Consider the following 57,217-nt stretch of genomic DNA (forward strand, 5'->3'; position numbering starts at 1 on the left):
TCATGCATAGAGAGAACCTGACCGATGAATACTGAAAATATAATTATCAATAAAGGATATTCCGATCCCGCAAAGTGGCATAGCGAAGATACCGTTTGGGTCCTTGGCCTGTTCGGTACCGCCATTGGCGCTGGGGTGCTGTTTCTGCCGATTAATGCCGGAATTGGCGGCTTCTGGCCGCTGCTGATTGTTTTTGTCCTCGCTTTTCCTATTACTTATCTGGCTCACCGCGGTCTGGCGAGATTCATTTACTCTTCCAATACGCCGGAAAGCAGTATTACCGATGTTATTGGCGAGCATTTTGGCGCGCTGGCGGGAAAAGTATTTACCGTCATCTATTTCTTCGCCGTCTATACCATCCTGATTATGTATGCGGTGGCTATCACCAACACCGCGCAGAGCTTTATCACCCACCAGTTGGCAATGGCCGAGCCTCCCCGGTCGCTGGTGGCCATCGTTCTGATCCTCGGGCTGATGTTTATCGTCCGTTTCGGACAGCGTGTGATAATGCGGGTGATGAGCACCCTGGTTTATCCCTTCATCATCTCGCTTATTTTTATGGCACTTTTTCTGATTCCGCACTGGAACGGCGCAATTTTGCAAACCGTAAACTTCAGCGCCACGGGCGATGGGCAGGGGATCATGTTATCCCTCTGGATGACCTTCCCGGTACTGGTGATGTCGTTTAACCACTATCCCATCATTTCGCCGATGGTGGTGCGCCAGAAGCAGCGTTACGGTCTGGCGCTCGCTGAGGGTAAATGTGCGCAGATCCAGCGCTACGGTATCCTGCTCATGACGGTGGTGGTGCTGTTTTTTGTTCTCAGCTGCGTGTTAAGCCTGTCGCCGCAGCAACTGGCGGAAGCCAAAGCCCAGAATCTGTCGATTTTGTCCTATCTGGCCAATCAGTACGATACACCGATTATTGCCTGGCTATCGCCGATTATCGCCTTTGTCGCTATTACTAAATCATTTCTTGGCCACTACATCGGCGCCTATGAATCGCTGCGCGACCTGATTCTGGAGGCCGCCGCGGCACGCGGTAAAAAACCTGGTATTCGCCTCGTCGACGCGGTCATCCTGGTGTTTATGGTGCTTACCTGCTGGTTCTCCGCGTACAAGAACCCCAGTATCCTCGGTATTATCGAATGCATCAGCGGTCCCACCGGGGCGGCAATTCTGCTGCTGTTGCCTATGTACGCCATTCATAAATTACCGGTGCTTGCCCCTTGGCGCGGTAAAGCGAGCAACGTTTTCGTCACCCTGATTGGGCTTATCACCGTATCTGCCATTTTTTACGGCATGTTCCAATAACCACCATTATTAGCGAGATGTTTTATGAGTCATTATCTGCAGATTAACGGCCAACGGCTTATCGATTCCCTGTATGCACTTGGCGAACATGGTGCGCTGCCAGGCGGCGGCGTATGCCGCCTGGCAGCGACTGCCGAAGATAAAGCCGGCAGGGACTTTGTTGTAGCCCGCATGAAGGCGCTGGGCCTGAGCGTGTCAATTGATGCTATCGGCAATGTCACCGGCGTTTATCACGGCGAGGAGACTTTGCCGATGGTGATGATGGGGGCACATATCGATACCGTCGCCACAGGTGGGTTATACGATGGCAACTACGGCGTTATGGCCGGCCTTGAGGTGATTGCCACCCTCAAGGATGCCGGGATCCGCACACGACGACCGTTGGCGGTAACCTTCTTTACTAACGAGGAGGGGGTGCGATTTCAGCCCGATATGATGGGCAGCGTGGTGTTTGCCGGCGAGTATCCGTTGGCGCAGGCGCTCGCGGCAAAAGATCTCGACGGTATCACGCTCGATGAAGCGCTGCGTAACATTGGTTATAAAGGCGAACGTCAGCCGGGAGATATGGCGGTAGATAGCTACGTTGAGCTGCATATCGAACAGGGACCAATTCTTGATAAAGAGCAGATTGATATTGGCGTGGTTACCGGCGTGCAGGGTATTTCGTGGCAGGAATTTACCCTGAGAGGCGTATCGAATCATGCGGGTACTACCCCAATGTCCATGAGACGTGATGCCGGGCTGGCGGCTGCGAAAATCGCTGTTTTTGCCCGTGAGCTGGCGCTAAGCTTTGGTGGTAATCAGGTAGCTACCGTTGGACATTTCAGCGTGAAGCCTAATCTAATCAACGTCATTCCCAACCATGTCGTCATGTCAGTGGATCTCCGCAATACCGATAATGCGATCTTATGTCTGGCGGAGCAGCAATTGGCCGAATTTGTCGCGAAAACGTCGCAGGAAGAGGGCGTGGAGATAACCAGCCGCTCACTGGTGCGCTTTAATCCGGTCATTTTTGCCGATGAGATCGTCAATGCGGTGGAAGCCGAGGCGGAGCGTCAGGCGCTCAGTTACCGACGTTTGCCAAGCGGCGCCGGACACGATGCACAATTTATGGCGTCGGTATGTCCCGCCGGGATGATTTTTGTCCCCTGCGTCGATGGCATTAGCCATAACGTCAAAGAACATAGCGCAGCCAAAGATCTGATTGCTGGCGCCAATGTGCTGCTGCAGGTGGTTTTACAGCGCGCCCAGCGTATGGACTAATGTTTACAGGAGCAGAGAATGAATCAGCAACAGCTAAAGCAGCAGCTTATCGCCTGGCGTCACTATTTGCATGCCCATCCGGAAAGCGCCTTCGAGGAGCAGAATACTTCACGGTTTATTGCCGAAAAGCTCGAGGCTATGGGCATTGAGGTGCACCGCGATATTGGCAAAACCGGGGTGGTGGGGAGATTGAAATGCGGCGACGGGAAGGGCGTTATTGCTATTCGTGCCGATATCGATGCCATTCAATTGACCGAACAGGGAGACTGGTCTTACCGCTCCATGACCGCCGAGCGGATGCACGGCTGCGGACATGATGGTCATACCTGCATTGCGCTGGGCGCGGCGCAGTTGCTATTGCAGCGGCAGAATTTTAACGGCACGGTCTGCTTTGTTTTTCAGCCTGCTGAGGAACCTGGCTATGGCGCCAGAGCGATGATGGACGATGGCGTTATTGAACGCTTTGGCATAGAGGAAATCTACGGTCTGCATAATATGCCGGGTATGAAAGCCGGGACTATCGCCACGCGAGTCGGTGGCATTATGGCCAGTGAAGATAACTTTATTATTCGTATTAAAGGGCAGGGAGCGCATGCGGCGCGGCCGCATATGGCGAAAGATCCGCTGGTCATTGCGGCGGAAATCACCCTGGCTTTGCAGACAATTGTTTCGCGAAATGTTGATCCGAACGTGCCAGCGGTGATTTCCTGTACTGAACTGCACACCGATGGCATCCGCAATGCGATTCCGACGCACGTCGAAATCAAAGGGGATACGCGCAGCTTTGCACCGGAGGTGCAGATGCTGCTCGAAGAACGAATGCGTACCATTAGCGAAGCGATTTGCGCGATGCACGGTGCGACGTGCCAGTTCAGCTATACCCATGAATTTGCGCCAACGGTGAACTGGCCGCAATGCGTTGATGTGGCGGTCACCGCTGCGATTAACGTGGTAGGGGCTGAGAAGGTGGACGGCAACGTCGCACAGATGATGATTTCGGAGGATTTTGGCGCTTTTCTGCAAAAAATCCCCGGCTGTTTCATCTTTTTAGGCAACGGCGATAGTTCAGATGCTCAGGGCAATACACCGTTGCATAATGCCTGCTACGACTTTAATGATGAGATATTGCTAACTGGCGCGGAGTATTTTGCCGAGGTCGTCAGAACCCGTCTGCCGCAGGAGTGATATTGATTGGCCCGATAGCAGAATGCCGTCGGGCCATGTTTTTTAGCTCGCCTTTTTAATCGGCGGCAGGTCGAACGCCTCGCGCAGGGCGCGGACGAAGGCCTTATCGTGGCAGATGGTTTTCCCCGGGCTGTCGGAGAGTTTCGCCACCGGTTTGCCGTTACATTCCACCAGCTTAATCACGATATTGAGCGGTTTAACCTGCGGCAGATCGCAGGTTAAACGGGTGCCGATACCAAAGCTCAATTTCACCCGCGAGGCGAAGTGGCGATACAAATCGACCGCTTTGGCGAGATCGAGATTATCGGAGAAGACCAGCACTTTGCTCAGCGGATCGATGCCCAGCTTCTGATAATGGGCGATGGCTTTTTCACCCCATTCCACCGGGTCGCCGGAGTCATGGCGCAAACCCTGATAGCGGGTAGCGAATTCCGGACCAAAATCGCGCAGGAACGCATCCATGGTGATGCAGTCGGTCAGCGCGATGCCCAGCTGGTCGGGATACTCTTCCAGCCAGGCGGCAAGGGCCGCCCGCTGGCTGCTGGCGAGGTTCGGGCTGATCTGCTGGTGGGCCTGGAACCATTCGTGCGCCTGGGTGCCCATCGGGGTTAAATGTAAACGACGAGCCAGATCGTAATTGCTGGTGCCGACAAACCACGGCTCCTGCTGCAGACGTTGCACAATGGCCTCTTGCACTTCGCGTGAAAAACGACGGCGGGTGCCGAAGTCCATCAGGCGGAAGGCGCGCATATCGAGGCCAGCGGTCATGCTGGCGAAGTCGCCTAGCTTATGTTCCAGCGTGTTCAGCGCCTGATCGACGCCCATTTCTGGTGAACGATAGCGATGGACCAGCTCGCTTATCACCGCCAGCAGCGGGACTTCCCACATGATGGCTTCACGCCACGGGCCGGTAAGGCGAATGTTCAGCTTGCCGTTGTCATTGCTGACCGTGACCTGGCGCGGGTCATAGCGAAAATCGCGCAGCCAGTCGAGATAATCCTGGCGGAAAAAGGGAAGGGTGGACAACCAGTGATATTCATCATCCCGCAGTCTCAGGTCGCGCATGGACTCCACCTGCTCGCGGATCGCGTCGGCATAAATGCCGAGAAGGTCGTCTCCGCGGCAGCGAAACTCCGCCGCCACATGCACATCGCCGTAGCGGTGGAAGACAGCCTGCTGCATGTGCAGCTTGTAGGCATCCGTATCAAGCAGCGAGTGCAGTACAGGAGAAGTGAATTGTGTCATGGTGCGCAGTAGCATCCTCTCACTGGAGCGTTCCATCCAAACCAACGCGAAAAAGGAGGCGGAGTATACCTTTATTACCCGGCTCTGTCCCGCGATGGCGAGCGATGGCGACGCTGACGGTCATTTGCGAGGCCTAGTTTAATATATTGAACATGGATCACACCACAAGCTTTGCGTCGGGTCGAGGGCATTTCGTGCCGCGCGTGTTAACAAAATGTAGCGGTTTTCGTGTTTCACATTGAAAAGATGAAGATTCTGCATAGCGCGATTGACACAACGGGAATAGACTGGGACGACACTTTACCCAAGATGCGAAAGGTTTTTTATGACACAACAGCCCCAAGCCAAATACCGCCACGACTATCGTGCGCCGGAGTATCTGATTAGCGATATCGATTTGACCTTTGACCTGGATGCCGCAAAAACCGTCGTTACGGCCGAGAGCAAGGTCTCCCGCCACGCGGCTGCGTCTGATGTGCCATTGCGCCTCGACGGCGAAGATCTGACCCTGATCGCGCTGCAAGTGAACGGCCAGCCGTGGAGTGACTATAAAGAAGAAAACAATCAGCTGGTGATCGGCGGTCTGCCGGAGCATTTCACCCTGACCATCGTCAATGAGATCAGCCCGGCGGCGAACACCGCGCTGGAAGGCCTGTATCAGTCAGGCGAAGCGCTGTGTACTCAGTGCGAAGCGGAAGGTTTCCGCCATATTACCTGGTACCTGGACCGCCCGGACGTGCTGGCGCGGTTTACCACCAAAATCATCGCCGACAAAGCGAAATACCCGTTCCTGCTCTCCAACGGCAACCGCATGGCGCAGGGAGAGCTGGAGAATGGCCGTCACTGGGTACAGTGGCAGGATCCGTTCCCGAAACCGTGCTACCTGTTTGCGCTGGTGGCCGGTGATTTTGACGTCCTGCGTGACACCTTTACCACTCGCTCCGGTCGTGAAGTGGCGCTGGAGCTGTACGTCGATCGCGGCAATCTCGACCGCGCGCCGTGGGCAATGACCTCGCTGAAAAATTCCATGAAATGGGATGAGGAGCGCTTTGGGCTCGAGTACGACCTCGACATCTATATGATTGTCGCCGTCGACTTCTTTAATATGGGCGCGATGGAGAACAAAGGACTCAACGTCTTTAACTCCAAATATGTCCTGGCCCGTACCGATACCGCCACCGATAAAGACTATCTTGATATCGAGCGGGTGATTGGTCATGAGTATTTCCATAACTGGACCGGCAACCGCGTCACCTGCCGCGACTGGTTCCAGCTCAGCCTGAAAGAAGGGCTGACCGTGTTCCGCGATCAGGAGTTCAGCTCCGACCTCGGCTCACGGGCGGTTAACCGCATCAACAATGTGCGCACCATGCGCGGGCTGCAGTTTGCCGAAGACGCCAGCCCGATGGCGCACCCGATCCGCCCGGATATGGTTATCGAAATGAACAACTTCTACACCCTGACGGTTTATGAAAAGGGTGCCGAAGTGATCCGCATGCTGCACACCCTGCTGGGTGAAGAAAACTTCCAGAAAGGGATGCAGCTGTACTTTGAACGCCATGACGGCAGCGCCGCGACCTGCGATGATTTCGTCCAGGCGATGGAGGATGCCTCTAACGTCGATCTGTCACACTTCCGCCGCTGGTACAGCCAGTCCGGTACGCCAATCGTCACCGTGCATGACGACTACAATCCGGAAACCGAGCAGTACACGCTGACCATCAGCCAGCGTACGCCGCCGACCGCCGAGCAGGCCGAGAAACAGCCGTTGCATATCCCGTTTGCCATTGAGCTGTACGATAACGAAGGCAAGGTGATCCCCCTGCAGAAGGGCGGCCATCCGCTGCACCCCGTGCTCAATGTAACTCAGGCCGAGCAGACTTTCGTCTTCGATAACGTCTATTTCCAGCCGGTGCCGGCGCTGCTGTGCGAATTTTCAGCACCAGTGAAACTGGAATATAAGTGGAGCGATCAGCAGCTCACCTTCCTGATGCGCCATGCGCGGAATGATTTCTCGCGCTGGGATGCGGCGCAGAGCCTGCTGGCGACCTACATCAAGCTGAACGTCAACCGTCATCAGCAGGGACAGCCGCTGTCGCTGCCGGTACACGTGGCGGACGCCTTCCGCGCCATCCTGCTGGACGAGAAGATTGACCCGGCGCTGGCCGCCGAGATCTTAACCCTGCCGTCGGCCAACGAAATCGCCGAGATGTTCGCCATTATCGATCCGATCGCCATCGCCACCGTGCGCGAAGCGCTCACCCGCACTCTGGCGAACGAACTGGCGGACGAATTCCTCGCGGTTTATCACGCCAATAAACTCGACAGCTACCGGGTGGAGCACGCCGATATTGGTAAGCGTGCCCTGCGCAATACCTGCCTGCGCTATCTGGCGTTTGCGGAGCCAACGCTGGGCGATAAACTGGTGTCGGCGCAGTATCACCAGGCGGATAACATGACCGACGCGCTGGCTGCGCTGTCGGCAGCGGTTGCCGCCGAGCTGCCGAGCCGCGATGCGCTGATGCAGGAGTATGACGATAAATGGCATCAGGACGGTCTGGTGATGGATAAGTGGTTTATCCTGCAGTCCACCAGCCCGGCGGCCAATGTGGTGGAAACAGTGCGTGGTCTGCTGAATCACCGTTCATTCAGCATGAGCAACCCGAACCGTGTGCGGTCGTTAATCGGCGCTTTCGCCAGCAGCAACCCGGCGGCGTTCCATGCTGAAGACGGCAGCGGCTACCAGTTCCTGGTGGAGATGCTGACCGAACTTAACCAGCGCAACCCGCAGGTGGCGTCGCGTCTTATTGAGCCGTTGATTCGTCTGAAGCGTTATGATGAGAAGCGACAGGCGCTGATGCGCGCTGCGCTGGAGCAGTTAAAGGGGCTGGAGAATCTCTCCGGCGATCTGTTCGAGAAAATCAGTAAGGCGCTGGCGTAACGGTGGCAAAATCCCCGGTTGCGCTCTCGCTTACCGGGGCTACAGCGCTGTGCGATTTGGTAGCCCGGCCGAGCGAAGCGCGGGCCGGGGACGTTAGTTAGCCATGACTAAACAAACGCGGTGCGCTCTCGCTCTTGCCGCGTTTCATCACCCGATCCAGCACCTCTGCCTCCAGCTCGGCCAGCTTCGCCGACCCGGTGCGCCGCGGTCGCGGAATATCCACGTTCAAATCGAGGCCAATTTTCTTCTCTTCAATTAACAGCACCCGGTCGGCCATGGCCACCGCTTCACTGACGTCGTGCGTCACCAGCAGGACCGTAAAACCATGCTCCTGCCACAGGGAGACGATCAGCTCCTGCATCTCCAGACGGGTGAGGGCGTCCAGCGCTCCCAGCGGCTCGTCCAGCAGCAGCAGGCGCGGGCGATGGATCAGCGCGCGGGCCAGCGCAACGCGCTGCTTTTGCCCACCTGACAGCGCCGCCGGCCACTCCTGCGCACGGCTCTCGAGTCCGACGCTGGCCAATGCCTGTAGGGCGGCGTCGCGCCAGGCGCCTTTTAACCCCAGCCCGACGTTATCAATCACCGTTTTCCACGGCAGCAGGCGCGCATCCTGAAACATCATCCGGGTGTCGTCCTGGATCGCCGCCAGGGGTGTCGCGCCCGCCAGCAGCTCTCCAGCGTTCGGTTTTTCCAGACCCGCCAGCAGGCGCAGCAGGGTACTCTTGCCGCCGCCGCTGCGGCCCACCACCGCCACAAACTGGCCGCTGGGAATATGCAGATCCAGCTCGTTAAGAATAGTGTTATCGCCATAGCGTTTCGTCACCCCGTTCAGCAGCAGCGGGATACCTGGGGTCAGACGGGCAGTGTTCATGCGTTAGCCTCCTGAAGATGATACGCCGGGTTCCAGCGCAGCCAGAGCCGTTCCAGCAGCTGGGCGCAGACATCGGCCAGTTTGCCAAGGATGGCGTAAAGAATGATGGCGACCACCACCACGTCGGTTTGTAGAAATTCACGCGCATTCATCGCCAGATAACCGATACCGGCATTCGCCGAGATGGTTTCAGCGACAATAAGCGTCAGCCACATCAGGCCAAGAGCGAAACGCACGCCGACCATAATTGAGGGCAGGGCGCCGGGTAAAATCACGTGACGGAACAGCGCGAAGCCGGATAAACCATAGCTGCGCGCCATCTCTACCAGCCCACGGTCGATATTACGGATCCCATGCCATGTGTTGATATAGATCGGGAACAGGGTGCCCAGCGACACAAGGAAGATCTTGGCGGTCTCGTCGATGCCGAACCACAGAATTACCAGCGGGATCAGCGCCAGATGCGGGACATTGCGCAGCATCTGGATCGAGGTGTCCAGCAGACGCTCGCCCCAGCGTGACAGGCCGCTGATCAGGCCGAGCACCAGCCCGATGGAGCCGCCGATGGCGAAGCCGACCAGCGCCCGCCACGAGCTGATGGCCAGATGCTGCCACAGCTCACCGCTGGCCGAGAGCGTCCAGAACGCTTTCAATACCCCCTCCGGCGAGGGAAGCACCCGCGTCGACAGCCAGCCGACGGACGAGGCCAGCTGCCAGATAATGACCGTCCCCACCGGCAGCAGCCAGGGGGCGAGGCGTAACAACAGGGGATGGGTTGATTTTGCCATCAGTGTCTCCTCAGCTTTGCGCCACTTTACGCGGGATAAACTCGTTGGCGACCGCTTCCCCCTGCAGGCGCAGGTTTTGCGGCTGCGGGATAGACGGCACGGCGACGTCGAGCAGGGGGAACAACAGCTCGCCGACCCGATACGCCTCTTCCAGATGCGGATAGCCGGAGAAGATAAAGCTATCAATACCCAGCGCAGCGTATTCATTGATTCGTTCGGCAACGGTGGCGGCATCGCCCACCAGCGCAGTACCGGCGCCGCCGCGCGCTAAGCCGACGCCGGCCCACAGGTTGGGGCTGATCTCGAGCTGATCGCGTCGACCGTTGTGCAGCGCCGCCATTCGCTTTTGACCGACGGAGTCGGTTCTGGCGAAGGCCGCCTGGGCGCGGGCGATCGTTTCATCATCAAGGTGGGAGATAAGGCTGTCCGCCGCCTGCCAGGCTTCCTCGTTGGTTTCCCGCACGATCACGTGCAGACGGATGCCAAAACGCACCCGGCGCCCATGCCGGGCCGCTTTCTCCCGGACCTGAGCAATCTTCTCTGCCACCTGCTTCGGCGGTTCACCCCAGGTGAGATAGAGATCGACCTGCTCGGCGGCCAGATCCTGCGCGACGTCAGACGATCCGCCGAAATAGAGCGGTGGACGGGGCTGCTGGAGCGGCGGGAACAGCAGCTTAGCGTCGCGAACGCGCTGATGCTTGCCGTTAAAGGTGACGGTTTCTCCCTCCATCAGCTTGCGCCAGATGTGGGTAAATTCAGCTGAGGCCTCATAGCGCTCGGTGTGGTCGAGGAAGACGCCGTCGCCGGCCAGCTCGGCGGGATCGCTGCCGGTGACCAGATTGAACAGCGCCCGGCCGTTTGACAGTCGGTCCAGGGTCGCCGCCTGGCGGGCGGCTACCGTCGGCGACACCACGCTAGGCCTGAGGGCGACAAGAAATTTCAGCCGCTGCGTCACCGGGATCATCGAGGCCGCAACCAGCCAGGCATCTTCACATGAGCGTCCGGTCGGGATCAGCACGCCGGTGAACCCCAGCCGATCCGCCGTCTGCGCGATTTGCTGCAGATAGCCGTAATCGACCGGACGGGCGCCCTCTTCGGTGCCCAGATAACGACCATCACCATGGGTCGGTAAAAACCAGAACATATTCAGACTCATGATTTCGCTCCTTGTGCGGCGGCGGGCTGCCAGATACGGGCCCGGATATCAACTTTTTTCGGCACCAGCTTGTTCTCATAGAACAGGTCGGCCGTCTGCTGCTGGCGAGCGGCGGTTTCGGCACTCACCGGGGTTACTGAGGTGGGGGGACGATGGTCCAGATAGCTGGCGATCACCGCTTCCGGTAATCCCATCGTTTTCGCCAGCAGCGTAATGCTTTGCGCGCGCTGGCTATGGGTCAGGGCATCGGCCTGAGTAAAGGTATCGAGTACGCCTTCAATGAAAGCGCCATTGCGTTCAGCGTAGGGGCGGGAAGCAAGATAGAACGATCCCGTCTGTTTCAGATCGGTTCCGTCAGTGAGTACCCGGGCGCCGCCCTGCAGCAGCGCGGCGGAGTAGTACGGATCCCAGATGGCCCAGGCGTCGACATTACCCTGCTGGAAGGCGGCGCGCGCATCGGCGGGGGCAAGGTAAACCGGCTGAATATCGCTAAATTTCAGGCCCGCCAGCTGCAGGGCGCGCAGCAGCAGATTGTGGGAGCTGGAACCTTTCTGGAAAGCGACCTTTTTCCCTTTTAATTCGGCAACGTTGTGAATAGGACTGCCTTGCGCCACCAGGATGACTTCCGCTTTCGGCTTGGGCGGCTCCGAACCGATATAGACCAGATCGGCGCCCGCCGCCTGAGCAAAGATAGGCGGAATGTCGCCAGTACTGCCGATGTCAATGCTGCCGACGTTCAGCGCCTCCAGCATCTGCGGACCGGCCGGGAATTCAATCCACGAGATATGGGTGCCCGGATAGCGCTGCTCCAGCAGCTGATGGCTCTTCGCCAGCACCATGCTGACGCTGCCTTTCTGATAACCAATGCGCAGGGCATCGGGCGCCGCCGGGGCGGCGTGGCCCAGCGCGGAGAACAACAGCAGTCCGCCGAGGGTCAGCGCGCGGAGAGGATTAAACATGTTCCACCCCACGCAGAGACGTTAACGACGGGGCGCGGCTGCTGGGACGATGCAGCGCCTGCCAGAAGGTCTCCAGGGACTCATCCAGGCGCCGCTGCAGGTTAGGGGTGAACTGCGGCTTATGCTGGTAATCCGTGACCTGGCTGTCATCGGCGAAGACGCCATGGAGGATCTCCTGGGCCTTCAGGGCATTCAGGACGGGTTTCAGAGCGTAGTCCACCGCCAGCATGTGGGCGATGGTGCCGCCAGTGGCCAGCGGTAGCACGATTTTGCCCTCCAGCGCGCGCTCAGGAAGCAGATCGAGCAGGGTTTTCAGGGCGCCGGAAAACGAGGCTTTATACACCGGCGTGGCGATAATCAGACCGTCGGCCCCGGCCAGTTGCTCATTGAGCGTTTGTAGCGCCGGGTTGTCAAAGCGAGCGTACAGGAGGTCTTCCGGGGCAAAGTTCTGCAGATGCCAGTGGCAGACTTCGATATCGGCGGCGGTGAGCGTCTCTCTGGCATATTCCAGCAGGGCGCTGGAACGGGAAGGGTAACGCGGGCTGCCCGCAAGCGTAATGACGCGCATCTCTCTCTCCTTATAACTAAATGTTTGCATTTATCTATAATTGATAACATTTGCAGTGAGTGTGACAGAGCACCATTATTTCCCTAAATGATTTATCCACCGTTAGATAGCCGAAAAGCGCATAACGGCGCGGGGAGAGGTAATCGTTTGCGCTGATGGGTGATTTTTTGTCGCAGGTCAATTCCCTTTCAGCTGCGGATCGCACATAATACGCCCCCGGTTTGCACACCGGGAATCCAGGAGAGTTCATGTACTACCCCTTCGTTCGTAAAGCCCTTTTTCAGCTCGATCCTGAGCGCGCTCATGAAGTTACCTTTCAACAATTACGCCGTGTCACCGGGACGCCGCTGGAAATGCTGGTTCGCCAGAAGGTACCGGCCAGGCCCGTTACCTGCATGGGGCTGACCTTTAAAAATCCGCTGGGTCTGGCGGCCGGGCTGGATAAAAATGGGGAATGCATTGACGCGCTGGGCGCGATGGGTTTTGGTTCGATTGAGATCGGCACCGTCACCCCGCGTCCGCAGCCGGGCAACGATAAACCGAGGATCTTCCGTCTGGTGGATGCCGAGGGGTTGATCAACCGCATGGGCTTTAATAACCATGGCGTTGATAACCTGGTTGAGAACGTGAAAAAGGCGCATTTTGACGGCGTGCTGGGCATCAATATCGGCAAAAATAAAGATACGCCGGTGGAGCACGGTAAAGATGATTACCTGATTTGTATGGAAAAAGTCTATCCTTACGCCGGGTATATCGCCATTAATATCTCCTCACCGAATACCCCGGGGCTGCGTACGCTGCAATACGGTGAAGCGCTCGATGATTTACTCTCCGGTATTAAAAATAAGCAGCTTGAGCTGCAGCAAAAGCATCAGAAATATGTTCCGGTCGCCGTGAAGATCGCGCCGGATCTTTTACCAGAGGAATTGATCCAGGTTGCCGATAGCCTCGTGCGTCATAATATTGATGGGGTAATTGCAACCAATACCACCCTCGATCGTTCTCTGGTTCAGGGAATGAAACATTGTGATGAGACCGGTGGGCTTAGCGGTCGTCCATTACAATTAAAGAGCACTGAAATTATCCGTATGCTCTCCGCTGAGCTGAATGGTCGTTTGCCTATCATCGGCGTGGGCGGTATTGATTCGGTGATTGCTGCGCGAGAAAAGATAGCCGCCGGAGCATCGTTGGTGCAGATCTATTCCGGATTTATTTTTAAAGGTCCGCCGCTGATTAAAGAAATTGTTACCCACATCTAATCTTTTCCTCCGCTGAAACCCACCCAGGGCTTTATTTCCGGCCCTGGTTGTTTTATATTCCCTCACTGTTGCTTATTTAAACATTTTAGACTTTTCTTAATTTTAGAAAATATTCTGCGGCAAGTCGCAACAACTTTGCAGAGGCGTATGAAAGGGGACAGGGGGAAAAATGCGCATTAAACCTGACGATAACTGGCGTTGGTATTACGATGAAGAGCATGACCGCATGATGCTCGATTTGGCCAATGGCATGTTATTTCGCTCGCGCTTCGCCCGGCGAATGCTGACCCCGGATGCCTTTGCGCCGTCGGGATTCTGCGTCGATGACGCCGCGCTCTATTTCTCCTTTGAAGAAAAATGTCGCGATCTCGAACTGTCGAAAGAACAGCGAGCGGAATTAGTCCTCAATGCGTTAACCGCGATCCGTTTTCTCAAACCGCAGATGCCGAAAAGCTGGCACTTTATCGCTCATCCCCACCAGTGGCAGCCGAGCGGCGGCGACGCCGCCTGCGTCTGGCTGAGCGATACCGGGGAGCAGGTGAATTTGCTGGTGGTGGAGCCGGGAGATAACGCCGCGCTTTGTCTGCTGGCCCAGCCGGGTCTCACCCTTGCCGGGCGCGTGATGCAGTTAGGCGACGTTATTAAAATCATGAACGACAGGCTGCAGCCGGCGCAGAGCGCGGTCAGCTACAGCCTGGGACAGGCGGTTTAAGGCGCCAGGCGCAGCGCCGTTTTCGGTACGCAGCTGCAGGCGAGAATGGTGCCGTCCCCGGCGACCGCATTTTTCTTTAACGCGCTGACTTCGCCCTCTTCCAGCCGAATGCGGCAGCTGCCGCAGATCCCTGCCCGACACGAATAGGGTACGCGAATGCCCTGTTGCTCCAGTTGCTCCAGCAGCACCTGCTGGTTATTCCCGCTAAACTGTTGACCCTGCCATTCGATGGCAACCGTAGCTTGCTGCTGCGCTTCCGGGGCCGGAGTATCGTCGCTCTCGCCGGCGCCGTAGGCTTTCGCCGGGCCGCGGGCGAGGATTTCGACTTCATCACCCACCCGGATCACCCCGCTGTTGCGGGCAATCAGGTTCTGGCCAAAATCGACATCGCCATTGTCCAGCGCAGTACGAAAACGCTTTAAGGTTTCCAGCGGCTCCCCGGTGGGATGCTTCTGCCCGCGCTCTGGACTGACGGTGGTAAAAATGCAGCGGCTGCATGGCTTAGCGACGTCAAACACCACTTCGCCGACGCGGATCACTTTCCAGCTATCTTCATCCCAGGCGGCCGCGCCGGTGACCACGAGGTTAGGACGAAACTGTTCTATGCTTACGCTGGCCGGGCAGCGTTGCTGCAGATCGCGCAGCGAGGCCTCGTTAGCCAGCAGGTACGGGTAGCCGTCGGCGAAGGAGAGCGGTACCGCATCGTGGCGCTTCACCCGGCGGGTTAACTGCGGCCCCAGCCAGCGCAGCTGGACATCGCGCTTGAAAAAGCCGCTGAGCCACTGGTTAACGGCGGCGGGTGCGATAAGGGCGGTGAAATGGTTGCCCCAGACTTCGGTGGGCTCGGCCTGCAGGGCGAAATCGCTAAAACGCACCACGGCGCTGCTGCCGTCCGGCGCGGTCAGGTGAAGGCCATCATGCAGCGGCGCCGGAATAAATTTTACCATTTGCGGAAACTGGCGGGCGGTAATAAAGGTCCCGTCGGTTTCGGTGACCATAAACAGGCGATCGAAGGCCAGGCCGCTGATATCAGCAAAGGCGTGGGTCAGGCCCATGCCGCGCATGGATTTAACGGGATGAATAAAAAGTCGCGAGAGCGTTACCATACGCTGCCTCCGGGTTCCAAAAATAAGCCTATAACTTTATGACATAGGGCACATATTGGCTATAATGCGCACCAATTTTCTTTAAGTAAAAGTGACGATATGAATTCTCTGTTTGCCAGTACGGCTCGTGGGCTGGAAGAGCTGTTAAAAACTGAACTGGAAGGACTTGGCGCGACGGACTGCCAGGTCGTCCAGGGCGGGGTCCATTTTCAGGGGGATACGCGCCTGCTGTATCAAAGCCTGATGTGGAGCCGGCTGGCTTCGCGCATCATGCTGCCGCTGGGCGAGTGTCGCGTATACAGCGATCTGGATCTGTACCTCGGCGTACAGGCCATTCCGTGGACGGAGATGTTTAACCCTGGCGCCACCTTCGCGGTACATTTTAGCGGCCTCAATGACGAGATCCGCAACAGCCAGTATGGCGCATTAAAAGTCAAAGACGCCATCGTCGACAGCTTCACGCGTAAAAACCTGCCGCGCCCGAATGTCGATCGTGAGTCGCCCGATCTGCGGATCAACGTCTGGCTGAACAAAGAGACGGCGCATATCTCCCTGGATCTGAGCGGGGAAGGGTTGCATCTGCGCGGCTACCGCGATGGTACCGGTATGGCGCCGATCAAAGAAAACCTCGCGGCGGCGATCGTCATGCGCTCTGGTTGGGTACCGGGTACGCCGCTGCTCGATCCGATGTGCGGCTCCGGTACCCTGCTGATTGAAGCGGCGATGCTGGCGACCGATCGTGCGCCGGGTCTGCACCGCGGCCACTGGGGCTTTGGCGGTTGGGCGCAGCACGATGACGCTATCTGGAAAGAGGTGAAGGCGGAAGCGCAAACCCGCGCCCGCCAGGGGCTGGCGGCCTATGGGTCGCGCTTCTATGGCTCTGACGTCGACGAGCGCGTCATTGAGCGCGCGCGCCGCAACGCCCGCCGGGCCGGCATCGGCGAGCTGATCGATTTTGCAGTCAAAGACGTCGCCCAGCTGAATAACCCGCTGCCGAAAGGCCCGTACGGCACCGTGATCAGCAACCCGCCGTACGGCGAGCGCCTGGAAAGCGAACCGGCGCTGATTGCCCTGCACAGCCTGCTGGGCCGGATCATGAAAAGTCAGTTTGGCGGCTGGAACCTGTCGGTGTTCAGCGCCTCGCCGGAACTGCTGAGCTGCCTGCAGCTGCGTGCCGATAAACAGTTCAAAGCGAAGAACGGCCCGCTGGACTGCATACAGAAAAACTATCACCTGGCGGAAAGCGAAGGCGGCAAGCCGGCGATGCTGGCGGAAGATTTTGCCAACCGTCTGCGTAAGAATCTGAAGAAATTTGAAAAGTGGGCCCGTCAGGAAGGCATTGAATGCTATCGCCTGTACGATGCCGATCTGCCGGAATATAACGTGGCGATCGATCGCTACGGTGACTGGGTGGTGGTCCAGGAGTATGCGCCGCCGAAAACCGTCGATGCGCACAAAGCGCGCCAGCGTCTGTTTGATATTATCGCGGCGACCATCGCCGTGCTGGAAATCGCCCCCAACAAGCTGGTGCTGAAGACCCGCGAGCGGCAAAAGGGTAAAAACCAGTATCAGAAGATGGCGGAGAAGGGCGACTTTATCGAGGTGCAGGAGTACAACGCGCGCCTGTGGGTTAACCTCACCGACTACCTCGATACCGGTCTGTTCCTCGACCACCGTATCGCCCGTCGCATGCTGGGCCAGATGAGCAAAGGTAAGGATTTCCTCAACCTGTTCTCCTATACCGGCAGCGCCAGCGTCCACGCCGGTCTGGGCGGCGCGCGCTCTACGACCACGGTGGATATGTCGCGTACCTATCTGGAGTGGGCGGAGCGCAACCTGCGTCTTAATGGCCTGACCGGTCGTGCGCATCGCCTGATGCAGGCTGACGTGCTGGGCTGGCTGCGGGAAAGCACCGAGCAGTTCGATCTGATCTTTATCGATCCGCCGACTTTCTCTAACTCCAAACGAATGGAAGATGCCTTTGACGTGCAGCGCGATCATATTCGCCTGATGACCGATCTGAAACGTCTGCTGCGTAAAGGCGGCACCATTATGTTCTCGAACAACAAACGCGGTTTCCGTATGGATCATGACGGGCTGGCGGCGCTTGGCCTGAAGGCGCAAGAGATTTCGCAAAAAACGCTGTCGCAGGATTTTGCCCGCAACCGTCAGATCCACAACTGCTGGCTGATTACTGCAGCCTGAAAGGAATAAAGAATGTCACTGATTAGTATGCACGGCGCCTGGCTTTCATTCAGCGATGCGCCGCTGCTGGATAATGCTGAACTGCATATCGAAGATAACGAACGCGTCTGTCTGGTTGGGCGCAACGGCGCCGGTAAATCGACCCTGATGAAGATCCTTAACCGTGAACAGGGGCTGGATGACGGGCGTATTATTTATGAACAGGATCTGATCGTCGCGCGTCTGCAGCAGGATCCGCCGCGCAACGTTGCCGGTACGGTGTACGATTTCGTCGCCGAAGGGATCGCCGAACAGGCCGCTTACCTGAAGGCCTACCATGATGTTTCGCATCAGGTGATGACCGACCCGAGCGACAAAAATTTAAATGAACTGGCCCGTCTGCAGGAACAGCTGGATAACCTGGGCCTGTGGCAGCTGGATAGCCGCATCAATGAAGTGATCGAGCAGCTTGGTCTTAACGCCGACGCGCAGCTGGCTTCGCTTTCCGGCGGCTGGTTGCGTAAAGCGGCGCTGGGCCGTGCCCTGGTCAGCGGGCCGCGCGTGCTGTTGCTGGATGAACCGACGAACCACCTCGATATCGAAACTATCGACTGGCTGGAAGGATTCCTGAAAAGCTTTAAAGGCACCATTATCTTTATTTCGCACGACCGCTCCTTCATCCGCAACATGGCGACGCGCATCGTCGATCTCGATCGCGGCAAGCTCGTGACCTATCCGGGCAATTACGATCAGTATCTGTTGGATAAAGAAGAAGCGCTGCGGGTTGAAGAGCTGCAGAATGCTGAATTCGACCGCAAGCTGGCCCAGGAAGAGGTGTGGATCCGCCAGGGGATTAAAGCGCGTCGTACCCGCAACGAAGGCCGCGTTCGCGCCCTGAAAGCGATGCGTCGCGAGCGCGGCGAGCGCCGGGAAGTGATGGGCAGTGCGAAGATGCAGGTGGAAGAGGCTTCGCGCTCCGGCAAAATCGTTTTCGAAATGGAGAACGTCAACTATCAGGTTGACGGCAAAGTGCTGGTGAAAGATTTCTCCTCGCAAATCCAGCGCGGCGATAAGATTGCCCTGATCGGCCCCAATGGCTGCGGGAAAACCACGCTGCTGAAGCTGATGCTTGGCCAGTTGCAGGCCGACAGCGGGCGGATCCACGTTGGCACCAAGCTGGAAGTCGCCTACTTCGACCAGCACCGTGCAGAGCTGGATCCGGACCGGACGGTGATGGATAACCTCGCCGAAGGTAAGCAAGAGGTGATGGTTAACGGTAAGCCGCGGCACGTGCTGGGCTATCTGCAGGACTTCCTGTTCCATCCGAAACGGGCGATGACGCCAGTCCGCGCGTTGTCCGGCGGGGAGCGTAACCGTCTGCTGCTGGCGCGACTGTTCCTGAAACCCAGTAACTTATTGATTCTCGATGAACCGACAAACGACCTTGATGTCGAAACGCTGGAGCTGCTGGAAGAGCTGATCGATGGCTATCAGGGCACCGTGATGCTGGTCAGCCACGATCGTCAGTTTGTCGACAATACCGTGACCGAGTGCTGGATCTTCGAAGGCGGCGGCCATATTGGTCAGTACGTCGGCGGTTATCACGACGCCCGCGGTCAGCAGGCCCAGTCTTTGGCGCAAAAGCAGACGATCGTTAAAAAAACGACGGAAGTCGCTCAGCCAAAAGCAGAAACTGTCAAACGCGGCGGGAACAAACTAAGCTATAACCTGCAGCGCGAGCTGGAGCAACTGCCGCAGAAGCTGGAAACGCTTGAGGCCGAACTGCAAACGCTGCAGGAGCAGGTAGCCGATCCTGACTTCTTTGGCCAATCGCACGATCGTACGCAGCAAGTGCTGGCGCAGCTGGCCGAAGCGGAGCAGGTGCTGGAAGCCGCCTTTGAACGCTGGGAATATCTCGAAGGATTAAAGAACGGCGCCTGAGCCGAGGAGTTGTCATGTGCGATCACCATCATGCTGCGCGACATATTTTATGTCCCCAATGTGATTTGCTGGTGGCTTTGCCGCAGCTTGAGCATCGCCAGAAAGCCGCCTGCCCGCGCTGCGGTACAACGTTAACCACCACGTGGGACGCGCCTCGCCAGCGTCCCACGGCTTACGCGTTGGTCGCGCTGTTTATGCTGCTGCTGGCCAACCTCTTTCCTTTTATCTATATGAAAGTGGGTGGCATCAGCAGCGAAATAGCGCTGCTGGAAATTCCCAACGTGCTGTTTACCGAGGATTACGCCAGCCTCGGCACCTTCTTTTTACTCTTTGTGCAACTGGTACCGGCCTTTTGTCTGGTCACCATTTTGCTGCTGGTCAATCGGGTCAGGATGCCCGCTGGGCTGAAGGCGTTTCTGGCGCGCATTTTGTTTCACCTCAAGACTTGGGGCATGGCGGAGATCTTTCTTGCCGGCGTGCTGGTGAGCTTCGTCAAACTGATGGCCTACGGCGATATCGGCATCGGCCTGAGCTTTATTCCCTGGTGCATGTTTTGCCTGCTGCAGTTACGCACCTTCCAGTGCGTCGACCGCCGCTGGCTATGGGATGATATTGCCCCTATGCCGGCGATTACCCAGCCGCTGAAGGTCGGGGTAGCCGGGATCCGCCAGGGGCTGCGCTCCTGCGGCTGCTGCACGGCGGTGTTACCGGCCGACCAGACCGTCTGCCCGCGCTGTCACAGCAAAGGGACGGCGCGGCGTAAAAATAGCCTGCAGTGGACGCTGGCGCTGCTGGTGACCTCATTTATTCTCTATCTTCCCGCCAATATTATGCCGATCATGATCACCGATCTGCTGGGCGATAAAATGCCGTCGACCATTATGGCCGGGGTGGTGTTACTGTGGAGCGAGGGCTCCTATCCGGTGGCGCTGGTGATCTTTATCGCCAGTATTATGGTGCCGACGCTGAAGATGATCGCTATCGCCTGGCTGTGCTGGAATGCTAACGGCAACGGCGCGCGCGATTCGGAACGCATGCATCTGATTTATGAAGTGGTGGAATTTGTTGGCCGCTGGTCAATGATTGACGTTTTTGTCATCGCCGTGCTCTCTGCGCTGGTGCGCATGGGAGGGTTGATGAATATCTATCCCGCCATCGGCGCGGTCATGTTTGCGCTGGTGGTGGTGATGACCATGTTTTCAGCGATGACGTTTGATCCCCGTTTACTGTGGGATCGTGAGCCAGATTCAAGCCATGAGGAAATACAACAACATGGAAAATAAGAGCGGAGAAGCGAAAGTGCAGAAGGTGAAGAACTGGTCACCGGTGTGGATCTTCCCTATCGTCACTGCGCTGATCGGAGCGTGGATCCTGTTTTATCATTACAGCCATCAGGGACCAGAGGTCACGCTGATCACCACTAACGCGGAAGGCATTGAAGGGGGAAAAACCCGGATCAAGAGCCGCAGCGTGGATGTTGGGGTGGTAGAGAGCGCGACGCTGACCGACGATTTAACCCACGTGGAAATCAAAGCTCGCCTCAATTCCGGCATGCAGAAATTACTGCATAACGATTCCGTCTTCTGGGTGGTGAAACCGCAGGTAGGGCGCGAGGGGATCAGTGGTCTCGGGACATTATTGTCCGGGGCCTATATTGAACTGCAGCCGGGGTCGAAAGGTTCGGTGCCGGCGCAGTATCCGCTGCTGGATTCTCCGCCGCTGGCCTCGCCGGATGCCAAGGGGATCCGGATTTTGCTGGAAAGCAGCAAGGCAGGCCAGCTGTCGCCAGGCGACCCGGTGCTGTTCCGCGGCTATCGCGTGGGGTCGGTGGAAACCAGCACCTTTGATGCGCAGAAACGTCATATCACTTATCAGCTGTTCATCAATGCGCCTAATGACCGCCTGGTGACCACTAACGTTCGCTTCTGGAAGGACAGCGGGATCGCCGTTGATTTGACCGCGGCGGGGATGCGCGTCGAGATGGGCTCGTTGTCGACGCTGTTTGGCGGCGGGGTGAGCTTTGATATTCCGGAAGGACTGGACCTCGGCGAGCCGGTGGCGAACAAAACGGAATATCACCTGTTTGACGATCAGAAGAGCATCCAGGATTCGGTCTTTACCGAGCATATCGATTACGTGATGTTCTTCAAAGACTCGGTTCGTGGCCTGCAGCCCGGCGCGCCGGTGGAGTTCCGCGGCATCCGTCTGGGAACCGTCGGCAAAGTGCCGTTCTTTATTCCTGGGCTGAAGCAGCGTTTGAACGATGACTATCGCATTCCGGTGGAAGTGCGGGTTGAACCGCAGCGTCTGGTCAACCAGCTCGGCGGCGATCCGAATATTCGCGCTCACATTGACGATCTGATCAACCGCGGACTGCGCGGCTCGCTGAAAACCGGTAACCTGGTGACCGGCGCGCTGTATATCGATCTCGACTTCTATCCGAAAGCGCCGCCGCGTGGGAAAATTCAGGAGTTTAACGGCTATCCGATTATCCCGACCATTAGCGGTGGACTGGCGCAGATCCAGCAGCGTCTGATGGATGCGCTGGATAAAATCAATAACCTGCCGCTCAATCCGCTACTGGAACAGGCAACCAGTACGCTGGCGCAAAGCGAGAAGACCATGCAGCATGTACAGACCACGCTGGATAGTCTGAATAAGATCACCTCCAGTCAGTCGATGCAGCAGCTACCTGCCGATATGCAGACGACGCTGCGCGAGCTGAACCGCAGCATGCAGGGCTTCCAGCCGGGCTCCGCGGCCTACAATAAGATGGTGGCCGATATGCAGCGTCTGGATCAGGTGCTGCGTGAGCTGCAGCCGGTCCTGAAAACGCTCAATGATAAGAGCAATGCGCTGGTATTTGAGGCGAAGGATAAAAAAGACCCACAGCCGAAGGGAGCGAAATAATGAAAAAATGGTTACTGGTGGCAGCCGTTTGCGTAATGACGGCGTGCAGTAGCGGCGGTGAGAGCAAAACATATTACCAGTTGCCGGTGGTGCAAGGCGGCGCGCAGAGCGCCGCCAGCCAGGGGGCACGTCTGCTGTGGGTTGAGCAGGTCAGCATCCCGGATTATCTGGCGGGCAATGGAGTGGTCTATCAAACCACCGATGTGCAGTATGTAATCGCCAATAATAATCTGTGGGCCAGCCCGCTGGACCAGCAGCTGCGTACTACGCTGGTGGCAAACCTCAGCCAGCAGTTGCCGGGCTGGGTAGTGTCGTCCCAACCCTTGGGCAGCGAGCAGGATACGCTCAATGTGGCGGTAAATGGCTTTCACGGGCGCTACGACGGGCGGGTTATCGTCAGCGGCGAGTGGCTATTGAAGCATCAGGGACAGTTGATTAAGCGCCCGTTTAACATCGTGCTCAAGCAGCAGCAGGATGGCTATGACGCGATGGTGAAGACCCTGGCCCAGGCGTGGAGCCAGGAGGCGGTGGCCATTGCCGGCGAGCTTAACCGTCTGCCATAAGTAAATTTCATAAAAGTGATATGCCGCGCGGTTCATCTGAGCCGCGCGGCATTTTTTTTGCCAGGTCAGTTCGTTACCGAGCGTTGCGCCGAATGAACAAAAAATGAACTCTTATATAGGTCACAAATATGACACTGGCGTGAATTTTGCGCATTGACGTTGTCTTCATTTCGCGGTATTCGTAACCCGTGGCTGCACAATTTGCGACCACTGTTTTCTTTTCCACCAGATCAAAGAATGAGGGAAACGAGGCATGAAGAGACAAAAACGAGATCGCCTGGAACGGGCACATCAACGTGGATATCAAGCGGGTATCGCGGGGAGATCGAAAGAAATGTGTCCATACCAGAGCTTGAATCAACGCTCATGGTGGCTGGGAGGCTGGCGAGAAGCCATGGAGGACAGGGTACTAACGGCCTGACACTGTCTCTTTAAAAAAGAAGCCTCCGCATAGCGGGGGCTTCGCCTTTTAATCGCTGCCGATAATTATCAGAAAGCGGAAGTATCCTGGAACAGGCCGACTTTCAGATCGTTCGCGGTATAGATCAGACGATCGTCAACCAGCACTTCGCCATCCGCCAGGCCCATAATCAGACGACGGTTAACAATGCGCTTGAAGTGGATGCGGTAGGTGACTTTTTTCGCGGTCGGCAGAACCTGACCGGTGAATTTCACTTCGCCAACGCCCAGCGCACGGCCTTTGCCTTCGCCGCCGAGCCAGCCAAGATAGAACCCGACCAGCTGCCACATCGCATCCAGGCCCAGGCAGCCCGGCATCACCGGATCGCCGATGAAGTGGCAACCGAAGAACCACAGGTCCGGGTTGATGTCGAGTTCCGCCTCAACATAACCTTTGTCATAGTTACCACCGGTTTCGCTCATTTTGATGACGCGGTCCATCATCAGCATGTTTGGTGCTGGCAACTGCGGGCCTTTCGCGCCGAACAGTTCACCACGACCAGAGGCAAGAAGATCTTCTTTTGTATAGGATTCGCGTTTATCTACCATGTTTTCAGTAAGCCTTATTTTAAGTTCGGGACGCAGGATAGCTAACACGTGTAAGCTGAACAAGTCCGATCAGTTAGAACTTGTCCCACCTAACCAGCGTAGCGGCCACGGAAAACGATGGCGAGTCTCTTGCTGGGTCGCCTGCGCTATCCGCTCCTGAATGGTTTGTCGCAGCGTCTGCCCTTCACCGTCCCACATCAGTTGGGTCAGCATCGGCAGCGCTTCGGTAATATCGTCAATGGCCCAGATGGCAAACTGGTTTTCGGCAACGGCCTGACGGAGCTCATGGCTAAGACTGAGATGACGAACGTTGGCCGCAGGGATAATGACGCCCTGTTTACCGGTTAGCCCGCGCTGTTGACAGATAGTGAAGAAACCTTCAATTTTTTCGTTCAGACCGCCGACCGGCTGCACGCGACCAAACTGGTCAACAGAACCGGTAATCGCAATGCTCTGATTAATCGGCACATTGGCCAGCGCGCTGATTAAGGCGCAGAGTTCAGCCATGGAGGCGCTGTCGCCGTCCACTTCACTGTAGGACTGTTCGAAGGTCAGCGAAGCGGAGAACGGAAGCTGCTGCTCCAGCTCCAGCTCGGACATCAGAAAAGCCTGCATGATCATCATGCCTTTCGCATGAATATTGCCGCCGAGCTCGGCTTTGCGTTCGACGTCAATAAACTCGCCATCACCAATGTGCACGACGCAGCTGATGCGCGAAGGTTCACCGAATGCGCGCGGATGGCCGGGGAATTCAATCACCGACAGGGCGTTGATCTGCCCGACGCATTCGCCTTCGGTTTCAATCAGGATCTGTTCCTGCAGGATTTCATCCTGCATTCGTTCTGCGAGGTAGCCTTCACGCCACTCCCGGCGTGCCAGCATCGTCTGCATTTCTTCGCCAGTAATCTCCTCGCCTTCGCAGAAGGCGGCGGCCTCCCGCAGCTGGCGGGCTATCCATAGCGGACTGAGCGGCAGGGTCTCCTGATCGCCGGTGTAGCGCGTCCCCTCATCGATCAGCAGTGGCCAGGCGTCGGCCGCCGGACCTGGCAGCGTCAGCTGCTGGGCATTTTGCCATACCCACTGGCACCAGGCTTTCAGCGTCTCGGCGTCAGCAAACTGCAAAGTGTCTTCATACTCACTGTAGATCGCCTGAGCGCAAAGCTCTGGTTCCATTTCCTGGAAATCCGCCAGCGATTCGCGTTCGCCGACCAGCATGACTTTCAGGCTCAACGGCATGGAGGGAATGCTGACCGGCAGCGGGCGCGACTCATCGATGGAGAGCCAGTCAAACCGCTGACGGGTCACCATATTTTTCAGGCGCACCCACAGCAGCGGTTGTGCCAGCAGTGTGCGAAGCGAGATTACCAGCACGCCACCATTAGCCTGATGGACCAGGCCTGGCTGGAGGGTGATGCCGCCGTTAAACTGGCGTACGCAGCCAAACAGCTGTTCCGCCTCTACCCAATCGGCCGCGACGACCGGGGCGGTGCTGGCAAAATTATCCTCAGCCCGTTGCGCCGGGGAGAGCGTCACGCGAGCGCCGTCAACGTCATAGCGGACCCCGTAGAGCGGGGCGGTAGGTTCATGCAGCGTACGGGTTTCTGCCGTCAGCCATTGCAGATACTCCGGTTCTTCGGGGGCTTTCACCAGCATGAAGGAGGAGACTGCCGGCGTGCACAGCAATTGCTCAAGCGCGTAGAACAGACGCGGCTGCAGATCGCCCGAGAGGGAGGGGGCCGGTTGAGAGAGATCAGCTTGGGCAAACAGCGCCTGATAAGGTTCCATATCGGGCGCAAGGTCGGTTCGGGTCAGTTTCGTAATGGTCAAAGTCGCTGTTTTTTAGTTAGATGTAAAGCGCGCAATTATACCTGATGCCGCGACTGAGCACACGGAGGATTATGATTACCCCGATGATTCCCCGGCCATACACATCACGAATAATGATTTATATTCAGCACATCAGGAAAAAACTGATATCCTGAAATGAGTTACACGGTCACATTGAGATCGCAATGAAATATCAACAACTGGAAAATCTTGAAAGCGGCTGGAAATGGAAATATCTGGTAAAGAAGCACCGGGAAGGTGAGCTGATTACCCGCTACATTGAGGCCAGCGCTGCGCAAGCTGCGGTAGATGACTTGCTGACGCTCGAGAATGAACCTGTGCTGGTGCATGCCTGGATTGAGCAGCATATGAATCCGGCGCTGATGAACCGCATGAAGCAGACCATCCGCGCGCGACGAAAACGGCATTTTAACGCGGAGCATCAGCACACGCGTAAGAAGTCTATCGATCTGGAGTTTGTCGTCTGGCAGCGTCTTGCCGGCCTGGCGCAGCGGCGGGGTAAAACCTTGTCCGAAACCATCGTGCAGCTGATTGAGGATGCTGAGCATAAAGAGAAGTACGCCAGCAAAATGTCGAGCCTGAAACACGATCTGCAGGAACTGTTAGGCAAAGAGTAGTCTTTACGGCGGCCTGTCAGAGGCTACTCTGATATGGGGCCCACCACCGCAAAAGCGGGAGAGAAGGCATAAAAAAACCCGCCGAGGCGGGTTTTTTCATCAGTTATAACTTAAGCCGCTGGCTGAGTTACAACTTCTTTGTAGCCTTTAACTTCGATCTCTACACGACGATCCGGGGCCAGGCAGTCGATCAGTGCAGCGCGAGCTTTCACGTTGTCACAGGTGTTGCCAGTAACCGGGTTGGATTTACCCATACCGCGTGCGGAGATTTTGCCAGCCGGGATGCCTTTAGCAACCAGGTAGTCAACAACGGACTGAGCACGTTTCTCAGACAGCTGCTGGTTGTAAGCTTCGGAACCGATACGGTCGGTGAAGCCCATAACAACTGCAGAACCGTCTTTCGGATCCATGTTGCTCAGCTGGGTGTACAGCTGATCCAGAGCCTGCTGACCTTCCGGTTTCAGGGTTGCTTTGTTGAAGTTGAACAGAACGTCAGACTTCAGGGTGAAGTGCTTGGTAGTCACTTCCGGAGCCGGAGCCGGAGCCGGAGCTACAACCGGTGCAGCATCTTCCTGACCGAAACGGTAGGAAACACCCACGCTCAGCATGCCGTTGTCCGGACGAACGCCAACGGTGCCCGCGTCGCCGATGTTGTTAACCCACTGGTATTCCAGACGGGTAGCGATGTCACGAGTCACAGCCCACTCTACGCCGCCAGCAAATACCGGAGATACGCCAGTGTCGTGGTTGTCGCCAGCGATGCTGTTGCTGGAGTCTGCGCGCCATACCATGCCGCCCAGACGGGTGTAGATGTCCAGATCGTCAGTGATCGGGTAACCCAGTTTAGCGGTCAGCTGAACGCCCTGAGCTTTGAATGCGCCATTAACCTGGTCGCCTTTGTACGGCATACGGCCCAGCCAGTCGTAACCCATTTCGAAACCGAGGTACGGGTTAACCTGGTAACCACCGAACGCACCAGCGCCCAGCTGGCTTTCGTGGGTTGGACCATTGTTGTTCAGAGAGCTGTTGTACCAGCCAGTGTCATGGAACTGGGACCAACCCAGTTTACCACCTGCATACCAGGTGTTATCTTTCGGAGCGGCCTGCGCTACGGTAGCGAAGCCAGCCAGTGCCACTGCAATCGCGATAGCTGTCTTTTTCATTTTTTGCGCCTCATTATCATCCAAAATTCGCCATGAAGTTACAAAAGACCTCACGGTTAAATCCTTCACCCGGGGCGTGACTTGTTGTTAACTATGCTGATACATGCAGCGTAAGCCGATCACCCCTGGCGATGTAAAGTCTACAACTTAGTTCGAAACTTACAAGTGTGAACTCTGTCAGGCATATGAAAAAAAAGGGTTGTGTACACAATATTTAACAAATATGGTTGATTTTCGTACGCAGAAAAAAGGCAGAAATCCCCGTGTGACAGGCATTGCGCGAAAAAGTCCCTGAAAAACGCTGTGTCTTTACCATCGGTAAAAAAAATTCCAGGAATAATCCTAATTTCACTCAATGATACAAATTTGAGTGAATTTTTAGCCCGCTGAGTTGTCTGCCGAGCGTGCCTTGATTTCTCACCGGGCGCATGATGAATCCCATCGCGCAACCTTCCTGGGCGGCATTGACCAGACGCTCATGCTCTTCCGCGGTTAGCTCCTCCGTTAGCCAGCAGATAACCACACTATAATTACCGGTGCGCAGCGCGCGGATCATTGAGTCTACGGTATGGCAGGGTGACAGCTGGCTAATTTGCATGACTTTAGACAGCGGTAGACCGGCAGACTGGACCCACTCGCGGCTAAGCTTTTGTTGCGGCGTGAGCCACAGTTGCCAGCGAGACTGTTGACCCAACTGCTGTAATAAAGGTAGCAGCAGTAACTGTGTCATCATGGGTTGATCTTCACGATAGACAATTTCACTGATCAGCCCATTGGCGGTCTGTTCGCCAGAACGATGAGCGTAGTGGCCTGCAGAAGCAGAAGCCTGTGCTGAACGATTTGCGTGAGCTGAAGTAAACATAGTCTATCCCGCCTGTAGTTACTGTATGCATATACAGTATATCTACCAGGGGAAAAGATCAACCGCAATTTGCCATTTTGCTGGCTGAAATTTAATCATTTCCCGCCGCGTCTGATTTATAGCGATGCGCACCTCTCCTCAACGATATCCTTAATGCCGGCTAATGATTTCTTTCCACCCTGTTGATTGCAGCAACGTCAGTGATTTTCTGAAAGCGTCTCGCAAAACCGCATTCTGGTGGAAAAGTCGGCGAAAATCATCTTGCTGCTGTTCGGGAAGTCCCTTATGTTTTCTCTTAGCGGATCCGTTAACAACTTAAGTTTAATTACATGATTAACAAAGGAATGATCATGAGAAAACTAGTATGTCCGCGGTTCCCGCAATTTCAGGCCTGCGTCTCGCCGCTGGGTCAGTTACATTCTCGTCCGCTTTTTGGCGGCTATAGCCTGGCCATTGATGATACGGTGTTTGCGATGGTGGCAGAGGGCGATATTTACCTGAGGGCCTGCGAGCAGAGCGCCGCGTATCGGGTTGAACATCGCAATCCTTTATTAACGCTGCGCCGACATGGGCGCACCGTGCCGATGAAGTATTATCAAATTGACGACGCATTGTGGCGCGATGAGACTCAGCTTTTTCGGCTGTCGCTGTTGTCGTGGCAGAGTGCGCAGCGTGAAAAGAACCACCGACGGGCGTCGGGCCGTCTGAAGGATTTACCCAATATCAGCTTTCATATGGAATTGCAGCTGATCCACGCGGGCATACCGGATGTCAGGACGCTTCGGGAGGTAGGCGCTCAGCAGGCCTGGCAACGGCTACGAGAAAACAACGCCTCTCTGTCGCTCAACGTCTTGCTGGCGCTGGAGGGGGCGATTGTCGGCGTTCACGCCGCCGCGCTCCCGACGCTGCGGCGTCAGGAGCTGCTCGAATGGGCAGGAGCCCGTTAGCGGACAGCCGCCGTTATTCTGTCTGAGCGTGAACGCGTTGTTGCAGGCGGCAAATTTCAGGCAGCAGCGCGAGCAACAAGCCAATCTGCTGTAATACCAGCGGCTCTTTACTGTCCGCGCGCGGTTCCAGATGCTGGATCCGGCTTTGCAGGCTGGTCAAAGACTTCTGCACCCGATGTTCATCGGCGGGGGTATGGTGCAGGGCGTCATCAACATAACAAACAGCATCATCCAGCAGGGCAAGAATATCGGGGGTGGACAGTTTTTCCCGATGCGCGCCGAGAGCGGAGATGTAGCTGGTGAAGGTATGGTTGAGACACAGCAAGCGAAAAGCGGTCTCGCGCTGGGCGCCATCCGCGCGCGGTTCAGTCGACAAATTCGAGACCACGGAGGCCAGTTCGGCATCACGGTTGTAGGCATCACGGCGGGCGACACGATAGGCCAGACGGTTGTCGCGGCCCTGGTGATACTGCTCCAGAATGGCATCCAGATAACGGCAGTTCGCGTTCATCGCCCGGTCCAGGACGCGCGGCAGATTGCGAAATTTCCAGTCCGGCCAGATGAAGCTGACCGCCGCCCAGGCGATGGCGCAGCCGATCAGGGTATCAATAATGCGCGGTAGCGCGACCTCAAAACCTTCGCCAAGCAGGTTAAAGCACAGCAGCACCAGCAGCGTAATAAACATGGTGGCATGGGCGTACTGCACGTTACGAAAGGCAAAGAACAGCACGCCGGTGAGCACGATCAACACCAGTTGCCCTTCAATCGAAGGCACCAGCAGCAGGACGGGCAGGCCGATCGCCACCCCCACCAGCGTGCCGATGATCCTCAGCGCCAGTCGGTGGCGGGTGGCGTTATAGTTCGGCTGACAGACAAACAGGCTGGTCAGCAGGATCCAGTAGCCATGCTGGAGCCCGGTAAACTGGATAAAGGCATAGCCGGCGCAGAGCACCAGCGACATACGTACCGCGTGGCGAAAGAGAGCGGACTCCGGTGACATGTTGCGCCGCAGACGCAGCCAGATGTCGTTCAGCCCGCCGAGTCTGTCGTCGGCCAACAGCGTCTCGGTGTTGCTCCCGGCAGGCGCGGTCGTTTGCACCGATTCAATCGTGGCCAGCTGCGCATCGATAGCGCGCAGGTTATTGAGTAAAAACCCAAGGGCATTGATCTGCTCGTCGGACGCGCCGCTGGCGCGCACGCGGTCAAGCGCCGCGTCGAGATGCATAAACGCGCGTTCAAAATGGGCGTCATGTTGGTAGGGTTCGCGCAGTAAAATCGCCCGCGAGAGCTTCTGGCAGGCCTGGGCCTGCATCGAGAGCATGCGCTGGAAACGGAACATCACGTCGCTGTAGCGGAATTGATCGCGCAGAGTCTGATACTGAATATGCGATGAGCTGGCGCGTTCATGAATATCCTGGGCCACAAAGTAGTACTGCAGGGTGCGGCGGGTGCCGCGCTGGCCCCGATCGCCTCGCAGTCGGGTTAGCAGCGAGACCTTGGTTTGGTTAAGCGTAGCAACCAGCTGGCCGTTGGCGAGGGCCAGATCGTACAGCGGCGCCTGGCTCTCATCCTCCAGGTCAGGATCAAACAGCCGGGATTTGAGCTCCAGATAGCGAGCCAGTTGCTCATAGCTACGCGCCAGGTTGTCCTGCAATGGACGAATCGGAAAAATGAGGTGCCCGGACAGCGTCAGCAGGTTGTACCACACGGCCCCCGCCAGCAGGAACAACGGCTGTAGATACCAGTGATCGTACAGTGTGACGCCGAGCATGGTGTAGATGGCGATGAGCAGGGCGCCGAAGGCGATGGTGGCATAGCGCTGGCCGAGGCCGCCGAGCAAAATAAAGCCGATGGTAGACACGGTCAGGCCGAGGGCAAACAGCGGCGGCCACGGAAACAGCAGCTCCACGGAGGCGGAGGCGATAAAAAAACAGACCAGGGTAATGGCGAGGTTGCGCAGACGACCGGTCAGCCGGTCGTCGAGGTCGGTCAGGGCCGCGGCAACAACGCCAAGGGTGAGAGGGATGGTCAGTTTGACTTCGCCGATCCACCAGGGAAACAGCGTTGTGCCGCAGAGCGCGATAAAGATCCGTACGTTATAAAGCCAGGCACTGTTCCAGGTATAGCGGCGTAGCAGGGGGCTAATCATGTCCGTGTTCCGTTCGGTTACTGAAAGCGACGACGCGCATTGGCTTCACGTGCGGCACGCGCGGTTTCCACAGAGACGACCCGACGTCCTACCGGCCAAAGGGCAATGGCAGCAATTTTAAAGTTCGCGATCCCCACCGGGATGCCAATAATGGTCAGACATTGAGCTATGCCGCTGAAAATATGCATCAGGCACAACCACCAGCCGAAAAAAATGAACCACAGAATATTCAGCACGGTGCCGCCGGCGTTGAGGAGGCCATTTTTACGGCCCGGCTCCAGCTCATCCACATGAATCGCCTCGTTACCGTATGGAAATAAGGAGAGTCGGGTGATTTCCCAGCAGGAGCGGGTCAGCGGCAGCGTGACGACCAGAACGATGCTAACCAGCGTGGCGAGCAGCCAGCCTAGAGTGGTGGCGAAACCGCCAAGGATAAAGTTCAAAATATTCAGAATGGTACGCATAAAGCCTCGGTTTTGCCCTGTGGATAATAAGACCTGACAATTGTAACGTTTTTTTGCGCTGGAGCACCTGGTCCCGGGCGGTTAAACTGAAAAACAATCCACCCTGATTGAAAATCGACATTATATGGAACTTAAAGCGACAACATTGGGCAAACGCATGGCTCAGCACCCTTATGATCGGGTGCAGTTACTGAACGCCGGCGTAAAGGTTTCCGGCGACCGTCACGAGTATCTTATCCCTTTCAATCAGTTATTGTCAGTGCATTGTAAGCGCGGTCTGGTCTGGGGCGAACTGGAGTTTGTGTTGCCTGACAGCAAAGTCGTGCGTTTGCACGGTACCGAGTGGAGCGAAACGCAGCGCTTCTATCACCATTTACAAACGCTCTGGGAGCAGTGGAGCGCGGAAATGAGCGACATCGCCGCTGGCGTACTGAAGCGGCAGCTGGCGACGATCGAGCGCACCCGTGCGGAAGGCAAATGGTTGACGCGTCAGCAGGTGGCGGATGTGCAGGATAACATTCGCCAGGCGTTGACTGGTTTGCCGATGCCCTCCAGCCGGCTTGAGGCCTTTGACAACTGTCGGGAGCTGTGGCGGGAGTGTCAGCGCTGGTTAGGGGATATTGAAGCGACACGCCTGGCCCATAACCAGGCCTTCACCGAGGCGATGCTTGAGCAGTATCGCGGCTTTTTTGACGGCGTTGAGTCGTCCCCTCTTAATGCCTCACAGGCACGGGCGGTGGTGAACGGCGAGCGTTCCCTGCTGGTGCTGGCGGGCGCGGGCAGCGGCAAAACCTCGGTGCTGGTCGCGCGGGCAGGCTGGCTGCTGGCGCGGGGAGAAGCGGCAGCAGAGCAAATTTTGTTACTGGCATTCGGCCGCCAGGCGGCGCAAGAGATGGATGCGCGGATCCGCGAGCGTCTTGCATCCGACGATATCACCGCGCGTACCTTCCACTCGCTGGCGCTACATATTATTCAGCAGGGCAGCAAAAAAGTCCCCACCATCAGCAAACTGGAAAGCGATAGCGCAGCTCGTCAGGCGCTGCTCGTGAAAAGCTGGCAGCAGCAGTGTCAGGAGAAAAAAGCGCAGGCGAAAGGCTGGCGCCTGTGGCTGGAAGAGGAGATGGGCTGGCAACTGCCGGAAGGCGATTTCTGGCAGGACAAGAAGGTGCAGCGGCGTATGGCCAGCCGTCTCGACCGCTGGGTCAGCCTGATGCGTATGCACGGCGGCTCCCAGGCAGAGATGATTGCCGGGGCGCCGGAGGCGGTACGCGATCAGTTCAGTAAACGGGTGAAACTGATGTCTCCTCTGATGAAAGAGTGGAAGGCGGCGCTGAAGGCCGAGAATGCGGTCGATTTTTCCGGCCTGATCCATCAGGCGGTCAATATTCTCGATAAAGGCCGCTTCGTCAGCCCATGGAAACACATTCTGGTGGATGAATTTCAGGATATCTCGCCGCAGCGGGCCTCGCTGTTGGCTGCATTACGCCGGCAGAACAGCCAAACCACGCTCTTTGCCGTCGGGGATGACTGGCAGGCGATTTACCGGTTCAGCGGGGCCCAGCTTTCCCTGACCACCGCGTTTAATCATTACTTTGGCGAAGGGGATAGCTGCGCGCTGGATACCACCTATCGCTTTAACGGCCGCATTGGCGAAATCGCCAATGGCTTTATCCAGCAGAATCCGCATCAGTTAAGTAAGCCGCTGAACAGCCTGACGGCGGGCGATAAAAAGGCCGTCACGCTGTTAGCCGACGATAAGCTGGATGATTTACTGGATAAACTGAGCGGCTACGTTAAGCCCGAGCAGCGGATCCTACTGCTTGCCCGTTACCATCATCTGAAGCCCGACGCGCTCAACAAGGCGGCGACGCGCTGGCCGCATCTGCAGCTTGATTTTATGACTATTCATGCCAGCAAGGGCCAGCAGGCGGACTATGTGATTGTGCTGGGACTGCAGGAGGGAGAGGATGCGTTTCCCGCGCCGGCGCGCGAGTCGATCATGGAGCAGGCGCTCCTGCCGCAGCCGGAAGATTTTCCTGATGCGGAGGAGCGTCGACTACTGTACGTGGCGATAACCCGCGCACGTCATCGGGTGTGGTTGTTGTTTAACAAAGCGCAACCTTCGCCGTTTGTCGACATCCTGCAGGCCTTGGATGTGCCGGTGGCCAGGAAACCCTAATCACGTGTGGGTTATTTCAGGCGCTCGGCAAGATAACGCGGATAATCCGGGATCAGAATATCGAGCGGCTGATTAAAGTGCGGTGACTGGATGATAAAGTCAGCGGTGGAGACGTTAGTGGCGACCGGAATGTTCCAGACGGTGGCCAGGCGCAGCAACGCTTTGACGTCCGGGTCGTGAGGCACGGCGTTCAGCGGATCCCAGAAGAAGATCAGCACGTCGATTTTGCCTTCTGAAATAAGCGCGCCAACCTGCTGGTCACCGCCCATCGGGCCGCTCAGCATGGCATTGACCTCCAGTCCGGTAGCCCGCGAGACCAGGTTACCGGTGGTGCCGGTGGCATACAAAACGTGTTGCGCCAGCAACGCCTGATGGCGAGCGACCCATTTCATCAGCATATCTTTACAGTGATCGTGAGCCACCAGCGCGATATGTTTTTGCGCGGACAGGGTACGAGTTGTCAGTTCCATATTTTCATTCCACATTTTGACCTGCAGACAGATTACTGAATGTGGCTGCCGCTGCAAGCATCGGGGTGAAAATTTTGTCGAATCTGTGGGTTAGCCTGGATGGCCGCCTGCTGCGGATTAGCATACACTTAGGTGAAATAGCAGGAGGAACCCATGAAAGAGAACGATATTGCCGGCATCCTGACGTCGACACGGACGATTGCGCTGGTTGGCGCCAGCGATAAACCTGACCGCCCGAGCTACCGGGTCATGAAGTATCTGTTGGATCAGGGGTATCACGTTATCCCGGTTTCGCCGAAGGTGGCGGGCAAGACGCTGCTGGGACAGCAAGGGTATGCGACGCTCGCCGACGTTCCGGAAAAGGTCGACATGGTTGATGTCTTCCGTAATTCAGAAGCGGCGTGGGGCGTGGCGCAGGAGGCGATAGCCATCGGCGCGAAAACGCTGTGGCTGCAGCTGGGGGTGATCAATGAGCAGGCCGCGGTGCTGGCCAGAGAAGCCGGATTGAACGTGGTGATGGATCGTTGCCCGGCCATTGAGCTACCGCGACTGGGATTAGCAAAATAACAAAAAACCCCGCCTGGCGGGGTTTTGTTTTAGTTGCGAAGGCGCGGAGCCTGCAGCTGCTGACGAATCGTTTTGGCCAGTTCGTCGAGGGACGGCTGTTCCGGGTGTTCGTCGCGGGTTTCGCTGCTCAGCTGCACTTCTGCCAGATAGGTGTGGATCGGCTGACCATCATCATCTTCCATCACCACATGGTACCAGGGCGCCGCACGCAGTTCGTCATTGGCGGCAATCTCATCCTCTTCCGGTTCCGCGAGTGAATACTCGGGATCGACATCGACGATGACACCCAGGTAGCCCAAGAGCGTATGGCGGACCTGTTGGCCGATACCGAATTTGCTGGCTATCATAGGCACCTCCTGGGAAACATGAATACTCCCTATATGAGGCTCATGTTTCGTTTTTCAAGTTACATGACGCGACAGGCAAACCCCTTCAGATACAGCCCTTCCGGGTAGGTTGCGATCACCGGGTGGTCGGCAGCCTGACGGAACTGTTCTATAAATTGTACATCACGCCCGGCATCAATTGCGGCATCGGCGATGATTTTCTGAAATAAATCGGTGGTCATCAGGCCGGAGCAGGAGAAAGTCAGCAGCACGCCGCCGGGGTTCAGCAGCTGGATCGCCAGCATATTGATATCTTTATAACCGCGGCAGGCGCCCATCAGCTGGCTTTTGTTTTCCACGAATTTCGGCGGATCCATCACGATCACGTCGAATTTCTCTCCCTGATCGCGGTATTTACGCAGCAGTTTGAACACGTCGTCGCGCACAAATTCCGCTTTGGACAGATCCAGTCCGTTGAGCTCGACGTTCTGTCGGGCGACGTCCAGCGCTTCCTGAGAGGTATCCACGCTGGTGACCTGGCGGCAGCCGCCCATCAGCGCTGACACCGCAAAGCCGCCAGTATAAGAGAAGCAGTTCAGCACCCGCTTATCCGTGACATAGCGGCGAGTAGCCAGGCGACTGTCGCGCTGGTCGAGGTAGTAGCCGGTTTTGTGCCCGCCCTGGATATCAACCAATAGTTTCATGCCGTGCTCGGTGATCGGCAGCAGCGCCGGGGGCAGCTCGCCCACCACCGGCCCCTGGGCCAGCTCCAGTCCCTCTTTTTTACGCACGGCGACATCGCTGCGATCGTAAATGGCGCAGTCCGGGAACAGGTTCTGCAGGGCGCTGATGATGGCGGCCCGCTGGTATTCGGCGCCTGCGCTGAGCAACTGCAGCACGAAAAAGTTGCCAAAGCGGTCGATAGTGACGCCCGGCAGCCCATCGGACTCGCCGGCGATCAGACGGTAGCTGTCGAGACCATCGCGCTCGGCCAGCCATGCCCGCCAGGTTTGCGCTTGCTGCAGGCGGCGTTCAAAGAAGGTGCTATCGATGGCTTCATTGCGGTCGAAGGTCCACACGCGGGCGCGGATCTGCGACGACGGCGAGTAAGCGCCGCGGGCCAGCCATTTTCCCTGATGGTCAACAATATCGATGGTTTCACCGCTGCGGGCTTTACCCTCCATGCGGGCGACGCCGCCTGAGAAAATCCACGGATGGCGACGCAGCAGGGATTTCTCGCGTCCTTTGGCTAACACTAAGCGGGGGAATAGGGAATCTGTCATGGAGCTACCTTTAAGCAACGGGAATGTCGGCACCGAAAAATGGCGCGTAGAGTAGCACACCTGGCGCACGCAAGCATCTTTCGCCCGGCAGGCACAGGTGAGCGTTTCGGCACAAAATGCAGGCGCTTCGGCACATTCAGTTTGTGCGGACTCTCATACCCTGTTTTCTCACCCCAACGAGGAGCAGACGATGAAAACAGGTATCCGCATGGCCGTGGCGATGGTCGCGGCAGTGAGTAGTGGCGCGATGGCTGCGCCGTTTAGCGTGAGCAGCGATGATATGCATGACGGGCAGGCGCTGGCCCGGAAGCACTGGTTTGCCGGTTTCGGCTGTACCGGAGGCAATGTCTCTCCGCAGCTGGCATGGAAAAATGCCCCGGCGGGGACGCGAAGCTTCGCGGTCACTGTCAGAGATCCCGATGCGCCTACCGGCAGCGGCTGGTGGCACTGGACGGTGGTCAATATCGCCAGCAGCGTCTTTTCGCTGCCCGCTGGCGCGGGAGATAAAAACAGCGCTACACTGCCGGGCGGAGCGGTACAGGGCCGCAACGATTTTGGCTATGCCGGTTTCGGCGGCGCCTGTCCGCCGGCGGGAGATAAACCGCATCGCTACCGCTTTACGGTATGGGCGCTGGATGTCCCTACGCTGCCGGTGGATGCCGGGGCCAGCGGGGCGCTGGTCGGCTATCTGTTACACAGCCATGCTCTCGCCAGCGTACAGTTGACGGCGATGGCCGGGCGCTAAAATAAAGGGTCGATCCGATGGAGAGTATCCACTTTCAGCATAACGCCTTAACCGCGGCAGAGGTCACCACCCGACGGCTGTGCAGACTGCATCGGGTGCGGCTGTTCTCCCCGGCGCTCTGTCGGGTGAAACGCGGCAGCAAAGTGATTGTGCAAGGGGAGAGCCGGGTGCTGGCGACGCCGCAACAGCTGATTGTGTTGCCGGCTGACGTTGAGCTGGAGGTGATTAACCAGCCGGAGAACGGCCTGTTTTGCTCCGATCTGCTGTCGCTGACCCCCGAGCTGCTGACGACGTTTAAGACCCGTTATCTCAGCGAACCACCCCCAGGGCGTCTGACCTCGCTCTGCGCCCCGGTGACGACAGAGCTGGCGTTTATGTGGCAAAGCGTTCTGCAGGCGGTGCGGGAGGGATTATCCACCTCTCTACAGCTCCACCAGACTATGGGCCTGCTGCTGGCCCTGCACGAGGCGGGCTATGCGGGCCCGCTGCTCGTCGAGCGGCAGCAGGATCTGTCGGCGCAGGTTCGACAACTGGTCATGCTGTCGCCGGCGCAGGCATGGAGCGTGTCGCGGGTGGCGAAAATGCTCTTTCTCGGCGAGTCCACGCTGCGCCGTCGGCTGCAGCAGGAATCGCAGAGTTTTCGCCAGATCGTCGAGGAGGTGCGGATGGCTCACGCCCTGGGGCAGCTGCAGACCACCTCGCGGCCAATAGGCGAAATCGCGCAGAACAGCGGATATCAGTCGGGATCGCGCTTTACCGCGCGCTTCCGTCAGCATTATGGTTTACTGCCGAAGCACGTACGCTGAGCGAATTTGCTATCCTCAGCGTAAAGTGTGAGCGAAAAGGAGATGATAATGGCCAGTATCTGCACGATGGCATGGGTTTACGGTTCGGTTCAGGGCGTGGGATTTCGCTATTCAACACAGCGGGAAGCGCTGCAACTGGGGTTGACCGGCTATGCCCGTAATCTGGACGACGGCGGGGTGGAAGTGCTTGCCTGCGGCGAGGCAGAGCAGGTGGAGAAACTCATCGCCTGGCTGAAAGCCGGGGGGCCGCGCAGCGCGCGGGTTGACCGGGTGTTAACCGAACCCCATCAACCCACCCGCAGCTGGGAAAAATTCGCGATTCTCTATTAGATGCACTTCACCGGCTTCGGCAGCCCGGCGATTTTGGTCGCCTGTTTGGCGGGGCCTTTCGGGAACAGGCGATAGAGATAGCGGCTGTTGCCTTTCTCTTCGCCAAACTTGTTGGCCATCGCCTTCACCAGCATGCGGATCGCCGGAGAGGTGTTGAACTCAAGGTAAAACTCGCGCACAAAGCGCACCACTTCCCAGTGTTCAACGGCGAGCGTTATCCCTTCCTGCGCGGCAATGACTTCCGCCATCGCCTCGCTCCACTGGGTGGTATCTTTCAGATAGCCTTCGCTATCCGTTTCAATTTCGTTGCCTTCAAAAATAAACATGATTTTTCACATACCGCCTGAAACTGGCCGCAGTGTAGCAAAAAAAAAGGCCCCGCATAAGCGAGGCCTCGGTGAAGCAGGGGAGCGGTTAGTCCCGGCTGGCGAAGCCCAGGATGCTCAGCAGGCTGACAAAGATGTTGTACAGCGAGACATACAGGCTGACCGTGGCGCGGATGTAGTTGGTTTCACCGCCGCGGATGATGTTGCTGGTCTCGAACAGGATGGCACCCGAAGAGATCAGGATGAACACCGCGCTAATCGCCAGATGAAGCGCCGGCAGCTGCAGGAACAGGTTAGCGACCATACCAATCAGGACGACCACCACGCCCGCCATCAGCATTCCGCCGAGGAATGACATATCTTTGCGCGTCGTCAGCACGTAGGCCGAGCAGCAGAAGAAGACCAGTGCGGTGCCGCCCAGCGCCAGGCCGATCAAATCGCCCATGCCGGCAGAAAGGTACGCGTTCAGCATCGGCCCAAGGATATAGCCGAGGAACCCAGTGAAAGCGAAGGCGGAAATAATCCCGGTGGGTTTATTCGCCGTTTTGTAGGTCAGGAACATCAGACCGTACATCCCCACGAGGGTTAAAATCAGCCCCGGGGAAGGGAGCATCAGCACCGTGCTGGCGGTGGCGGTGATAGCGGAAAACGCCAGCGTCAGGCTGAGCAGGAAGTAGGTGTTACGCAGAACCTTGTGCGTGCTGAGCAGCGAGGAACGGTCACGCGATGATGTAATTATGCGATCCATGAGTCACTCTCTTATGACAGATGTAATTAGGGATAAAGAATAAGAAAAACAAGCGTGAAGCCCTAATGCTTTTACCCATCTTTACTTAGCTTTTGCCGCTTTTGTCCAGCATAAAATTCTACATGGATTGGGAAAAGCGATATGTTTTCGCGTTTCGCTTCGGTGAGCCGATCGAAATCTTATAGGTTGCTGAAATATATTGCTTTATTTAAATTCTGCGACTAAGTGTGGAAGGGGGAATAACTCCGTACGTTAAAGGCAAAGGGAAATGACATTACACAAAAACAATCACATCACGCGGACGCTCCTGGCAATGAGTCTGATGGTCATAACCGGCGGGGCGCTGGCGGCACAGGTGCCGCCTGGCACCCAGTTGGCGGAAAAGCAGGAGCTGGTCAGAAATAACGGCAGTGAACCTGCCTCACTCGATCCGCATAAAGTCGAGAGCGACATTGAATTCAACATCATTAGCGATCTCTTTGAAGGGCTGGTCAGCGTGACGCCTGCGGGGGCGATCCAGCCCCGGCTGGCGGAGCGCTGGGAAAACAAGGACAACCTGTTATGGACCTTCCATTTACGCCCCGGTCTGACCTGGTCCGACGGCACGGCCATCACGGCGCAGGATATCGTCTGGAGCTGGCAACGGCTGGTCTCGCCGGCCACCGCCTCGCCCTATGCGAGCTATCCCGGCAATATGCATATCGCCAACGCTCGCGAAATTGCCCTGGGGCAAAAGGGACCCGAGACGCTGGGGGTGAAAGCGCTGAATGACTCCACGCTGCAGGTCACTCTGAGCCAGCCGAATGCCGCTTTCCTGGCGATGCTGGCGCACCCTTCGCTGGTACCGATCGACAAAGTGCTGGTGGAGCGTTTTGCCGATAAATGGACCCGACCAGAGCATATCGTCACCAGCGGCCCGTATAAGCTGACCCAATGGGTGGTGAATGAGCGGCTGGTGGCTGAACGTAATGCGAAGTACTGGGATAATGCGCACACCGTTATTAATAAAGTGACTTACCTGCCCATCTCTTCGGAGGCTGCCGATGTCAACCGCTACAAAGCGGGGGAGATCGATATTGTTTATACGGTGCCGATCAATCAGTTTGCGCAGTTGCAGAAAACCATGGGCGATCAGCTGGACGTTTCGCCGCAGCTGGCGACCTATTACTACGAATTCAATACTACCCGCCCGCCGTTTAACGACGCCCGCGTGCGGCGCGCGCTGAATATGGCGCTTGATAAAGATATCATTGCCGGAAAAGTGCTTGGCCAGGGGCAGCGCCCGGCCTGGGTGATCAGCCAGCCGGATATCGGCGGCGTGACGCTGCGCAACCCAGACTACGCCAGCTGGCCGCGCGAGAAGCGGATTGCTGAGGCGAAAAAACTGCTGGCGCAGGCGGGGTATGATGACAGTCACCCATTGGTCTTTACCCTGCTGTATAACACCTATGAGTCGCACCAGCGTATCGCCATCGCCGCCAGCTCTATGTGGAAGAAAAACCTCGGCGTCGAGGTGAAGCTGCAGAACCAGGAATGGAAGACGATGCTGGATACCATGCATACGCATAACTTTGACGCCGTCCGCTATGCCTGGATCGCCGATTACGACGATGCCGCCACTTTCCTCAATACGTTCCGTACCGGTGATAGCGAGAACACCAGTCAGTACAGCAACCCGGCTTACGATGAAGCCCTGCGCAATGCGGCGAAAGCCTCCGACGTAGCGACCCGGGGCAAATACTATCAGCAGGCGGAAGATCTGCTGGCGCAGGATGTTCCCGCCATTCCGGTCTATCACTATGTGCGTACCCATTTAGTGAAACCCAGGGTGGGCGGTTTCACGCCGGATAAGCTGGGGTATTACTACACCAAAGACATGTACATTAAAAAATAGCCCTCTGGATAGCGGTCATGGGCGCTGATTTTCTGTGCGAACCGCCTGAAATTCAGACGAATAACACAAAATTGTTTGTTTTTAAGGCAGTTGAACAAAATGGTGCTTTACAGCATCCGCCGAGGTGTTTATAGTGCGCCTCACACCGGAAGTGTGGCCGAGCGGTTGAAGGCACCGGTCTTGAAAACCGGCGACCCGAAAGGGTTCCAGAGTTCGAATCTCTGCGCTTCCGCCATATAAAAGAATGGGTTACCGAAAGGTAACCCATTCTTGCTTTGTCCGGTCGGTCGTGCATGACCCGGACAGTGACCGACGATGTTTTCATTCCCAGCGCGCTGACGGATCCATAGCCCGTCGCATGGCAGGACTTTTCACAACGCCCCTCATTCTTCGACAATCCGCGCCTTCGGTTTGCTCAGCAGGAGCATCACCAGCGCGACGTAGGGCATCGGCTTCCAGAAATAGTAGCCCTGCAGCAGATGAATATTCTGGCGATTGAGATACTCCAACTGGACCTGGGTTTCGACACCCTCGGCAATGATGCGCAGTGACAGCGTCCGGGCCATCTCTATCACGCAGTCCAGCAGCTTGCTTGACGGCGCCTCCCCGGTTACCCGGCCGACAAAACTCTGATCGATTTTGATATAGTCGAAAATCAGCTCGTGGAGACAGGAAAGCCCGGAATAGCCGGTGCCAAAGTCGTCCAGCGCGATGGAAAACCCGCGGGAGTGTAACGTATTGAGCTTGTCCACGACCGCGTCGTTGAGCAACAGCGGCTCCTGCTCCGTGATCTCCAGCATCAGCTTCACCGCTTTCCCCTCAAAGCCGCGCTGATAGTGCAGGCAGTCATCGATAAACGACGGGGCGTTGATATGTGATGCGCTGATGTTGACGCCGATATGAAACCCGTCCGGCAGCTTACTGAAGATGGGTCTCATCTGGGCGGCGACCTGCGCCATCAGGCTGCGGGTCAGCGGGATAATTAAGCCGGTACGTTCGGCCAGTGGAATAAATTCCGCGGGCGAACGCCGCTGCGTGGTAGCATTTTTCCAGCGGGCGAGAATTTCCACACCGTATATCTCCCCCGTTTTCCCATTCACGACGGGCTGGTAGAAGGGAACGATATACCCCTGGGCGATGGCGTAGCGCAGGTTTTCTTCTTCAGAGGTATAGACATTCAGGTATTTGCGCAGCAGGAAATAAAATAATAGCGAGACAGAGAAAATGAAAATCAGCAGACCGAAGCCATTTTGAAATAAGCGACTGGGGCTAAAAAAAGGCGACTCGGGATAGATAATGCGAAACGGGTAGTCCGGTGAGCTAAATATATCCTGATGCGGGCTGGCTTTCAGCGGCCCCACATCGCCATATCTGGCGATCATCTGATGGTTGACCGAGAGCGCCAGTCCGGCGTTATCCTCATCGCTATACAAGGCATCGCGCAAATGGATGTCGCTGATACTGACAATGACTCTCACCTGCGCTGAACGCGTATGATAGATCAGCACCGGCCGCTTGTTAACCATCATCCTGGCGGGCAGCAGCTGCAGCTTCTCATCAGGCAAGGATTCCGGATGGAGCGTCAGGACTCGGTTGCCGGGGAGTGATGAGCACCACACCTGGCCATCTTTTATCAGCAGAATAGTGCGCAGATGCGGCTGCAGGGCGGCCTCCGTTCCGAGCTGAAATTGACCCTGACCAGAGCAACCGCTGCGGCTAACGTTCAGCGCCGTGGCCGTCGCCGCATGGGCCTCATCCAGAATGGCTGCGATCTTTTTCGCCGCCTGGCGGGCGGCCGCGACATGAGTCGCCTGGTCCGAATGCCACAGTTGCCAGTTAATGACGAACACGCCAGCAAGAAACACCACCAGCGCCAGGGAAAAGGCAATCCATGCGTTTCGCCGCTTTATCTCTTTCATTTATCGTGCGTGCCAGGGTGAGTGTGCATAAAGTTAATCATCCCTCTGACGGTAAAGGCTTTTTAATGATCGTAGAAGGGGGATATCTTTCGTGATGACGGCGCATATTAAAAACATGATCAGTATCACAATACCCGCCAGCAAAGACCGCAGATAACGTGCAGAGGCGGCTGTTCTGTCACGAAGGTAATAAAAAAATCGCAGCTTAATGTTTTCTTAATCTAAATTTCGGGGATGGATGGTTTTAAGCATTTTCTAATCCCTAATAACCGACCGGCGCTATTTTTTGCTTTTTTAAGTTTATGATAATTGTTTTCATTATCATTCTTTTTTTGCTGTGATTTAATCCTCTCCGCTCAGGCTATTTACCGTTTATTGCCCTATTTCATTAAGGATGCGTTCATGAAATTTCGCTTATCGCCCCTCCGTACGGCAGCGCTGGTTGCCGCTTCTCTGTTTCTGGCGCCGCAGGGGATGGCGGCTGACGCTCAGAACGGGATTGTGGTTTACAACGCCCAGCACGAAAATCTGGTGAAGTCGTGGGTGGATGGATTCACCAAAGAGACCGGTATTAAGGTCACGCTGCGCAATGGCGATGACAGTGAGCTGGGTAATCAGCTGGTTCAGGAAGGCTCCGCGTCGCCGGCCGATGTGTTTCTGACCGAGAACTCGCCGTCGATGGTGCTGGTCGATAATGCCAAACTTTTCGCCCCGCTGGATGCCGCCACCCTGCAGCAGGTTCCGGCGCAGTACCGTCCGCAGCATGGGCGCTGGATCGGCATCGCCGCGCGCAGCACCGTTTTCGTCTACAACCCGGCGAAAATCAGCGAGGCGCAGCTGCCGCATTCCCTGATGGATCTGGCAAAACCGGAGTGGAAAGGGCGCTGGGCGGCTTCGCCATCGGGGGCTGATTTCCAGGCTATCGTCAGCGCGATGCTGGCGCTGAAGGGTGAGCAGGCGACTCTCGACTGGCTGAAGGCGATGAAAACCAACTTTGTCGCTTACAAAGGCAACAGCACGGTGATGAAAGCGGTCAACGCCGGGCAGATCGACGGCGGGGTGATCTACCACTACTACCGCTTCGTCGATCAGTCAAAAACCGGCGAAAACAGTAAAAACACCCAACTGTATTACTTCAAACACCAAGATCCGGGCGCCTTCGTCAGCATTTCCGGTGGCGGTGTGCTGGCCTCCAGCAAACATAAAGCGCAGGCGCAGGCCTTTATTAAATGGATCACCGGCAAGCAGGGGCAGGATGCACTGCGCACCAATAACGCCTTCGAGTATGCCGTGGGGGTAGATGCGGCCTCTAACCCGAAACTGACCCCGCTGAAAGATCTGGATGCACCGAAGGTAGAACCTTCCTCGCTGAACAGTAAAAAGGTCATTGAGCTGATGACGCAGGCTGGCCTGCTCTGATCCTGAGGAAGTGATGTTGCTATGTCTGTTCTGAGTTTGTCGCTCGGAAAGAAAACAGGACGCCTGCCCGAGCGCAGGCGTCCTGCATTTCCGATGGTGGCGTTAGCGCTGCTGTTTTCATTGCTGGCGCTGTTGCCGTTAGGGTTTGTGGTGGCGGTTGGGTTCGACACCGGCTGGCCGACCATTAAAGCGCTGGTCTTTCGTCCGCGGGTAGGGGAGCTGCTCAGCAATACCCTGTGGCTGACGGTGCTGGCGGTCCCCATCAGCATTGTGCTCGGCGTGACGCTGGCCTGGCTGACGGAACGTACTGCCCTTGCCGGTCGGCAGCTGTGGTCGGCGCTGGCGGTAGCCCCGCTGGCGATTCCGGCCTTTGTCCAGAGCTACGCCTGGGTCAGTGCCGTGCCTTCGCTGCATGGCCTCTCCGCCGGGGTGTTTCTCTCGGTGCTCGCCTACTATCCGTTTATTTATATGCCGGTGGCGGCCGTGCTGCGCCGCCTCGATCCCACCCTTGAAGATGTCGCCGCGTCGCTGGGCACGCCGCCGTGGAAAGTGTTCTTCCGGGTGGTGCTCCCGCAGCTGCGTCTGGCAATCTGCGGCGGTGCGCTGCTGGTGGCCCTGCATCTGCTGGCGGAATATGGCCTGTATGTGATGATCCGCTTCGATACCTTCACGACCGCTATTTACGATCAGTTCCAGTCGACCTTCAGCGGTCCGGCCGCCAATATGCTGGCAGGCGTGCTGGCCTTGTGCTGCCTGGCGATCCTGCTGCTTGAGAGCGCCTCACGCGGTAAAGCGCGTTACGCGCGTATCGGCGCCGGGGCGGCCCGCGAGCAGAAGCGGCTTGTGCTGGGTAAAGGGGCCGCTTTTGGCGCGCAGCTACTGCTTCTGCTGCTGGTGATGCTGGCGATGGGGGTTCCCTTACTGGTCCTGTGCCGCTGGCTATGGCTGGGCGGCATCGACAACTGGCTGCATGCCGATCTCTGGCATTCTCTGCGCCAGACCCTGCTCCTGGGGGCGGGCGGGGCGCTGCTGACAACGGTCTGCGCGATCCCCATTGCGTGGCTCGGCGTGCGCTATCCGCGCCCGCTGTTCCGCCTGCTGGAGGGGTGTAATTACATCACCAGCTCGCTGCCCGGCATCGTCACCGCGCTGGCGCTGGTGACGGTCACCATCCACTACGCCCGTCCGGTGTACCAGACCGAAGTGACGCTGTTTCTGGCCTATCTGTTGATGTTTATGCCGCGTGCGCTGATTAACCTGCGCGCCGGTATCGCGCAGGCGCCGGTGGAGCTGGAAAACGTTGCCCGTAGTCTCGGACGCAGTCCGGCCCGCGCCCTGTGGAGTATCACTATGCGGCTTGCCGCGCCGGGCGCGGCCGCAGGTGCCGCGCTGGTGTTCCTTGGCGTCAGCAATGAGCTCACCGCCACGCTACTGCTTTCGCCGTTAGGCACCCGCACCTTGTCGACCGGTTTCTGGGCGTTAACCAGTGAGATCGACTACGTAGCGGCGGCACCGTACGCGCTGTTGATGATCGTCATTTCGCTGCCGCTGACCGCGGTTCTTTATATGCAGTCGAAAAAAATGGCAGGGTTGTAACATGCTGGAATTGTCTTCTATTTCGAAATCCTTCGCTGATGCGCTGGTCCTCGATAATCTCAATCTGACCGTAGCGCCGGGGAGCCGGACGGCCATTGTTGGTCCGTCCGGCTCGGGGAAGACCACGTTGCTGCGCATTCTCGCCGGTTTTGAAACGCCCGATCGCGGGCGGATCGTCATGCACGGTAAGTCTCTGTTTGCCGACGGTGTGTTTGTCCCCGCCCACCAGCGACGGATCGGCTATGTTCCGCAGGAAGGGGCGCTGTTTCCTCATCTTAATGTTGCGGACAATATCGCCTGGGGGCTCGACGCCAGCCGTGAGGAGAAGCGTCGCCGCGTGGGGGCGCTAATGGAGATGGTCGCCCTCGACGCTGGCCTGGCGAGTCACTGGCCACACGAAATTTCCGGTGGCCAGCAGCAGCGTGTTGCCCTGGCCCGCGCCCTGGCTCAGCAGCCGGCGCTGATGCTGCTGGATGAGCCGTTTTCTGCACTGGATACCGGGCTGCGCGCCAGCACACGCAAAGCGACGGCGGACCTGCTGGCCGAGACGGGGATCGCCTCGATTCTGGTGACTCATGACCAGAACGAGGCGCTGTCGTTCGCTACGCAGGTGGCGGTAATGCGTCAGGGGCGCTTCGCCCAGGTTGGAACCCCGCTGACGGTTTACTCGCAGCCGGTGGATGAAGAGACGGCGTTATTTCTTGGCGATGCCCTGATCCTCCCCGCACGCCTGAGCCCCGGCCGGGCAAGCTGCGCGCTGGGGGACCTGGCGACGGACGCACTGCATCCTGCTGGCGAAGGTAGGGTGATGCTGCGTCCGGAACAGCTGAGCGTCAGTGTGAGCGGGCCGCAGGAAAGTACCGCCATTATCCGCGATGTCGATTTCTCAGGCCAGCTTTCCACGTTGACGCTGTCGATGGCTGGGCACGAGCGGCCGATTGTCCTGCGAACCGTGAGCCAGCCGGCGTGGCAGCCCGGCGCGATGGTGAGACTGACGGTCAGCGGCAAGGCGCGAGTGTTTAGCGGCTAATCCCTGAGCAGGCGGCGCCGGCTATCGACGGCGCCGCACGGAAAGCTAATTAGATGGCGGATGAAGCCGTTAGTATCCGCGCCACTGACCTCGTCGCCATGGAGTGGTAGTACGTTGGAACAATTCCGCGGGGTCAGTCCAGTTCCCGCCATTTTACCGAACCGCCGCTTTTTCATTCGTCCCGCTACGCTTAACTGTTATCCTGTCTCGCGATCGGCCCTGTTGTTACCATGAGACACCGCTATGCCTGAACTCCATACTCCTGCGAATCGCCCCGGCCCGGCCGCTGTGGCCCGGGTGACGCTCCTGCCTGCGCTGCTGGTTATCGTCGCTGTTGCTGTCGGCTGCGCCCTGGTGTCGCCTCCGGTCGGTACACGACACGAGATCCTGACTAACCCCGGCCTCTATATCGATCTGCTGGCGTTGTTGTTTCTGGTGTTTATGCTGTGGAGCTCGGCGAAGGTGCGGATGAGCCACATTGCCGTCAACTGGGTACGCTATGGGCTGCTGTTGTGGATTGCCGGCGGCACCTTTGATGTGATGGATGAGATCGTGGTTCAGCCGCGCTGGATGGGCTACTACTGCGAAGATCTGCTGCGCCTCTCCGGGATGCTGCTGACCGTGGTGGGGGTCTACAAAATTATTGAGCGAATCAATTTGCTGTACGTCGATGCGCGCTCGCAATCCCTGAAGGATGAACTGACCCAGTTACCCAACCGGCGTTTTTTCATTGATACCATTCGCGAGAAGTCCGGGCATGCGCTGGGACTCATGATTCTGGATATCGATTTTTTTAAGAAAATCAACGATAGCTGGGGCCACCTGGTGGGGGATGAAGTGTTATTTTCGCTGGGGAAACAGCTGGCGAAACTAACCAGCGAGCAGGTCCAGCCGGCGCGGATCGGTGGGGAAGAGTTCGCCATTATCGTCGATGGCCTGTCGGAGCCCGAGCTGCACGCTCTGGCGCAGTCGATCCTTGCTAACGCCCGCACCATCCTGATCAATCATCAGACGCCGCTGTCGATCAGCATTGGCATCGGAACCTGGCGGCCAGGTGAAGCGCAGGAGACGTTTATCCGTAAAGTCGACGAGGCGCTGTACAAGGCCAAGCATAACGGCCGCGGCCGCGTGGAGTGGGCGCCATCTGCCGGTGCGGCAGGTTAGGCCTGCTGCGCGCTACGGCAGTGTCGCCGATACTCCGATGGCGAGCGTTCTGTGTAGCGTTTAAAAACCCGGCAAAAATAGTTGCTGTCGACAAAGCCGCAATTGTGCGCAATCTCTTTCACCTTCAGGTCATAGCCGCGCAATAGCTGCTTCGCCTTTTCCAGACGGACACGGGTCAGATACTCATTAAATCCCACCGAGCCTGATTTCTGAAAAATATGCGATAGATAGTTGGGCGTGATGTGAAAACGTTTGGCTACCGATTCCCGCGTCAGCGGTAGACTGAGATTCTCCTCGAGGTAGTCCTGGACGGCGAGAAACAGATCCCGGCTGCGGCTGACGCGCATCTCCAGCCCGACCAGCTGTTCACGACAATGACTCAGCAGCGCGGCGATCACCAGTCGCGCGGTCAGCGGATCGGGCTGCAGGCTGACTTCATTCAGGCTCAGCAACAGGTAGGAACCCACGCGCGGCCCAAGCCGGGAAACGCTCTGTTTTTCCGTGTGCAGGCTTTTTCCGTCCCAGCGCTGAATACTGAATCCCAGTTTCTGCCGACCAAACAGAATGCTCAGGGTAGTGGCCGGACCGGTCCACTGCGGCAGCGTCCACTTCCCCGCCTGCACGTACAGTACCTGCAGCGTGGTTAACGTCGAGGCGGCCAGCGGCAGTCCCTGTTCATTCAGTTGGCCCTCCAGCACAATTTCCAGACGCGGAAACGGCACGTTGAAGGCGAGGGCAGGCACGGAGATATCCGGCTCAGGAAATCTCACCTGTAAGTGATCTTTTTGACCGATTAACCGATGCAGTATATCCGGCAGATCTTCAATCATTCTTTGCCCTCAGCATGCGCATTATCCTGTTGATGGTAATCTATTTTTTCCTTCCCGGCAGCGTTAGTTTAGCCATTTTGCGCAGCGGATTGCCGGCCAGCTGCAGCGCATGCATTGCCGGAAAAGAGATTGTTGATGTCCATCACACTTTGTGGGCTCGCGTACGTATGTCCAGTTTTTTGTAGCGCTCGCCTCGTGTCATGCCGCGGAGGGACCAGTAGAGTTTGTTTGTGTTATCGGAACGTTAAAAAGGAACGCAAAATGAACTCATCATCGGCTAACTTTCTCGATGCGTTAGGCGCCAGCCAGGCGCTCAGCGCGCAAATGAAACACGAGCTCGACACCCTCGGCTACACCGTCGTGCATAACGTCGTTGACGCCCAGTGGCTGAGCGAAATGCGCCTGCTCATTGACACCCTGGTTGAACGCGAAGGCGATAATCTGGCGATGGAGCACCATCAGGAGGCGACGGCGACGCGGATCGCTAACCTGATTAATAAGGGGGTTATCTGGGAGAAAGTCTGGTCACACCCGCTGATCCTCTCCGCTTGTCGCTATATCTTCAACGGGGATTTTAAAGTCTCCAGCCTGAACGCGCGCGAGGCGCTGTATAACGGCGGCCACCAGCCGCTGCACGCCGACTGGAAAAAGCCGCGCCCGGATTTTCCTAAAGTCCACCTGGTGAATACCATCTGGGCGATAGACGATTTGAGCGCCGCCAACGGCGCGCCGCGGATCATTCCTGGTACCCACCTCCGCCCCGAGTTACCGGAGGAGGTGCTGGCCGACCCGGAACAGGCCCATCCCGATGAGATTGTGTTTGCCGCGCCGGCTGGCAGCGTGATGATCTACAACGCCCACGCCTGGCACGGCGGCACCCGTAATCGTGAAGGCAGCAGACGACGCGTACTGCATGGGTTATATATCGATCGTGCGGATACGCCGCAGCAGGACCAGCGGCGCTGGCTGACGCCGGAGACGGCAAGCCGCCTGACGCCGGCGCAAAAATGGCTGCTGGATGTAGAATAAGGCCTGTCGCCGGTCAGGGAAGTTCTACATAGACGACCGGCTTTTTCATGATGCTTTTCACGGCCTCGACGATCTGCTGCGGCTGCAGCAGGAAGCTCTTGATGCTGGTTTTAATCGTCCGCAGGCCGCGAAAGCGCTGGGGGTCGTCGATTTCGATATCCGTCACCAGCAGCACCACTTCGGCGCGGGCGATATCTTCCGCGGTGATCCGATTTTCTACGCCGAGCGCCCCCTGGGTTTCCACCTTCAGGTGCCATTTTTCATGATGACCGACCTTTTCCAGTCGTTCGGCGGCCATGTAGGTATGCGCCACCCCGCTGACGCAGGCGGTGACGGCGACAATATTGAAGTCCATAACATCCTCCTGGCGTTAACCGCCGATAGTGACGTGGAAACCGGCCGCTTCGGCCATCACCCGATATGGTTGAATTTCCGCTTCGTCAGGCGCTTTCACGCTGGCCAGCGTCCAGGGTTTGCCCAGCAGACGGTATTTGGGCTCGCCATATTGATGAAACGGCAACAGGTGCATTTCTTTTAGCGCGAAAGGGGCGAGGAACGCCAGAATTTGGCGAAAATTATCGGTATTCAGTGTGTAGCCCGGGATCAGCGGCACCCGCGGGATCAGGTTGATTTTTCTCGCCGCCAGCTGGCGAAAATTGTCCAGCACCCGTTGCTGATTCATTCGCAGCAGCGACCGCGCCCGCTCAGGTTCCATGATTTTAAAATCAAACAGCACTTCATTGCAGGCTTCGGCCACCGGCAGGAAGCGGTCAAAAGCGCCGTCGCCCGCGGTTTCGATGGCGGTGCGGATCCCCCACTGGCGCAGGCGCTGGAGAAAGCGGGCGGCAAACCCGGCCTGCATGAGCACTTCGCCCCCGGAGAGGGTGACGCCGCCGCCGGAGGCGCGAAAGAAGACCTCATCCTTCAGCACCTCCTGCAACAGGTTATCCAGCGTCACATCGCGGCCAATCTGTTCCCACGCTCCGGACGGACATTCGGCGACGTCCTGCTGGCAGCGGGTGCAGCGCAGGCATTTACTCTCCCGGCGCAGGGTCTGAATCCTGGGTGAAATTGATTCGGGATTGGCGCACCACGGGCAGGTATGAGGGCAGCCTTTAAAAAAGACCACCGTGCGGATCCCCTGGCCATCGTTGAGCGAGTAGCGCTGGAGGTTAAAAATACGCGCCCGGTCGGCGCGCGTGTCGATGACCTCACAGCTGATGCGCGGTGCGGCGGATAATGTCATCCTGAATCTCCTTCGACAGCTCAACAAAGAAGGCGCTGTAGCCCGCGACCCGTACCACCAGACCGGCAAAGTCCTGCGGCCGCTGCTGCGCTTCACGCAGGGTGTCGGCATTGACCACGTTGAACTGAATATGCTGCAGCTTGAGCTTGCAGAAGGCCTGTAAAAAATCGGCCAGTTTGTTCAGGCCACCGTCGCCGGCCAGCGTTGCCGGAGTGAATTTGACGTTCAGCAGCGTACCGTTCGACAGCAGATAGTTATCCAGCTTGCTGATCGATTTCAGCACTGCCGTCGGCCCCTGGGAATCCTGACCGACCATCGGTGACAGGCCGCCGTCCGCCAGCTGTTCGCCGGCCAGTCGCCCGTCCGGGGTGGCGCCCACCACCGAACCCAGCGGCACGTGCGCGGAGACGGTGTAGGAGCCGGGGGTAAAAAGGCCGCCGCGCGGGTTCAGATACTGCTCGACTTCTTTGCAGTAAAAACGCAGCAGATCGGCGCTAATATTGTCGACATCGTCGATATCGTTGCCGTATTTGTCAAAACGGTTAATCAGCCGGGCGCGGATTTTTTCCCCTTCTGGCGTCTGGAAATTGGCTTTCAGCACGGCCATCAGTTGGTCAAAGCTGAGACGCTGCTGGTCGAAGACCATACCCTTCAGGGCGTACAGCGAATCGCTCAGGTTAGCGATCCCGATACCCTGGACGCCGGAGAAGTTATAGCGCGCGCCGCCGGCGGTGATATCTTTGCCGTGCTGCACGCAATCTTCAATGAACGAGGAGAGCAGTGGGACCGGCGCCCAGTCGCGGTGGCCGATATCGCAAATGTTGCTGCCCTCGACCATCAGCTTGATGTAATGGCGGATTTTGTCGCGGATCTGGCAGATAAGGCCGTCCCAGCTGACGTCAGGCTGATGTTCATTTTCCTGCAGCACAATTTCCATCACCTTCAGCAGATTAAACATGGCGATATCATGCAGGCCGTAGGTGCGCCCTGGAATAGAGAGCTCCACGCAGCCGACCACCGCGTAATCGCGGGCATCTTCCAGCGACACGCCGCGGTTAAGGAAGGCCGGCACGACCACCTCATCGTTGAAAATCTGCGGGATCCCGGTACCCAGGCGAATGGTCTCAGCGGTTTTACGCAGGAACGGGCGATCAATCAGCTCGTTGACCCGCACGCCCAGATTCGGCTGCGGCAGCTGAACGTTTTGATAGGCGTCGAGGCATAAAAATGACAGCACGTTGACCGCGCTGCGCCCGGTGTCCGTCAGCCCGCCGAGCAGGGCGGTATAGCCGGTGGGAAAACCCGCGAAATAGCGCGCGCTGCTGGAGGAGCGTAGCAGGACGATATCGTTGCATTTCACCCACAGCGACTCCAGCAACTCCTTAAGATACGCGGGATCCTGACCCTGATTCAGCGATGCCTGATAAAACGGCAGCATATACTGGTCAAAACGCCCCAGCGAAATCGAGCTGGCATTGGATTCGTACTGCAGAATGATATTCATATACCAGAACAGCTGGCAGGCCTGGGGGAAGTCCGTTGGCCGGTGTTGCGCGTTGTGGCGCGAAATAGCGGCGATGGTTAACAGCTCCTGCTGACGCTGCGGGTCCTGACAGTGCCCAGCCATCTCCTCGGCCAGCGCGGCGTAGCGCAGAATATGGCGCTGGGAAGCTTCCAGCAGGATCAGTACCGCCTGATAAAAGGGGTTCTCCGGTTGCCGGGCGCAGTGCGTTTTGAGTTCGGCGACCAGGGCGCCAAGGCCATGATTCAGCAGCCGTGGATAGTCGATGATGATATGGCCCTGGCCTTTATCGGTCTGGTTCACGCTAAATATCTGGGTGTTGACGGCGGCCTTGACCTCTTCGGTCATCTGGCCGTTGATGAAATCTTTCATTGAACGCTTTTCCCAGTAGGGGTACAGCGTTTCGCGGTAGATTTGCTTATCTTCTTCGCTTATTGCGAAGCGGTCCTGGGGGCGGGTCGGGAAGGCGTCGAGCTCGTTGAGCAGCCAGTAGGGGTCCATCTCGGGCGACATAATCCCTGCCCGCGGTTTGACGGTGCGGTTGCCGGCGATCAGTTCATCCTCACGAATCGAAATCATCACCTTATCGAGGATCCACGCGGTGGCTTTCGCCCGGCGGATAATCACCGGCTCGCCCTCCGTCTGCCGATGGCTGGCAGTGTAGAGTAATGCGCGCTCAAGGGAGATTTCGCGCGGCTGGGCGAACAGGCTGGCTTTCAGGCGTTGGGTACGATTCGTCATGATAAACTCCATGTTGTGGCGAAGGGCGCGAAGGCGCCCTTTTAAGGCTTCAGGCGCTCTGGGAAAGGTGGCTGTCTATCTTGTTCATGATGGCGTCGGCGCGCTTGACCGCATCGCTGATATTGACGCGCACGATAGTTTTCCCGGCAAAACGCTCTTCGAATTTGATGCCGATATCTTTGGTCAGAATGACCATATCGGCGGCGGCAATCTCCTCCGCCGTCAGTTCGTTTTCAATGCCAATGGAACCCTGCGTTTCAACCTTGACCTGCCAGCCTTTGGCTTTGGCGGCGCTTTCCAGCGATTCAGCGGCCATGTAGGTGTGAGCCACGCCCGACGGGCAGGCGGTGACAGCGATAATGTGGGTCATAATCTGTTCCTTCCAGTCTGTTAGTTAATTTCGAAATCAAGGTCTAGTTCATCGTCAGCGGCGACGTCAGTGGGTTTCTTTTTGGCGAAGGCTTTCAGCAGGATGACGCAGGCAGCGCTGACGCAGGCGCCGACCAGCAGCGCGGCAACAAACCCGAGCTTGCCCTGGACCACCGGCAGCACGATGAGCCCGCCCCAGCCGGCGTAACACTGGGCGCCCATCAGCGCGGCGGTGACGCAGCCGCTGGCGGCGCCAATCATATTGGCCGGAATGACGCGCAGCGGATCCGCGGCGGCAAAGGGAATCGCCCCTTCGGTCACGCCGACACAGCCCATCACCAGCGCGGCTTTGCCGGTTTCCCGCTCTTCGGCGGTGAAATATTTGCGGCCAATCAGCGTCGCCAGCCCCATGCCCAGCGGCGGTACGGCGATACCGACGGCAGCGATAGCCACCACGCTGTAGACGCCCTGCGAAACGCAAATCAGCATGAAGGCGTAGGCCACTTTGTTCACCGGGCCGCCCATATCAAAGGCCAGCATCAGACCCATAATGATGGCCAGCACCACGATGCTGCCCTCTCGCATCCCCTGCAGCCAGCCGGTCAGGTTAGCGGTCAGCGCGCCAACCGGCTCGCCAAGCCCCCACATCATGATCCCGGCGGTGATAAAGGTGCCGACGATGGGAATGATGAAAATCGGCATCACCGAGCGCAGAACTTTATGTACGGGGATTTTTTTCAGGTAATAGACCACCAGGCCGCCAATCATGCCGGCGATCAGCGCGCCGAAGAAACCGGCGCCAAAGCTGTTGCCCACCCAGGCGCCGATGGCGCAGGGGGCCAGCGCGGCGCGGTCAGAAATGGAGTAGCCGATGTAGGCGGCGAGAAAGGGCACCATCAGCGTCAGCCCGGCGACGCCGATATCAAAAAGTTTCTTCAGATTAGGGTCGGTGGCGGCATCGGGTACCGCGCCTTTGCCATACAACATGACGGAGACCGCCAGCAGGATCCCGCCGGAGACCACGAAGGGGATCATATGTGACACGCCGGTCATCAGATGCTGGCGGGTATTTTTTAGTATTTGCACCAGTTCGTTCATTGCTTGCTCCTGAGCGCTGTAGGGCCCGTGACAGTATTGATGCCTCAACATTAGAAAAAGGGCGGGGTATTAAACAGTAGAGAAAAAGTGCATTTACTGGATATTTGTAAGGTGAGAAAAGAATTGCGATCCACCTCAAATCTTAGTAGTGACAGGAGAGATGAGCGCTAACAGGGTGGAATTGTGATGGCGGGCATAAAAAAATATTGTGTGTACAATAGTCCAGTAATTGCCAGTTTTATCACCTAGCCCCTGGGGCCGTCTTTTATTACTTTTGAGGAAATAATGGATTGCTCTGGAGGAAGGCGATGGCTCTGGTCATTGAATTTACATGTGATTTGCCCAACGGCGTGCATGCGCGTCCGGCCAGTCTGGTCGAAACGCTGTGTAACCGTTTTTCATCAGCGATTGAGTGGCGGAACTTGCGCCGCGAGACCGGCGGAAATGCCAAGAGCGCGCTGGCGATTATCGGCAGCAATACCCTGAAGGGCGACGCCTGCCAGCTGCTTATCAGCGGCGAAGATGAAGCTGAAGCATTCGCCGCGTTAACGGCTTTTATGCGCGATGAATTTCCCCACTGTGACGCGCCGCTGCCCGCTGCGCCAACGCTGGATTTCCAGCCGGTGCCAGAGTCGCTTTCGCGGCTGAACCCGACGCTGTTTCATGCCCACCCGGTGTGCGCCGGCAGCGCGGGAGGGACGCTGGTTCATCTCAAATCACGCGATCTGCACGAGCTGGGTGAACTGCCCGTCGCCGCCAGTCCCGAACAGGAGCAGGCGGCGCTGGATAATGGCCTGCGCCTGCTGGTGAAAGATATCGAGCTGCGGCTGCTGGACAATGACGGCACCGCCAGCGCGATCCTGGAAGCTCACCGTTCGCTGGCGACGGATGCCTCGCTGCGCCAGCACCTGCTTGGCGGTATTCTCACCGGGTTGAGCTGCGCCCAGGCGATTGTCGCCACCGGCGACCACTTCTGCGCCCAGTTCCGCGACTCCGGCAACAGCTATCTGCAGGAGCGGGTACTGGATGTACGCGACGTTTGCTTCCAGCTGTTACAGCATATCTACGGCGAAGCCCGTTTCCCGGCGCCGGGCGAGTTGCGGGAAGCGGCCATTTGTCTTGCCGACGAGCTGACCCCCAGCCAGTTTCTGGAACTGGATAAAACGCATCTCAAAGGGCTGCTGCTGCGCAGCGGCGGCACCACCTCGCATACCGTGATTCTGGCACGCTCATTCAATATCCCTACTCTGGTAGGCGTGGATTTAGCCGCGCTGCTGCCGTGGGTGGATACGCAGGTGCAGATTGACGGCAACGCCGGGCTGCTGGTGGTGGATCCGAGTCCGGCGGTAGCGCGCTACTATCAGCAGGAGGCCTGGCTACAGGCGCAAATCCTGCAACAGCAGCAGGTATGGCTGGATAAAGCCGGGCAGACGCAAGACGGTATCCGCGTGGAGATCGCCGCCAATATCGCCCATTCGGTGGAAGCGGTGGCGGCATTCAACCAGGGCGCGCAGTCGGTAGGGTTGTTCCGCACTGAAATGCTGTATATGGATCGCC

The 57,217-nt window shown here is 57.4% G+C and carries 51 protein-coding genes, 1 tRNA gene and 1 pseudogene (1 of these 53 cut by a window edge); 27 read left to right on the top strand and 26 right to left on the bottom strand.

The window, feature by feature from the left end; genetic code table 11:
- The first annotated feature begins 24 nt into the window (after positions 1-24).
- Genes A1WC_RS17245 through A1WC_RS17235 form a run of 3 tightly spaced genes read left to right on the top strand, consistent with a single transcriptional unit; the run spans position 25 to position 3,762 of the window.
- On the top strand, positions 25-1,314 hold the full coding sequence (locus A1WC_RS17245; RefSeq protein ID WP_016160575.1) for an aromatic amino acid transport family protein: 1,290 nt from the start codon (positions 25-27) through the stop codon (positions 1,312-1,314).
- Positions 1,315-1,338: 24 nt separating this feature from the next.
- Positions 1,339-2,577, top strand: a complete 1,239-nt coding sequence (locus tag A1WC_RS17240) for a Zn-dependent hydrolase (RefSeq protein WP_016160576.1) — start codon at positions 1,339-1,341, stop codon at positions 2,575-2,577.
- Positions 2,578-2,595: 18 nt separating this feature from the next.
- Positions 2,596-3,762 carry a M20 aminoacylase family protein gene (locus A1WC_RS17235; RefSeq protein ID WP_016160577.1) on the top strand — a complete coding sequence of 389 codons (1,167 nt, stop codon included), beginning with the start codon at positions 2,596-2,598 and terminating at the stop codon, positions 3,760-3,762.
- 42 nt (positions 3,763-3,804) lie between these two features.
- Here A1WC_RS17235 and pncB read toward each other — a convergent pair whose 3' ends face one another.
- A complete protein-coding gene (gene pncB, locus A1WC_RS17230; RefSeq protein ID WP_032691145.1) occupies positions 3,805-5,007 on the bottom strand; it encodes a nicotinate phosphoribosyltransferase in 1,203 nt (400 codons plus the stop codon).
- 325 nt (positions 5,008-5,332) lie between these two features.
- On the opposite strand from pncB, the gene pepN reads away from it, so the two are divergent.
- A complete protein-coding gene (gene pepN, locus A1WC_RS17225; protein WP_008805875.1) occupies positions 5,333-7,948 on the top strand; it encodes an aminopeptidase N in 2,616 nt (871 codons plus the stop codon).
- A gap of 97 nt (positions 7,949-8,045) precedes the next feature.
- On the opposite strand, the gene ssuB is transcribed toward pepN, so the two are convergent.
- The 5 genes from ssuB to ssuE are packed head-to-tail and all read right to left on the bottom strand — an operon-like array spanning position 8,046 to position 12,290.
- Complete coding sequence (gene ssuB / locus A1WC_RS17220; protein WP_016160579.1) at positions 8,046-8,819, bottom strand: aliphatic sulfonates ABC transporter ATP-binding protein; 774 nt, start codon at positions 8,817-8,819, stop codon at positions 8,046-8,048.
- Positions 8,816-9,607 carry an aliphatic sulfonate ABC transporter permease SsuC gene (ssuC, locus tag A1WC_RS17215; RefSeq protein WP_016160580.1) on the bottom strand — a complete coding sequence of 264 codons (792 nt, stop codon included), beginning with the start codon at positions 9,605-9,607 and terminating at the stop codon, positions 8,816-8,818. Before ssuC ends, ssuB begins: the two co-directional genes overlap by 4 nt.
- Positions 9,608-9,617: 10 nt before the next feature.
- On the bottom strand, positions 9,618-10,763 hold the full coding sequence (gene ssuD, locus A1WC_RS17210; RefSeq protein ID WP_008805878.1) for an FMNH2-dependent alkanesulfonate monooxygenase: 1,146 nt from the start codon (positions 10,761-10,763) through the stop codon (positions 9,618-9,620).
- Positions 10,760-11,722 (bottom strand): sulfonate ABC transporter substrate-binding protein, encoded by a 963-nt coding sequence (locus A1WC_RS17205; protein WP_012542306.1) that lies wholly within the window; start codon positions 11,720-11,722, stop codon positions 10,760-10,762. The genes ssuD and A1WC_RS17205 overlap by 4 nt, the downstream gene beginning before the upstream one ends.
- The gene (gene ssuE / locus A1WC_RS17200; protein WP_008805880.1) at positions 11,715-12,290 is read right to left on the bottom strand and encodes an NADPH-dependent FMN reductase; all 576 of its coding nucleotides are present in this window, start codon (positions 12,288-12,290) and stop codon (positions 11,715-11,717) included. Before ssuE ends, A1WC_RS17205 begins: the two co-directional genes overlap by 8 nt.
- A gap of 248 nt (positions 12,291-12,538) precedes the next feature.
- On the opposite strand from ssuE, the gene pyrD reads away from it, so the two are divergent.
- Together pyrD and zapC are read left to right on the top strand one after the other, a co-directional pair.
- A complete protein-coding gene (gene pyrD / locus A1WC_RS17195; RefSeq protein ID WP_002898303.1) occupies positions 12,539-13,549 on the top strand; it encodes a quinone-dependent dihydroorotate dehydrogenase in 1,011 nt (336 codons plus the stop codon).
- Between the two features lie 169 nt (positions 13,550-13,718).
- Complete coding sequence (gene zapC / locus A1WC_RS17190) at positions 13,719-14,261, top strand: cell division protein ZapC (RefSeq protein ID WP_012542305.1); 543 nt, start codon at positions 13,719-13,721, stop codon at positions 14,259-14,261.
- Here the strand turns inward: zapC and A1WC_RS17185 are convergent.
- Entirely contained in the window at positions 14,258-15,367 is a 1,110-nt protein-coding gene (locus tag A1WC_RS17185; protein WP_012968611.1) for a YcbX family protein, read from the bottom strand. The genes zapC and A1WC_RS17185 overlap by 4 nt on opposite strands.
- 99 nt (positions 15,368-15,466) lie before the next feature.
- Here A1WC_RS17185 and rlmKL point away from each other — a divergent pair, with 99 nt between their 5' ends.
- The 6 genes from rlmKL to rmf all read left to right on the top strand — a co-directional run bounded on the left by rlmKL (position 15,467) and on the right by rmf (position 23,386).
- A complete protein-coding gene (rlmKL, locus tag A1WC_RS17180) occupies positions 15,467-17,572 on the top strand; it encodes a bifunctional 23S rRNA (guanine(2069)-N(7))-methyltransferase RlmK/23S rRNA (guanine(2445)-N(2))-methyltransferase RlmL (RefSeq protein WP_008805884.1) in 2,106 nt (701 codons plus the stop codon).
- A 12-nt stretch (positions 17,573-17,584) separates the two neighbouring features.
- Positions 17,585-19,492, top strand: coding sequence for an ABC transporter ATP-binding protein (locus A1WC_RS17175; RefSeq protein WP_016160581.1), 1,908 nt, complete (start codon positions 17,585-17,587; stop codon positions 19,490-19,492).
- A gap of 14 nt (positions 19,493-19,506) precedes the next feature.
- Entirely contained in the window at positions 19,507-20,775 is a 1,269-nt protein-coding gene (gene pqiA / locus A1WC_RS17170; RefSeq protein WP_012542302.1) for a membrane integrity-associated transporter subunit PqiA, read from the top strand.
- Positions 20,765-22,402, top strand: a complete 1,638-nt coding sequence (gene pqiB, locus A1WC_RS17165) for an intermembrane transport protein PqiB (RefSeq protein ID WP_008805887.1) — start codon at positions 20,765-20,767, stop codon at positions 22,400-22,402. Before pqiA ends, pqiB begins: the two co-directional genes overlap by 11 nt.
- Complete coding sequence (pqiC, locus tag A1WC_RS17160; RefSeq protein WP_008805888.1) at positions 22,402-22,965, top strand: membrane integrity-associated transporter subunit PqiC; 564 nt, start codon at positions 22,402-22,404, stop codon at positions 22,963-22,965. The genes pqiB and pqiC overlap by 1 nt, the downstream gene beginning before the upstream one ends.
- A 253-nt stretch (positions 22,966-23,218) precedes the next feature.
- The gene (gene rmf / locus A1WC_RS25945) at positions 23,219-23,386 is read left to right on the top strand and encodes a ribosome modulation factor (RefSeq protein WP_002898396.1); all 168 of its coding nucleotides are present in this window, start codon (positions 23,219-23,221) and stop codon (positions 23,384-23,386) included.
- 68 nt (positions 23,387-23,454) lie between these two features.
- On the opposite strand, the gene fabA is transcribed toward rmf, so the two are convergent.
- Positions 23,455-23,973 carry a bifunctional 3-hydroxydecanoyl-ACP dehydratase/trans-2-decenoyl-ACP isomerase gene (gene fabA / locus A1WC_RS17155; RefSeq protein ID WP_012542300.1) on the bottom strand — a complete coding sequence of 173 codons (519 nt, stop codon included), beginning with the start codon at positions 23,971-23,973 and terminating at the stop codon, positions 23,455-23,457.
- Positions 23,974-24,042: 69 nt separating this feature from the next.
- Positions 24,043-25,800: an AAA family ATPase gene (locus A1WC_RS17150; protein ID WP_032691146.1), complete on the bottom strand. Its 1,758-nt coding sequence runs from the start codon at positions 25,798-25,800 to the stop codon at positions 24,043-24,045.
- A gap of 185 nt (positions 25,801-25,985) precedes the next feature.
- Here A1WC_RS17150 and matP point away from each other — a divergent pair, with 185 nt between their 5' ends.
- Positions 25,986-26,438, top strand: coding sequence for a macrodomain Ter protein MatP (gene matP, locus A1WC_RS17145; protein ID WP_008805891.1), 453 nt, complete (start codon positions 25,986-25,988; stop codon positions 26,436-26,438).
- Between the two features lie 110 nt (positions 26,439-26,548).
- Here the strand turns inward: matP and ompA are convergent, their stop codons facing one another.
- A complete protein-coding gene (gene ompA / locus A1WC_RS17140) occupies positions 26,549-27,601 on the bottom strand; it encodes a porin OmpA (protein WP_008805892.1) in 1,053 nt (350 codons plus the stop codon).
- 352 nt (positions 27,602-27,953) lie between these two features.
- A complete protein-coding gene (gene sulA / locus A1WC_RS17135) occupies positions 27,954-28,463 on the bottom strand; it encodes an SOS-induced cell division inhibitor SulA (protein ID WP_008805893.1) in 510 nt (169 codons plus the stop codon).
- Positions 28,464-28,813: 350 nt separating this feature from the next.
- On the opposite strand from sulA, the gene A1WC_RS17130 reads away from it, so the two are divergent.
- A complete protein-coding gene (locus A1WC_RS17130; RefSeq protein ID WP_016160583.1) occupies positions 28,814-29,410 on the top strand; it encodes a TfoX/Sxy family DNA transformation protein in 597 nt (198 codons plus the stop codon).
- A 13-nt stretch (positions 29,411-29,423) separates the two neighbouring features.
- Here A1WC_RS17130 and yccS read toward each other — a convergent pair whose 3' ends face one another.
- Both yccS and A1WC_RS17120 read right to left on the bottom strand, forming a co-directional pair.
- On the bottom strand, positions 29,424-31,559 hold the full coding sequence (gene yccS / locus A1WC_RS17125; RefSeq protein WP_008805895.1) for a YccS family putative transporter: 2,136 nt from the start codon (positions 31,557-31,559) through the stop codon (positions 29,424-29,426).
- Positions 31,560-31,576: 17 nt separating this feature from the next.
- Positions 31,577-32,023, bottom strand: a complete 447-nt coding sequence (locus A1WC_RS17120) for a YccF domain-containing protein (RefSeq protein WP_008805896.1) — start codon at positions 32,021-32,023, stop codon at positions 31,577-31,579.
- 124 nt (positions 32,024-32,147) lie between these two features.
- Between A1WC_RS17120 and helD the strand changes: the two genes are divergently transcribed.
- Entirely contained in the window at positions 32,148-34,202 is a 2,055-nt protein-coding gene (gene helD / locus A1WC_RS17115; protein ID WP_016160584.1) for a DNA helicase IV, read from the top strand.
- Positions 34,203-34,213: 11 nt separating this feature from the next.
- On the opposite strand, the gene mgsA is transcribed toward helD, so the two are convergent.
- Positions 34,214-34,672: a methylglyoxal synthase gene (gene mgsA / locus A1WC_RS17110; protein WP_008805898.1), complete on the bottom strand. Its 459-nt coding sequence runs from the start codon at positions 34,670-34,672 to the stop codon at positions 34,214-34,216.
- A 153-nt stretch (positions 34,673-34,825) separates the two neighbouring features.
- Between mgsA and A1WC_RS17105 the strand changes: the two genes are divergently transcribed.
- Positions 34,826-35,239, top strand: coding sequence for a CoA-binding protein (locus A1WC_RS17105; RefSeq protein WP_002898434.1), 414 nt, complete (start codon positions 34,826-34,828; stop codon positions 35,237-35,239).
- Positions 35,240-35,268: 29 nt separating this feature from the next.
- On the opposite strand, the gene hspQ is transcribed toward A1WC_RS17105, so the two are convergent.
- Both hspQ and rlmI read right to left on the bottom strand, forming a co-directional pair.
- Complete coding sequence (gene hspQ / locus A1WC_RS17100; protein ID WP_016160585.1) at positions 35,269-35,586, bottom strand: heat shock protein HspQ; 318 nt, start codon at positions 35,584-35,586, stop codon at positions 35,269-35,271.
- Positions 35,587-35,645: 59 nt separating this feature from the next.
- Positions 35,646-36,848: a 23S rRNA (cytosine(1962)-C(5))-methyltransferase RlmI gene (gene rlmI, locus A1WC_RS17095; protein ID WP_016160586.1), complete on the bottom strand. Its 1,203-nt coding sequence runs from the start codon at positions 36,846-36,848 to the stop codon at positions 35,646-35,648.
- 190 nt (positions 36,849-37,038) lie between these two features.
- Between rlmI and A1WC_RS17090 the strand changes: the two genes are divergently transcribed.
- From A1WC_RS17090 to yccX, 3 genes are read left to right on the top strand one after another with little or no spacing between them, the layout of a single operon-like run.
- Entirely contained in the window at positions 37,039-37,593 is a 555-nt protein-coding gene (locus tag A1WC_RS17090) for a YbhB/YbcL family Raf kinase inhibitor-like protein (RefSeq protein WP_008805901.1), read from the top strand.
- A 17-nt stretch (positions 37,594-37,610) separates the two neighbouring features.
- The gene (locus A1WC_RS17085; protein ID WP_008805902.1) at positions 37,611-38,399 is read left to right on the top strand and encodes an AraC family transcriptional regulator; all 789 of its coding nucleotides are present in this window, start codon (positions 37,611-37,613) and stop codon (positions 38,397-38,399) included.
- A gap of 48 nt (positions 38,400-38,447) precedes the next feature.
- Positions 38,448-38,729, top strand: a complete 282-nt coding sequence (gene yccX, locus A1WC_RS17080) for an acylphosphatase (protein WP_012542291.1) — start codon at positions 38,448-38,450, stop codon at positions 38,727-38,729.
- Here the strand turns inward: yccX and tusE are convergent.
- Together tusE and yccA are read right to left on the bottom strand one after the other, a co-directional pair.
- Positions 38,726-39,055, bottom strand: a complete 330-nt coding sequence (tusE, locus tag A1WC_RS17075; RefSeq protein WP_002898457.1) for a sulfurtransferase TusE — start codon at positions 39,053-39,055, stop codon at positions 38,726-38,728. The genes yccX and tusE overlap by 4 nt on opposite strands.
- Before the next feature lie 88 nt (positions 39,056-39,143).
- The gene (yccA, locus tag A1WC_RS17070; RefSeq protein WP_002898458.1) at positions 39,144-39,803 is read right to left on the bottom strand and encodes an FtsH protease modulator YccA; all 660 of its coding nucleotides are present in this window, start codon (positions 39,801-39,803) and stop codon (positions 39,144-39,146) included.
- A 268-nt stretch (positions 39,804-40,071) separates the two neighbouring features.
- Between yccA and A1WC_RS17065 the strand changes: the two genes are divergently transcribed.
- Together A1WC_RS17065 and A1WC_RS17060 are read left to right on the top strand one after the other, a co-directional pair.
- The gene (locus tag A1WC_RS17065) at positions 40,072-41,697 is read left to right on the top strand and encodes an ABC transporter substrate-binding protein (protein WP_016160587.1); all 1,626 of its coding nucleotides are present in this window, start codon (positions 40,072-40,074) and stop codon (positions 41,695-41,697) included.
- A 147-nt stretch (positions 41,698-41,844) separates the two neighbouring features.
- Positions 41,845-41,932: transfer RNA gene (locus A1WC_RS17060), tRNA-Ser, on the top strand.
- 148 nt (positions 41,933-42,080) lie between these two features.
- Here the strand turns inward: A1WC_RS17060 and A1WC_RS28240 are convergent.
- Complete coding sequence (locus tag A1WC_RS28240) at positions 42,081-43,025, bottom strand: cyclic diguanylate phosphodiesterase (RefSeq protein ID WP_228691840.1); 945 nt, start codon at positions 43,023-43,025, stop codon at positions 42,081-42,083.
- A pseudogene (locus tag A1WC_RS28245) lies at positions 43,002-43,616 on the bottom strand (CSS-motif domain-containing protein); the annotation flags it as partial. The gene A1WC_RS28240 and the pseudogene A1WC_RS28245, both read right to left, overlap by 24 nt.
- 402 nt (positions 43,617-44,018) lie before the next feature.
- Here A1WC_RS28245 and A1WC_RS17050 point away from each other — a divergent pair.
- The 4 genes from A1WC_RS17050 to A1WC_RS17035 all read left to right on the top strand — a co-directional run bounded on the left by A1WC_RS17050 (position 44,019) and on the right by A1WC_RS17035 (position 48,825).
- Positions 44,019-45,035, top strand: coding sequence for an iron ABC transporter substrate-binding protein (locus A1WC_RS17050; RefSeq protein ID WP_004179245.1), 1,017 nt, complete (start codon positions 44,019-44,021; stop codon positions 45,033-45,035).
- A 21-nt stretch (positions 45,036-45,056) separates the two neighbouring features.
- Positions 45,057-46,631 (top strand): ABC transporter permease, encoded by a 1,575-nt coding sequence (locus A1WC_RS17045; protein WP_008805909.1) that lies wholly within the window; start codon positions 45,057-45,059, stop codon positions 46,629-46,631.
- A 1-nt stretch (position 46,632) separates the two neighbouring features.
- Positions 46,633-47,661, top strand: a complete 1,029-nt coding sequence (locus A1WC_RS17040; RefSeq protein ID WP_004179253.1) for an ABC transporter ATP-binding protein — start codon at positions 46,633-46,635, stop codon at positions 47,659-47,661.
- A 243-nt stretch (positions 47,662-47,904) separates the two neighbouring features.
- Entirely contained in the window at positions 47,905-48,825 is a 921-nt protein-coding gene (locus A1WC_RS17035) for a GGDEF domain-containing protein (protein ID WP_016160589.1), read from the top strand.
- Here the strand turns inward: A1WC_RS17035 and A1WC_RS17030 are convergent.
- The gene (locus A1WC_RS17030) at positions 48,822-49,655 is read right to left on the bottom strand and encodes a helix-turn-helix transcriptional regulator (protein ID WP_008805911.1); all 834 of its coding nucleotides are present in this window, start codon (positions 49,653-49,655) and stop codon (positions 48,822-48,824) included. The genes A1WC_RS17035 and A1WC_RS17030 overlap by 4 nt on opposite strands.
- A 261-nt stretch (positions 49,656-49,916) precedes the next feature.
- Here A1WC_RS17030 and A1WC_RS17025 point away from each other — a divergent pair, with 261 nt between their 5' ends.
- The gene (locus A1WC_RS17025; RefSeq protein WP_004179258.1) at positions 49,917-50,684 is read left to right on the top strand and encodes a phytanoyl-CoA dioxygenase family protein; all 768 of its coding nucleotides are present in this window, start codon (positions 49,917-49,919) and stop codon (positions 50,682-50,684) included.
- 13 nt (positions 50,685-50,697) lie between these two features.
- Here A1WC_RS17025 and A1WC_RS17020 read toward each other — a convergent pair whose 3' ends face one another.
- The 5 genes from A1WC_RS17020 to A1WC_RS17000 are packed head-to-tail and all read right to left on the bottom strand — an operon-like array spanning position 50,698 to position 55,660.
- The gene (locus tag A1WC_RS17020) at positions 50,698-51,039 is read right to left on the bottom strand and encodes a PTS fructose-like transporter subunit IIB (RefSeq protein ID WP_008805913.1); all 342 of its coding nucleotides are present in this window, start codon (positions 51,037-51,039) and stop codon (positions 50,698-50,700) included.
- 15 nt (positions 51,040-51,054) lie between these two features.
- Positions 51,055-51,930 carry a [formate-C-acetyltransferase]-activating enzyme gene (locus A1WC_RS17015; protein ID WP_016160590.1) on the bottom strand — a complete coding sequence of 292 codons (876 nt, stop codon included), beginning with the start codon at positions 51,928-51,930 and terminating at the stop codon, positions 51,055-51,057.
- On the bottom strand, positions 51,896-54,193 hold the full coding sequence (locus tag A1WC_RS17010) for a formate C-acetyltransferase (RefSeq protein ID WP_016160591.1): 2,298 nt from the start codon (positions 54,191-54,193) through the stop codon (positions 51,896-51,898). Before A1WC_RS17010 ends, A1WC_RS17015 begins: the two co-directional genes overlap by 35 nt.
- Before the next feature lie 49 nt (positions 54,194-54,242).
- Positions 54,243-54,563: a PTS fructose-like transporter subunit IIB gene (locus A1WC_RS17005; RefSeq protein WP_004179264.1), complete on the bottom strand. Its 321-nt coding sequence runs from the start codon at positions 54,561-54,563 to the stop codon at positions 54,243-54,245.
- A gap of 20 nt (positions 54,564-54,583) precedes the next feature.
- Positions 54,584-55,660, bottom strand: coding sequence for a PTS fructose transporter subunit EIIC (locus A1WC_RS17000; protein ID WP_008805917.1), 1,077 nt, complete (start codon positions 55,658-55,660; stop codon positions 54,584-54,586).
- Positions 55,661-55,968: 308 nt separating this feature from the next.
- Between A1WC_RS17000 and ptsP the strand changes: the two genes are divergently transcribed.
- Positions 55,969-57,217, top strand: the 5' end (the start) of a protein-coding gene (gene ptsP / locus A1WC_RS16995) for a phosphoenolpyruvate--protein phosphotransferase (protein ID WP_016160592.1). The gene runs 1,253 nt beyond the window's last position; the window shows 1,249 of its 2,502 coding nt (coding positions 1-1,249); its start codon is at positions 55,969-55,971; its stop codon lies off the right edge, out of view.

The sequence above is a fragment of the Klebsiella sp. KTE92 genome (assembly GCF_000398905.1).
GTDB classification, from domain to species: domain Bacteria; phylum Pseudomonadota; class Gammaproteobacteria; order Enterobacterales; family Enterobacteriaceae; genus Klebsiella; species Klebsiella variicola.

Bases quoted from the DNA above. Each gene is read 5' to 3' on its own strand.
- matP (WP_008805891.1), top strand. From the start codon at position 25,986: ATGAAATATCAACAACTGGAAAATCTTGAAAGCGGCTGGAAATGGAAA.
- pyrD (WP_002898303.1), top strand. From the start codon at position 12,539: ATGTACTACCCCTTCGTTCGTAAAGCCCTTTTTCAGCTCGATCCTGAG.
- A1WC_RS17035 (WP_016160589.1), top strand. From the start codon at position 47,905: ATGCCTGAACTCCATACTCCTGCGAATCGCCCCGGCCCGGCCGCTGTG.
- helD (WP_016160584.1), top strand. From the start codon at position 32,148: ATGGAACTTAAAGCGACAACATTGGGCAAACGCATGGCTCAGCACCCT.
- A1WC_RS17090 (WP_008805901.1), top strand. From the start codon at position 37,039: ATGAAAACAGGTATCCGCATGGCCGTGGCGATGGTCGCGGCAGTGAGT.
- sulA (WP_008805893.1), bottom strand. From the start codon at position 28,463: ATGTTTACTTCAGCTCACGCAAATCGTTCAGCACAGGCTTCTGCTTCT.
- pqiC (WP_008805888.1), top strand. From the start codon at position 22,402: ATGAAAAAATGGTTACTGGTGGCAGCCGTTTGCGTAATGACGGCGTGC.
- A1WC_RS17015 (WP_016160590.1), bottom strand. From the start codon at position 51,930: ATGACATTATCCGCCGCACCGCGCATCAGCTGTGAGGTCATCGACACG.
- A1WC_RS17245 (WP_016160575.1), top strand. From the start codon at position 25: ATGAATACTGAAAATATAATTATCAATAAAGGATATTCCGATCCCGCA.
- mgsA (WP_008805898.1), bottom strand. From the start codon at position 34,672: ATGGAACTGACAACTCGTACCCTGTCCGCGCAAAAACATATCGCGCTG.
- ssuC (WP_016160580.1), bottom strand. From the start codon at position 9,607: ATGGCAAAATCAACCCATCCCCTGTTGTTACGCCTCGCCCCCTGGCTG.
- A1WC_RS17240 (WP_016160576.1), top strand. From the start codon at position 1,339: ATGAGTCATTATCTGCAGATTAACGGCCAACGGCTTATCGATTCCCTG.
- A1WC_RS17025 (WP_004179258.1), top strand. From the start codon at position 49,917: ATGAACTCATCATCGGCTAACTTTCTCGATGCGTTAGGCGCCAGCCAG.
- tusE (WP_002898457.1), bottom strand. From the start codon at position 39,055: ATGTTTATTTTTGAAGGCAACGAAATTGAAACGGATAGCGAAGGCTAT.
- rlmKL (WP_008805884.1), top strand. From the start codon at position 15,467: ATGAATTCTCTGTTTGCCAGTACGGCTCGTGGGCTGGAAGAGCTGTTA.
- pncB (WP_032691145.1), bottom strand. From the start codon at position 5,007: ATGACACAATTCACTTCTCCTGTACTGCACTCGCTGCTTGATACGGAT.
- A1WC_RS17050 (WP_004179245.1), top strand. From the start codon at position 44,019: ATGAAATTTCGCTTATCGCCCCTCCGTACGGCAGCGCTGGTTGCCGCT.
- pepN (WP_008805875.1), top strand. From the start codon at position 5,333: ATGACACAACAGCCCCAAGCCAAATACCGCCACGACTATCGTGCGCCG.
- A1WC_RS17205 (WP_012542306.1), bottom strand. From the start codon at position 11,722: ATGTTTAATCCTCTCCGCGCGCTGACCCTCGGCGGACTGCTGTTGTTC.
- ssuE (WP_008805880.1), bottom strand. From the start codon at position 12,290: ATGCGCGTCATTACGCTTGCGGGCAGCCCGCGTTACCCTTCCCGTTCC.
- hspQ (WP_016160585.1), bottom strand. From the start codon at position 35,586: ATGATAGCCAGCAAATTCGGTATCGGCCAACAGGTCCGCCATACGCTC.
- A1WC_RS17020 (WP_008805913.1), bottom strand. From the start codon at position 51,039: ATGGACTTCAATATTGTCGCCGTCACCGCCTGCGTCAGCGGGGTGGCG.
- rlmI (WP_016160586.1), bottom strand. From the start codon at position 36,848: ATGACAGATTCCCTATTCCCCCGCTTAGTGTTAGCCAAAGGACGCGAG.
- ssuB (WP_016160579.1), bottom strand. From the start codon at position 8,819: ATGAACACTGCCCGTCTGACCCCAGGTATCCCGCTGCTGCTGAACGGG.
- fabA (WP_012542300.1), bottom strand. From the start codon at position 23,973: ATGGTAGATAAACGCGAATCCTATACAAAAGAAGATCTTCTTGCCTCT.
- A1WC_RS17105 (WP_002898434.1), top strand. From the start codon at position 34,826: ATGAAAGAGAACGATATTGCCGGCATCCTGACGTCGACACGGACGATT.
- yccA (WP_002898458.1), bottom strand. From the start codon at position 39,803: ATGGATCGCATAATTACATCATCGCGTGACCGTTCCTCGCTGCTCAGC.
- A1WC_RS17000 (WP_008805917.1), bottom strand. From the start codon at position 55,660: ATGAACGAACTGGTGCAAATACTAAAAAATACCCGCCAGCATCTGATG.
- A1WC_RS17235 (WP_016160577.1), top strand. From the start codon at position 2,596: ATGAATCAGCAACAGCTAAAGCAGCAGCTTATCGCCTGGCGTCACTAT.
- A1WC_RS17130 (WP_016160583.1), top strand. From the start codon at position 28,814: ATGAGAAAACTAGTATGTCCGCGGTTCCCGCAATTTCAGGCCTGCGTC.
- pqiA (WP_012542302.1), top strand. From the start codon at position 19,507: ATGTGCGATCACCATCATGCTGCGCGACATATTTTATGTCCCCAATGT.
- yccX (WP_012542291.1), top strand. From the start codon at position 38,448: ATGGCCAGTATCTGCACGATGGCATGGGTTTACGGTTCGGTTCAGGGC.
- A1WC_RS17065 (WP_016160587.1), top strand. From the start codon at position 40,072: ATGACATTACACAAAAACAATCACATCACGCGGACGCTCCTGGCAATG.
- A1WC_RS17040 (WP_004179253.1), top strand. From the start codon at position 46,633: ATGCTGGAATTGTCTTCTATTTCGAAATCCTTCGCTGATGCGCTGGTC.
- ssuD (WP_008805878.1), bottom strand. From the start codon at position 10,763: ATGAGTCTGAATATGTTCTGGTTTTTACCGACCCATGGTGATGGTCGT.
- A1WC_RS17085 (WP_008805902.1), top strand. From the start codon at position 37,611: ATGGAGAGTATCCACTTTCAGCATAACGCCTTAACCGCGGCAGAGGTC.
- A1WC_RS17005 (WP_004179264.1), bottom strand. From the start codon at position 54,563: ATGACCCACATTATCGCTGTCACCGCCTGCCCGTCGGGCGTGGCTCAC.
- yccS (WP_008805895.1), bottom strand. From the start codon at position 31,559: ATGATTAGCCCCCTGCTACGCCGCTATACCTGGAACAGTGCCTGGCTT.
- A1WC_RS17045 (WP_008805909.1), top strand. From the start codon at position 45,057: ATGTCTGTTCTGAGTTTGTCGCTCGGAAAGAAAACAGGACGCCTGCCC.
- rmf (WP_002898396.1), top strand. From the start codon at position 23,219: ATGAAGAGACAAAAACGAGATCGCCTGGAACGGGCACATCAACGTGGA.
- pqiB (WP_008805887.1), top strand. From the start codon at position 20,765: ATGGAAAATAAGAGCGGAGAAGCGAAAGTGCAGAAGGTGAAGAACTGG.
- A1WC_RS17120 (WP_008805896.1), bottom strand. From the start codon at position 32,023: ATGCGTACCATTCTGAATATTTTGAACTTTATCCTTGGCGGTTTCGCC.
- A1WC_RS17185 (WP_012968611.1), bottom strand. From the start codon at position 15,367: ATGGTAACGCTCTCGCGACTTTTTATTCATCCCGTTAAATCCATGCGC.
- A1WC_RS17030 (WP_008805911.1), bottom strand. From the start codon at position 49,655: ATGATTGAAGATCTGCCGGATATACTGCATCGGTTAATCGGTCAAAAA.
- A1WC_RS17010 (WP_016160591.1), bottom strand. From the start codon at position 54,193: ATGACGAATCGTACCCAACGCCTGAAAGCCAGCCTGTTCGCCCAGCCG.
- ompA (WP_008805892.1), bottom strand. From the start codon at position 27,601: ATGAAAAAGACAGCTATCGCGATTGCAGTGGCACTGGCTGGCTTCGCT.
- A1WC_RS17175 (WP_016160581.1), top strand. From the start codon at position 17,585: ATGTCACTGATTAGTATGCACGGCGCCTGGCTTTCATTCAGCGATGCG.
- zapC (WP_012542305.1), top strand. From the start codon at position 13,719: ATGCGCATTAAACCTGACGATAACTGGCGTTGGTATTACGATGAAGAG.